39 protein-coding genes, 1 rRNA gene and 1 riboswitch (1 of these 41 cut by a window edge) are annotated in these 42,776 nt (G+C 53.3%); of the genes, 17 read left to right on the forward strand and 23 right to left on the reverse strand.

Annotated features, from left to right (window positions below):
• Together EI42_RS05035 and EI42_RS05040 are read right to left on the reverse strand one after the other, a co-directional pair.
• A protein-coding gene (locus tag EI42_RS05035) for a glycosyltransferase (RefSeq protein WP_111319412.1) crosses the window boundary here: on the reverse strand, positions 1–44 show its 5' end (the start). It extends 3,313 nt beyond the left edge of the window; 44 of the gene's 3,357 nt are visible here — the first part of the coding sequence; its start codon is at positions 42–44; its stop codon lies beyond the left edge, outside the window.
• 5 nt (positions 45–49) lie between these two features.
• Positions 50–1,267 carry a glycoside hydrolase family 113 gene (locus tag EI42_RS05040; RefSeq protein ID WP_111319414.1) on the reverse strand — a complete coding sequence of 406 codons (1,218 nt, stop codon included), beginning with the start codon at positions 1,265–1,267 and terminating at the stop codon, positions 50–52.
• A gap of 422 nt (positions 1,268–1,689) precedes the next feature.
• On the opposite strand from EI42_RS05040, the gene EI42_RS05045 reads away from it, so the two are divergent.
• From EI42_RS05045 to EI42_RS05060, 4 genes are all read left to right on the forward strand, one after another.
• On the forward strand, positions 1,690–2,415 hold the full coding sequence (locus EI42_RS05045) for a YggS family pyridoxal phosphate-dependent enzyme (protein ID WP_211326018.1): 726 nt from the start codon (positions 1,690–1,692) through the stop codon (positions 2,413–2,415).
• Positions 2,416–2,477: 62 nt separating this feature from the next.
• Positions 2,478–2,972: a DUF6391 domain-containing protein gene (locus EI42_RS05050; protein WP_111319416.1), complete on the forward strand. Its 495-nt coding sequence runs from the start codon at positions 2,478–2,480 to the stop codon at positions 2,970–2,972.
• A 3-nt stretch (positions 2,973–2,975) separates the two neighbouring features.
• Positions 2,976–3,245 carry a YggT family protein gene (locus EI42_RS05055; protein WP_111319418.1) on the forward strand — a complete coding sequence of 90 codons (270 nt, stop codon included), beginning with the start codon at positions 2,976–2,978 and terminating at the stop codon, positions 3,243–3,245.
• A gap of 3 nt (positions 3,246–3,248) precedes the next feature.
• Positions 3,249–3,524, forward strand: coding sequence for a DUF167 domain-containing protein (locus EI42_RS05060; RefSeq protein WP_111319420.1), 276 nt, complete (start codon positions 3,249–3,251; stop codon positions 3,522–3,524).
• 35 nt (positions 3,525–3,559) lie between these two features.
• Here EI42_RS05060 and EI42_RS05065 read toward each other — a convergent pair whose 3' ends face one another.
• The 7 genes from EI42_RS05065 to EI42_RS05095 all read right to left on the reverse strand — a co-directional run bounded on the left by EI42_RS05065 (position 3,560) and on the right by EI42_RS05095 (position 14,128).
• Positions 3,560–6,334, reverse strand: a complete 2,775-nt coding sequence (locus EI42_RS05065; RefSeq protein ID WP_111319422.1) for a protein kinase domain-containing protein — start codon at positions 6,332–6,334, stop codon at positions 3,560–3,562.
• Between the two features lie 226 nt (positions 6,335–6,560).
• Positions 6,561–9,188, reverse strand: a complete 2,628-nt coding sequence (locus EI42_RS05070) for a bifunctional serine/threonine-protein kinase/ABC transporter substrate-binding protein (protein ID WP_211326019.1) — start codon at positions 9,186–9,188, stop codon at positions 6,561–6,563.
• 348 nt (positions 9,189–9,536) lie between these two features.
• Complete coding sequence (locus tag EI42_RS05075; protein WP_111319426.1) at positions 9,537–9,989, reverse strand: hypothetical protein; 453 nt, start codon at positions 9,987–9,989, stop codon at positions 9,537–9,539.
• A 14-nt stretch (positions 9,990–10,003) separates the two neighbouring features.
• The gene (locus tag EI42_RS05080; protein WP_246046399.1) at positions 10,004–10,240 is read right to left on the reverse strand and encodes a hypothetical protein; all 237 of its coding nucleotides are present in this window, start codon (positions 10,238–10,240) and stop codon (positions 10,004–10,006) included.
• A gap of 187 nt (positions 10,241–10,427) precedes the next feature.
• Positions 10,428–11,633, reverse strand: a complete 1,206-nt coding sequence (locus EI42_RS05085; RefSeq protein ID WP_111319430.1) for a GAF domain-containing sensor histidine kinase — start codon at positions 11,631–11,633, stop codon at positions 10,428–10,430.
• 82 nt (positions 11,634–11,715) lie between these two features.
• Positions 11,716–13,392 (reverse strand): sensor histidine kinase, encoded by a 1,677-nt coding sequence (locus EI42_RS05090; protein ID WP_170142358.1) that lies wholly within the window; start codon positions 13,390–13,392, stop codon positions 11,716–11,718.
• Positions 13,393–13,417: 25 nt separating this feature from the next.
• Positions 13,418–14,128, reverse strand: a complete 711-nt coding sequence (locus tag EI42_RS05095) for a response regulator transcription factor (protein ID WP_111319434.1) — start codon at positions 14,126–14,128, stop codon at positions 13,418–13,420.
• A gap of 528 nt (positions 14,129–14,656) precedes the next feature.
• Between EI42_RS05095 and EI42_RS05100 the strand changes: the two genes are divergently transcribed.
• The 4 genes from EI42_RS05100 to EI42_RS05120 all read left to right on the forward strand — a co-directional run bounded on the left by EI42_RS05100 (position 14,657) and on the right by EI42_RS05120 (position 18,161).
• Entirely contained in the window at positions 14,657–15,421 is a 765-nt protein-coding gene (locus EI42_RS05100; protein ID WP_111319436.1) for a hypothetical protein, read from the forward strand.
• Positions 15,422–15,911: 490 nt separating this feature from the next.
• Positions 15,912–16,121: a hypothetical protein gene (locus EI42_RS32295; RefSeq protein ID WP_211326020.1), complete on the forward strand. Its 210-nt coding sequence runs from the start codon at positions 15,912–15,914 to the stop codon at positions 16,119–16,121.
• Positions 16,122–16,797: 676 nt separating this feature from the next.
• Positions 16,798–17,553 carry a 2-phosphosulfolactate phosphatase gene (locus tag EI42_RS05115; protein WP_111319442.1) on the forward strand — a complete coding sequence of 252 codons (756 nt, stop codon included), beginning with the start codon at positions 16,798–16,800 and terminating at the stop codon, positions 17,551–17,553.
• Between the two features lie 104 nt (positions 17,554–17,657).
• Entirely contained in the window at positions 17,658–18,161 is a 504-nt protein-coding gene (locus EI42_RS05120) for a hypothetical protein (protein ID WP_111319444.1), read from the forward strand.
• Between the two features lie 41 nt (positions 18,162–18,202).
• Here EI42_RS05120 and EI42_RS05125 read toward each other — a convergent pair whose 3' ends face one another.
• Positions 18,203–19,180, reverse strand: a complete 978-nt coding sequence (locus EI42_RS05125) for an NAD(P)H-quinone oxidoreductase (protein ID WP_111319446.1) — start codon at positions 19,178–19,180, stop codon at positions 18,203–18,205.
• Positions 19,181–19,276: 96 nt separating this feature from the next.
• Between EI42_RS05125 and EI42_RS05130 the strand changes: the two genes are divergently transcribed.
• On the forward strand, positions 19,277–20,515 hold the full coding sequence (locus EI42_RS05130) for a metal-dependent hydrolase family protein (protein ID WP_111319448.1): 1,239 nt from the start codon (positions 19,277–19,279) through the stop codon (positions 20,513–20,515).
• A gap of 88 nt (positions 20,516–20,603) precedes the next feature.
• On the opposite strand, the gene EI42_RS05135 is transcribed toward EI42_RS05130, so the two are convergent.
• A complete protein-coding gene (locus tag EI42_RS05135; protein ID WP_111319450.1) occupies positions 20,604–21,131 on the reverse strand; it encodes a YceI family protein in 528 nt (175 codons plus the stop codon).
• A gap of 280 nt (positions 21,132–21,411) precedes the next feature.
• On the opposite strand from EI42_RS05135, the gene EI42_RS05140 reads away from it, so the two are divergent.
• The 4 genes from EI42_RS05140 (at position 21,412) to EI42_RS05155 (ending at position 26,230) form a co-directional block, all read left to right on the forward strand.
• Positions 21,412–22,842 carry a UDP-N-acetylmuramoyl-tripeptide--D-alanyl-D-alanine ligase gene (locus EI42_RS05140; protein WP_111319452.1) on the forward strand — a complete coding sequence of 477 codons (1,431 nt, stop codon included), beginning with the start codon at positions 21,412–21,414 and terminating at the stop codon, positions 22,840–22,842.
• A gap of 69 nt (positions 22,843–22,911) precedes the next feature.
• Complete coding sequence (locus EI42_RS05145) at positions 22,912–24,030, forward strand: D-alanine--D-alanine ligase (protein WP_111319454.1); 1,119 nt, start codon at positions 22,912–22,914, stop codon at positions 24,028–24,030.
• Between the two features lie 70 nt (positions 24,031–24,100).
• Positions 24,101–25,177 carry a dipeptide epimerase gene (locus EI42_RS05150; protein ID WP_111319456.1) on the forward strand — a complete coding sequence of 359 codons (1,077 nt, stop codon included), beginning with the start codon at positions 24,101–24,103 and terminating at the stop codon, positions 25,175–25,177.
• Positions 25,178–25,387: 210 nt separating this feature from the next.
• Positions 25,388–26,230 carry a sulfurtransferase gene (locus EI42_RS05155; RefSeq protein WP_111319458.1) on the forward strand — a complete coding sequence of 281 codons (843 nt, stop codon included), beginning with the start codon at positions 25,388–25,390 and terminating at the stop codon, positions 26,228–26,230.
• Positions 26,231–26,270: 40 nt separating this feature from the next.
• Here EI42_RS05155 and EI42_RS05160 read toward each other — a convergent pair whose 3' ends face one another.
• The 6 genes from EI42_RS05160 to EI42_RS05185 all read right to left on the reverse strand — a co-directional run bounded on the left by EI42_RS05160 (position 26,271) and on the right by EI42_RS05185 (position 29,055).
• A complete protein-coding gene (locus EI42_RS05160; RefSeq protein WP_111319460.1) occupies positions 26,271–26,606 on the reverse strand; it encodes an anti-sigma factor family protein in 336 nt (111 codons plus the stop codon).
• Positions 26,596–27,237 carry an RNA polymerase sigma factor gene (locus tag EI42_RS05165; RefSeq protein ID WP_111319462.1) on the reverse strand — a complete coding sequence of 214 codons (642 nt, stop codon included), beginning with the start codon at positions 27,235–27,237 and terminating at the stop codon, positions 26,596–26,598. Before EI42_RS05165 ends, EI42_RS05160 begins: the two co-directional genes overlap by 11 nt.
• Positions 27,238–27,319: 82 nt before the next feature.
• Positions 27,320–27,514: a hypothetical protein gene (locus tag EI42_RS05170; protein ID WP_211326021.1), complete on the reverse strand. Its 195-nt coding sequence runs from the start codon at positions 27,512–27,514 to the stop codon at positions 27,320–27,322.
• Between the two features lie 15 nt (positions 27,515–27,529).
• A complete protein-coding gene (amaP, locus tag EI42_RS05175) occupies positions 27,530–28,105 on the reverse strand; it encodes an alkaline shock response membrane anchor protein AmaP (RefSeq protein ID WP_111319466.1) in 576 nt (191 codons plus the stop codon).
• Between the two features lie 15 nt (positions 28,106–28,120).
• Positions 28,121–28,504 (reverse strand): hypothetical protein, encoded by a 384-nt coding sequence (locus EI42_RS05180; RefSeq protein ID WP_111319468.1) that lies wholly within the window; start codon positions 28,502–28,504, stop codon positions 28,121–28,123.
• A 74-nt stretch (positions 28,505–28,578) separates the two neighbouring features.
• Positions 28,579–29,055 carry an Asp23/Gls24 family envelope stress response protein gene (locus tag EI42_RS05185; protein ID WP_111319470.1) on the reverse strand — a complete coding sequence of 159 codons (477 nt, stop codon included), beginning with the start codon at positions 29,053–29,055 and terminating at the stop codon, positions 28,579–28,581.
• Between the two features lie 293 nt (positions 29,056–29,348).
• A riboswitch (cobalamin riboswitch) is annotated at positions 29,349–29,489 on the forward strand.
• Between the two features lie 159 nt (positions 29,490–29,648).
• On the opposite strand from EI42_RS05185, the gene metE reads away from it, so the two are divergent.
• Both metE and EI42_RS05195 read left to right on the forward strand, forming a co-directional pair.
• Positions 29,649–31,961: a 5-methyltetrahydropteroyltriglutamate--homocysteine S-methyltransferase gene (gene metE / locus EI42_RS05190; protein WP_111319590.1), complete on the forward strand. Its 2,313-nt coding sequence runs from the start codon at positions 29,649–29,651 to the stop codon at positions 31,959–31,961.
• Complete coding sequence (locus tag EI42_RS05195) at positions 31,958–32,956, forward strand: uroporphyrinogen decarboxylase/cobalamine-independent methonine synthase family protein (protein ID WP_111319472.1); 999 nt, start codon at positions 31,958–31,960, stop codon at positions 32,954–32,956. The genes metE and EI42_RS05195 overlap by 4 nt, the downstream gene beginning before the upstream one ends.
• A 78-nt stretch (positions 32,957–33,034) precedes the next feature.
• Here the strand turns inward: EI42_RS05195 and EI42_RS05200 are convergent, their stop codons facing one another.
• A complete protein-coding gene (locus EI42_RS05200) occupies positions 33,035–33,265 on the reverse strand; it encodes a hypothetical protein (RefSeq protein WP_111319473.1) in 231 nt (76 codons plus the stop codon).
• 380 nt (positions 33,266–33,645) lie between these two features.
• On the opposite strand from EI42_RS05200, the gene EI42_RS05205 reads away from it, so the two are divergent.
• Positions 33,646–35,229, forward strand: a complete 1,584-nt coding sequence (locus EI42_RS05205) for an acyl-CoA carboxylase subunit beta (RefSeq protein WP_111319475.1) — start codon at positions 33,646–33,648, stop codon at positions 35,227–35,229.
• A gap of 54 nt (positions 35,230–35,283) precedes the next feature.
• Here the strand turns inward: EI42_RS05205 and mce are convergent, their stop codons facing one another.
• The gene (gene mce, locus EI42_RS05210; protein ID WP_111319477.1) at positions 35,284–35,697 is read right to left on the reverse strand and encodes a methylmalonyl-CoA epimerase; all 414 of its coding nucleotides are present in this window, start codon (positions 35,695–35,697) and stop codon (positions 35,284–35,286) included.
• Positions 35,698–35,716: 19 nt separating this feature from the next.
• Entirely contained in the window at positions 35,717–36,274 is a 558-nt protein-coding gene (locus tag EI42_RS05215; protein WP_170142360.1) for a DUF402 domain-containing protein, read from the reverse strand.
• Between the two features lie 330 nt (positions 36,275–36,604).
• Between EI42_RS05215 and EI42_RS05220 the strand changes: the two genes are divergently transcribed.
• Positions 36,605–40,594 (forward strand): adenylate/guanylate cyclase domain-containing protein, encoded by a 3,990-nt coding sequence (locus EI42_RS05220; RefSeq protein ID WP_111319481.1) that lies wholly within the window; start codon positions 36,605–36,607, stop codon positions 40,592–40,594.
• A 4-nt stretch (positions 40,595–40,598) separates the two neighbouring features.
• Here EI42_RS05220 and EI42_RS05225 read toward each other — a convergent pair whose 3' ends face one another.
• The 3 genes from EI42_RS05225 to EI42_RS05235 all read right to left on the reverse strand — a co-directional run.
• Complete coding sequence (locus EI42_RS05225; protein ID WP_111319483.1) at positions 40,599–41,465, reverse strand: MBL fold metallo-hydrolase; 867 nt, start codon at positions 41,463–41,465, stop codon at positions 40,599–40,601.
• 11 nt (positions 41,466–41,476) lie between these two features.
• Entirely contained in the window at positions 41,477–42,316 is an 840-nt protein-coding gene (locus tag EI42_RS05230; RefSeq protein ID WP_170142361.1) for an amidohydrolase family protein, read from the reverse strand.
• A 223-nt stretch (positions 42,317–42,539) separates the two neighbouring features.
• A 23S ribosomal RNA gene (locus tag EI42_RS05235) occupies positions 42,540–42,776 on the reverse strand; the annotation flags it as partial.

Raw genomic sequence — 42,776 nt, forward strand, 5'->3', positions numbered from 1 at the left:
TTTGGTATCTTGAGCCGAGGGGCTATCATTCGTTGGATCATCATGCTCTTTATCCTTCTCCTGTAGGGCTCCCATTGGAAGGACGCTGTACATCACCCGGCTGACATCGCTGTTTCGCTGCTCTGCAACCGGCAAGACGAAAAGGACCCTCGCTTTCGGATTCAGGCGTTGTGGGAGGAGAGGTAAACCAGTTGCGCAAAACGATGGCTGCGGGCTGATCGCGCAAGCTCATGGCCCCTACCTCATCCCAGGCCCAGAAGAATACCCCCCTGATGCGCGGGTTGCTGCGGGCATACTGAAGCGCGGCCTCACAGGCGCTTGCCTGCAATGCAGGATCCAGCGGAGCCTTGCTATGCACACGCCAGGGATCAGCAAGTGCATCGCTATGCCGACGGTACCCGATCTCTGAAATCAGGACCGGTTTGCCCAGACGACGCGCAAAGGTGTCAAGGGCGGCCCCTTCACGCTGCTTCCAGACCAGTGTGAGATGTGATCGTGGAATCGGTCGGGGTTCCAGCAGAATCGGCATATACGCCGATACACCTATTGTGGTCAGAGCAGGATCTTTCATCCAGGCAGGAGGCTCCTCCTGCAAGCCGGTCCAGTTCATGTCATAGACCAGAGAGCCGGTATAGAGCGCACGCGCACGGCCCAGCAACTGAGTCCAGAGTTGAGCGGGGGCATGGGCCGCCAGCCATTCTAGTTCAGTTCCAAGCGCCAACTGCTCAACCTTCTCCTCCTGCGCCACCTGTACATATGGCTGGATCGCCTGCCAGTAGCTCTCAAACCAGCGGCCTATATCCTGCTTCCGTTGAAAATAAATATCTCCAGCCCAGTCGCTTCTATCTCGCTTCACCGTCAGTAGAAACGTTGTGAAGACACGCAGCCCCTGGGCGTGAGCCGCTCTGACACCCTCTGCGTAGGAATAGAGAGCAGGCGCGTTTGTATCCTGAAACACGTCAGTGGAGATCAATGTTTCCTGCGTCAGGAGAATTGGCATCTGTATCCAGCACGCGCCTGTCTGGGCCTTGAGCAAGGCAAGGCTCTTGCTCCAGTGCTCATCTCCATACCCTGTTACACTCCATTGAGGATACGAGATCCCGGCCTGAAATGGCCGCTGTTCGGTCTCACAGGACGTAGGCCCGGTCATGTGCAGATCTTGCTTTGGTTTTTCGGTCTTCTCCCATCCACCACTGCAAGCAGCCAGCAGTACACAAAGCAACAGGAAAAGCAGCAGGACAGGCAGCTTCTCTCGTGAGGCATCCACCCTTACAACCCTCCTCACCACATAATTCTGAAAGAGGCCTTATCTCATCATACAGTGTACCTTTTTATATCAAGGCGTACAATACCATTTCAAATAATATCAGTATAGCTTCATGGCATCCAGGCGAAAGCGAAGAACGCCAATGACGCCACACAACGCCTGTATCCGATCTCAGGGATCGAATTTGCCAGATAGACAGGAGAAAAGAAAACCAATACAGCGAGCGTTTTTTGAAGAGTACTTTCAAGCTATCATGACCTTTTCTCTTCCCGATATTGACGAATGCGTTGATCTATGCCAGTATGCACAATATATATGTGATATAGAGAAAAGGGCACACAACTCCTGTACCCGATCAAGCGTATTACAACTGATCAGCATCAGCAACGATTACACATTCCGATACATTTTGAGAGTATACTGTGGTAGAACATTCATCATCGTTTCTAGAACCGGAAGAGCTTGCCCACAATATCGAGCAAGTTCGCAATAGAATCGCTGAAGCGGCCCAGAAGGCAAACCGCCCGCTGGAAGAGATCACGCTGATTGCCGTTTCAAAAACTAAGCCGGTTGAACTGGTTCAACTGGCTTTTCAGCAGGGGCTCACCCATTTCGGGGAAAACCGGGTTCAGGAGGCGCTTCCGAAAATAGCGACCTTTCACCCGGAAGGGATTCACTGGCATATGATCGGGCACCTGCAAAGCAACAAGGCTGGAAAAGTGGTCGAAGCATTTGACATGCTTCAAAGCGTTGATAGCCTTCATCTGGCTCAGGTGCTGGAACGTCTGGCAGCATCCAGGGAAAAACACCTGCCTATCCTGCTGGAAATCAATATCGCAGGCGAGGCCTCAAAGGCAGGGATGCGTCCGGAAGAGAGCCTGAGCGTTGCCCGGGAGATCGCTGCATACCCCCATCTGGATATACAGGGCGTGATGACAGTCGCGCCGCTGGTTACGAATCCCGAGGAGGTACGCCCGGTATTTCGAGCGCTCCGCGAGCTTCGTGACCGTCTGCGCGATGCCGTTCCACAGCATTCCTGGCATCACCTCTCGATGGGCATGACAGATGACTATCAGGTCGCAATTGAAGAAGGCGCAACTATGGTACGAATTGGACGAGCGATTTTCGGCGCACGCCCTTCCCGGTAAGCTCTTGTTAGCGGCGATGTCGGTCATTGACAGACAACAGGCATCGTGCAAGGAGGAACAGAATGCAACTCGATGATTTTATGTTTGGCCGTCGTATTCGCCAGAACCATGCACTTGAGCATGCGACCATTACCATTTTAAGTCAACGCGTCCCGAACCTGACAGTGAGCGCCCGTTCCAATACGAACGGCTTCATTATCTTCGGTGATGTGGACCTGGGAGAGCTACGACACGCCCTTGAAGAAGCGTTGCGCCGCCTGCAAGCAGGAGAAGCGGAGCTGGCGATTCATCCCAATTGCGGCACCAATCTGGCCGTCGGAGTCACAATGGTGACCCTCGGGACACTGCTTGGCTTCGCCTCCAGCAATACCCGCACCCGCATTGCAACCGCGGCCGCCTCTACGCTGGCCGGTTGGGCCGCCGCCCGACCAGTTGGTGAATATGTCCAGCGCCACTTTACCACCCTGCCAGATCTCCAGGGCGTGCGCGTTACCGAGATCATCCGCCGCAATTTCTTCGGCCTCACCTTTATTGAGGTTCGAACGGTCCAGGAGTAATGTATGAGCATCTTCTTTCTGATCGTCTACTATATCGCAAACATCGGGCTCAACATCCTGATGATTTGCTTTTTCGTGCGCGCTTTCCTCTCCTGGTTTCAAATCGATGAGCGCTACGCGATTGTGCGCTTTCTTGCGTATGTCACCGACCCGTTTATTGAGCCATTCCGACGCTTTGTTAAGCCAATTGGCTTCTTTGACCTTTCGTTCTTTCTGGCAGCCTTCTCCATTCAGATCATCAGGATCCTGATCCTGCAAGCCCTGCCCATCTAGTGTATGTACATTTCGGTTCGTGTGATCCCCCGAAGCGGGAAAAACAGCCTTGAGTGGGAGCAGGGCACGATTAAGGCCCGCCTGACCGCGCCGCCAGTTGATGGCGCAGCCAACGCGGCGCTGATTGATCTGCTTGCACAGAGCCTCGCGGTGCCCAAACGCTCTATTCAGATCGTGCGAGGAGAAACAGGACGTCAGAAAACGCTGGAGATTGAAGGCGTAACGCTGGACGAAATCCAGGAGCGTATCAAGAATCCGCTCAAAAAGAAGAAGCGGTAGGCTGTTTGGCACTACCGCTTCTTTGTTTTCGCTGGCTATTCACCGACTAACAGCTTGCCAGAACCGAGCTGCGATTCCATCTGAATCTGGCCGCGCTCGTTGACTCGAAGCATCACAATAGGCTTTTCAAGCGGGTTGCCATCTGCCCCGAAGGAAATCTGACCACTTGCGCCCTGAATGGCCTTGTTCCCGGTAATCTGAGTCAGCGCATCTTTGACTATCTCAGGTGTCAGTGTGTTCGTTCCACCCTTAGTAGCGTTCTCACATGCAGACAGCAGAGCCAGCATTGCATCATAGCCCAGGACCACATTGAAGGCCGGACGAGTAAAGCCGTAGGGGCTTCCCTGATGCCGCCGATTAGGGTCAAAGGCGTCTGGATAGTCCTTATAGAAGGACGGCTTCTGACTTCCGTGACCGAGCACATCCCATTCATCTGGATATGCAAATGCGGTAAAGCGCAGCCGATTAAAACCGCTGTTATTTGCCGGATAGCCACCCAGATTGTAGAGCGCATCTCCGCCCAGGATCTGCAAGTTCTGGGTATTCGGCTTCTCAGGCAGATCCTTCAAAAGGACACTCACATCATCGGAGTACCCCGCGAAGTAGATCATATCAGGTGCCGGGCTCAACTGAAGCGCGTCATCTAACGCCTGACTGATAGAGGTCTCGTCCTTCAGCGTATAGGAAACCGGGCCCAGAATCGTGCCCCCCTCCTGCCGAAACTCCTGCATAAAGCTTTCAGCCAGGCTGCGGCTATATGTATTCGCAGGGTCCTGGAAGACAACGACATTCTTCGCGTTCATCTTGCTCTTTGCGTACTTCGCCGCGACCTTCGCCTGTTCCTGATTAGATGGCGCGACCCGGAAGAAGTATGGAGAGACGCCGGTCAGATCATCACTGGAAGCTGTTCCGGTAATCATCGGGACCTGGGCTTTTCCCAGTACGCGAATCGCGGCCTGTGCATGAGCGCTATACGGCCAGCCCATCACGCCCACAACGGTTGGATCATTTTTAGCGAGCTCAACAATTTGATTGGCAACCTGTGGCACAAAGCGATCACTATCGCCGCCATTAGCAATCAACAGGCGAACCAGCTTGCCACCGAGACGCGCCCCATTGTTCTGGTTGAACTCCTTCTGCGCGACATAGGCACCCTGCAACTGATCACGCCCGGCCTGAATGTTATCTGCTGCACCGGTCAGCATCGTACCCACAACAATCGTTACATAGGGCTTGCCAGAATCCAGCACACGCTGATTTTCCAGGTTAATCAACACCTCTGCATCACTGCTATCTTTCCCGAGCGCGGCTCTCCAAAGGGACTGAGCGCTGTTGACATCTCCGGCCTTCAGCTTCTCCGCGGCGGCCTTCTTATCCGGACCACTCGGGCGATTCAGATCAAAGGCCGTCGAGCCATCACTGATCCCGATCAGTTGCCCATCTACCGTCTCTACACCCAGGACGTTCTTTTCGCCGGGGGTTGGAGTCGCGTTAGCGGTGGGTTCGGTCTGCGTGATCGCAGTGGGGGTTGTTCCAGGGCTGGCCCCCTGCTTCGCAGGGAACAGACGCGGGACCCCGATAATCGCAAACAGAATCACGCCGAGCACCACCAGCAACAGCAACGAATTGCGCACCCAATGAGACTCTTTCTTTGGCGGCGGCACAGGTTGCACAGGAGGTGGCGTCACCGGAGGCGGCGTTACAGGCTGTTTGGCCGCTGGACGGGAAGCCTGTCCGCCCTGAGTCGCCGTCCCACGCTGAGGCATGGTATTGCGTCCCATGTTATAGTTCTTGCGCAAGATATCCTGAATATCTTTCCGCATCTCGCCGACACTCTGATAGCGCTTGCTGGCATCGATGGTCAGTGCCTTCTTCAGCATCTTCTCCGTCTCAACCGAGAGCTGTGGATTCAGCGTTCGGGCATCAGGAAAGTTAAACGGCGGATAATTGCGCGGATCGCGATTGGTCAGGAGATGGTGCATGGTTGCCGCAAGCGCATAGAGATCCGAACGGGTGTCTGCATTGCCGCTATATTGTTCGGGCGGGGCATAGCCCTGGGTGCCCAACGCCGACGTCTGCTTCCGCTTGGCATACTTGTTCACATCCGCACGCGCAATACCAAAGTCAACCAGATGTGCTTTTTTGTTGCTCGCACCAATAATGATATTGGCAGGCTTGATATCGCGGTGAATAATGGGCGGGTTCTGTTGTGCCAGATAGTCAATGATATCAAGGACCTGCAAACCATAGGTCAGAACCTCGCGCTCCGGCAATGGCTTCTGCAACCGATCAATATACGCTTCCAGATTCTCACCGGGCACATACTCCTGAATCATGAAGTAGCGCGATCCCTCCTGAAAGCTGTCAGTAACATCAGGGATCGACGGATGATTCAGGCTCGCCAGTGTCGCAACTTCACGGTTGAAGTTGTCAACGTCCTCACTTAATTTTGTGGGATCACTGCTGTCAGTAATCAGCTCTTTCACCACAACGCGTTTATTTGCCACACGCGTATCTCTGGCAAGCGCGGCTGTACCCATCCCCCCCTCACCGAGCACCTTTTCAATAACATAACGCCCATTCTGTAGCGCCATATTTGGTGCAAGTTTTCCCGAGCCGCCCGTCATTCCGGTTATACCGGGCGACGTGGTTGGATAGACTACTGTCGGCCCCGTATTCACCGGAGAGGCACTTTTGACAGGAGTTATGACGGTTGGCGCATTCGCATTTGTAGAATCCAGGGCAAGGCCGCAGTTCCCACAAAAATCTTCGCCAGGCGCATTATCTGTTCCACAGACAGGACATCTCATAGTATGTTAGCCTTATTCCCACTTATGCGTTAACTCGCTCTATAACTGACAACTGACAAAACTGACAGTCCGAACACCACACCGATGACCGCTTCCACAAATACAACAACAGAGACACGCTCACTCATAGAAAATACAGAACCAACGGTTCGGACTGCTCATAGGGGAGACAGCGCCCTCATCTGCCGTTGTTCCCCTTTCGGGACCCTGACTTCTCTGTCACACACTACAAGAAGTATGTCCCGATAATCTTTGGCTCCATCTGAATATGACCATTATCATCAACCCGTAGGATTACAATTGCCTTATTCAGCGGGTCTCCATCCGCGCCGAAAGAGATCTGACCGCTGATTCCCTGAAATGCATTTGCGCCATTTATCTTTCTCAGGCCCACCTGTAGTGCTTCAGGCGTTACCTTCTCCTTACCGTCCTTCAACACGTTAGCGCATCCAAGGAGCAGCGCGGTCATCGCATCATACGAGAGAATGACGTCATTGTTCGCCCTCGTATATCCATAGGCAGGGGCATGCGCTCCGCCGGGATTAAAAGCCGCCGCATAATGACTGAAGAAAGCAGGTCGCGGACGTCCTTTCGCCAGAATATCCCACTCGTCGGGATAGGCCAGCGACGTAAAACGCAACCGGTGAAAATTGGCCCGGGCACTGCTCTGAAAGCCATTTAGCTCATAGAGTGTATCGCCTCCCATGACCGGCATTTCTCCCGGAGGCAGGTTCACCAGCAGGGTACTGACATCTCCCGAATACCCGGCAAAGTAGATCATATCAGGATTGGGCTTCATTGCCTGCTCCATCGCCTCAGAGATCGTCTCAGCTTTATGAATGGTATAGTTGACGGTTGTCACAATAGTGCCACCAAGCCGCTGAAACTCCTGCGCGAAATCGCTGGCAAGGCTCTGGCTGTACGGATCATTCTTATCCTGAAAGAGCGCAACCTTTTTCACGCCAAGTGTCTTGCGGGCATACATCGCGCCAGCCTTCCCCTGAACAGAGCTTGGTGGCGCAATCCGGAAGAAATAGGGTGAGATTCCGGTCAGATCATCGCTGGTGGCTGTCTGCGAGACCATAGGAAGCCTGACCTCTTTGAGTAATCGCGCCGCTTCCAGCGCTCGTCCGCTTAAAGGCCAGCCCATCACCCCGACGATCGTCGGGTCCTGCTTCATCTGCTCCTTGATCCGCTGAACCACCTTTGTTACGTAGCTGTTCTGGCTACCGCTGCTGGCAATCAGCAATTTCACCAGCACACCACCCTTCAGCTTTGCGCCATCATTAAACTCTTTCTGGGCGACGTACGCTCCCTGAAGATCATCGCGTCCCACTCCGACCTCATCATCAGAGCCGGAAAGCATGGTACCAACAACGATTGTCACATGTGGCGCATTTCCAACTCGCTGGTTCTCCAGATAAATCAGGGTTTCCGCGTCGGACGTGTCCTGAGAGGATGCCTGCTTCCAGAGCGAAATAGCTGCCGAAACATCGCCTTTCTGGAAACGCTCCGCTCCCTGCTCCTTCACCACACCGCCGCTTCGCTTGACATCGAACGCAACGCTCCCATCGCTCAGGCCGATCTTCTCGCCATTGATCATCTCGAACCCGATACCGTGGCTCTCCGCAGTCTCCAGTTTCTGCCCGGAATCCGGGCTGATAAAAGAAAAGATGCCAAAAATACTCACGCCTAAGAGCGCCAGAAGCAGCAGGCCAATCAGCAACAGCAGGCCTGTATTCACACGCCTCTTCTTCGTCGGCAGCGCTCCTATAGGAGGCAGCAACGGCGGCTGATCTGTGGGCGGCGGAGGTGGGGCAAAACTGGCATTCGCCACCTGTTCTCTGCGCTGGACCGAAAGCGTTGCTCCCCCCCTCGGGCCACCCACTTCTGCGGTTGTGACAATATGACCAGCAGGGAGAACATCAACTTCAGGGATGTCGCGCACCACGCCAAAGCGAACCCGTAAAATCGTATCGATCTCCTGTTTCATGGCCGCGGCGCTCTGGTACCGCTGCTCTTTATCTCGCAACAGTGCTCGCTCCAATACCTGCTCAAGCTCAGGCGAGAGCTGCGGATTGAGTGACCGCACCGAAGGATAAAGAAAAGGAGGATAATTGCGAGGATCCCGGTTGGTCAGCACATGGTGCATGGTCGCAGCCAGCGCATACAGATCAGAACGCGGATCAGCTTCTCCCTGATAAAGTTCCGGCGGTGCATAGCCGGCAGTGCCAAAACGTTCGGTTCGCTTACGGCGCTCATGTTTATTCTGTTCCGCCCGGGCAATACCGAAATCGACCAGATGCACTCCCTGCTCATCGTCACTGAGAATGATATTGGCGGGCTTGATATCACGATGGATCAGGGGGGTTGGCAACCGGGCCAGGTAGGCCAGCAGATCCAGAATATCGGATACATAGAGCAGGACATCTCGCTCTTGCAGTGGATGTCGCAGGGTTTGCAGGCGCTCCTCAAGCGTTTCGCCCTCAATAAACTCCTGCGCCATGAAATAACGCATCCCCTCCTGAAAGTGATCGGTAACCCCTGGCATCAGCGGATGATCGACATGCGCAAGGAGTGCCACCTCTTGTTTGAAGTGCTTCACTTCTTCCTGCCATTCGGCCACATCCGCCTCATTGGAGAGCAGCTCTTTAATCACCACCTGTTTGTCAAGCCGCACGTCGATTGCAAGCAGCGCCGAGCCAGCGCCTCCATCGCCGAGCACTTTTTTAATACTATATCTGCCCCCTTGCAGGCGCGTTCCCGGAGTCAGGGCCCCCGTAGAAGAGGAAACGCGCCTCTCCTGCCCGATATGCCTCCCGCAACGGCCACAAAAGCGGCTACCATCTCGCATAGGTGCATTACAATAAGGACATACCATCGTTTCAGCCTGCCTTCTAAGACGCAAATAGAGCCCACATCTCTATAGACGTTTCCAGCTCATTATACTTGTTTACCTGATATCCGTCGAGAACCAGCAGATGTTCTTTCCCTTCGCTCATAAACAGGCTCGAATAGTGATAGACTGGCCCTTTATAGATTACGTATTTGCATACAAAAAGTTCAACAAAAGGGGGAAAGTAATGTTTATCTAAATGGACGAAAAATGGCGGGGAGAATCAAAATCCGCCGTTTGGGAAGAGAAAGGCAGACAAAAAAAAGCAGGACACCGGGAACGAAAACTCCCGGTGCCTTTTCCGCTCTACAGATGTGGACAGCGCAACGAAATGATTCCCGGAGCAAAGTGGTTTGCTTTCTGGAGGTATTCCGGCTCGTTCGCTTCTATCATCAGTTTATGCATCAAAACAACATCGCCATCCGGGAGAGGCTCCGCCGGTTGCAAACAGAGTTCCATCACCGCACTCCCCCGCTCGTACACCTTGACCAGACCACCAGAGCCGGGAATTCGATAAATCCTGTCGGCGCTCGAAGGACTGGCAACTTCGAGATATCCATACTTCATCAACTGTTGATATTGTTCGTCGGTCAACATCTCCTGCAAGAGCGCCCTGGCCCGATTCTCAGCCGAGAAGTGTTCACTGACACTCTCACGAAAACGTCCGACACGCCCTTCTGGCGCTTGTGACAGGTAATAGATCGCGAGCAGGAGAAACAACAGCCATATGCCCAGAAACAAACTCAGCGTTTCTAACATAGCTGTATCGCTCCTCACCCACCTACAACACGCGGTACAATAACTATCTGCTCGGCAGTACGATCAAACTTATCGATGCGCTCGGTAGGGCCGGGACTGACTCTAAATGCCGTTGCTCCGCGCATACGAGCCTCTTGAAAGATACGCTCTGCCTCTCTCACTGCGGCCTGAGCCTCAGGATCATTTGCATCGGCTTTCTTCGGGTCCCATGTAATTCGATCGTCTCCCCGACGGGACATAATACGTAGCATTCCCACGGTCCGTCTCCTTCTCTTTACATGCGTGACTACTACCGTGCTCTTCCCGGCTTCCTGGTTTTGACTACACCAAGAAACACTATGAGATATTTTGAGAATAGCATGCGTTTAAAAGTGCGTCAAGGGTTTCTCCTAGAATCTTACACGTACCAGACAAACATTTGGGTGCAGTACGCTTCTCTTATGCTGAAAGCAGTCCTGGAAAGAAGCAAGTGAAGAGGCTCCCTTTGCCGGTCTCACTCTCAACCTCAACTCGCCCCCCATGTGCCTCGACGATCGCTCTGACCGCTGCCAATCCCATTCCCTGGCTGTGACGGTGACCCTCGGGACGACGAATCTGGTAGCCGCGTTCAAAGATACGTTCCCGGTGGCGCGGCTCAATCCCTCTCCCGGTATCCTGCACCTGAAGTAGCAACAGCGATGCATCCCGCTCGTCTGGCGTGGCGCGAATCCAGATCTTTCCTCCCGGCTCGGTATTATCAATCGCGTTACGCACAAGGTTTCGCACCACCTGCTGGAGCCGCAACTGATCGGCATAGAGACGGGGCAACGTTGGTGGCACCGCTATCTGTATTTGAAGCGAGCGGTCCTTCGCGTCCAGCTCCAACTGCTCGACTGCATCAAGCACGACTTCGGCGACATCCAGCAGCGAGCGATACAGTTGCAGCCGCCCATTATCCAGACGCGCCAGCAGCAGCGTATCTTCGATCATTGCATAGAGGTTCTCGCTGCTGGCCCTCGCTCGTTGCACAAATTCAACCTGCTCCCCTTGCAACGGTCCCGCAGACCCGGCCAGCAAGAGTTCAAGATAGCCATTAATTGTGTTCAGGGGCGCACGCAGCTCATGCCCAAAATGAGAAATAAGATGATGTCGTTCTTCCTGTTGTAGGCGCACGGTGTCAAGGTTTTCCAGCAAGGAAGACAGCAGCGGGATCGCATGCCGCAGTGTCTGAATCTCTTCGCGGCGAAAATCTCGGTGTCGTCTGAGTGAGAGAATGCCATAAAGCTTCCCGCGGACGCTCAACGGAGCCGCCAGTTGGGCAGACAAACCCACACGTTCATGTACCAGAGGGGGCCGCGCATGCAGTATATGAGCAACACCAGGATCTCGCTCTTGCAGCTCTGCCGCAGTGTGACGCTCTCCTTCCACGGTCAGACATCCGGCTTCAGTGCGCCACTGCCAGAGGCGCAGTTCATCCGGCTCTAAGGAGCGATAGAGGTACAGGTCCAGTTGCTCGCTCTCGATCAAGCGCCCGATCTCGGCCAGCGTGGCGCGATACAGTACAGTCGGCTCACCCTGCGCAATCATCCACTGTGAGAGCTGTACAAAGAGCTCAAGCTGCGTTGTGGGCTGCGATGGGCAGGAAAAAGAATCTACCTTCTTCATTATCAAGACCTCTTCAACTACACCTAATCTGACTGTACAGGGGCGGATTTTAGCGGCTGTTTGTGTCAGAGTATATCATATATTATATTTCCGCATGGCGCAAACGTTCTTCAGCTTTTTCCTGTTGTTTTCCCTCTGAATCACGGAGTGGCAACGTAAAGCTGATTCGTGCGCCACCCTGTGGTCTATTCTCGGCAGAGACACGCCCCCCATGCGCCTCAATAATGGCCTTCACAATCGCCAATCCCAGCCCACTTCCGGCCTTCTTGCCAGCCTGCGAGCTCCGTGCACTATCAGCACGATAAAAGCGCTCAAAGACCCTGGTCAACGCCTCCTCAGGAATTCCCTGCCCGGTATCGGTGACGCTGAGTCGCAGATAGTTGCCCTCGCGCTCCGCAGAAACGGTCACTGTGCCACCGGATGGCGTATGACTCAGCGCGTTCTCGCAAAGGTTGGAAAAGACACGAAAGAGCATATCACGATCGGCTTGAACGGGTGCCAGATGATACGGAACAGCGTTGATCGGCTCAAGGTTCGTCCGCTCGAATTCGGGTGTCAACACCGCGAACACCTCATCAACCAGCGCAGCCAATCGGACCGGGACATAGCGTGGGTGCAGGGCTCCCTCTTCTACCTTTGCAATCATATGGATATCCTGTACCAGCCGCCTCAGGCGCAGCGTCTCGCGCACGATAATCTGGCCTGTCGCCTCATAATCCTCGCGGCTCTGATTCACACCATCAATCAGCGCCTCACCAAGTCCGGTAATAGCTGTTAAGGGAGTTGCCAGATCATGGGTGATATTCATAATCAGCTCACGCCGCAGCACCTCCTGTCGGCGTAGCTCTTCTACATCGCGCCGCAACTGCGCCGACATTTCGTTAAAGGCATGAGCCAGCTCACCCAATTCGCCCCCCGCCCGCGTCACCACCTGCGCGTGATATTCACCACCTGCCATTTGCCGGGCCGCCTTCGAGAGCTTCGCCAGCGGCCTGGTAATGGTCCGGGTAAAGAGGATCGCGATCACCGCCGCGATCACCGCGATAATCAGCGAGGCAGTCAAGACCACACTTCCCACATTGACAATCAACTGCGGCATGCTTTCATCTATCGCGAAGCGTGTGGTGACAAAGAGCACACCAAGCACTTCACTCGTTCCGTCAGATCGGGTCAGGCGGATAGGTTGCGCCATAAAAGGCTGAGGTAACCAGCTCGGCCCAAAAGTGCCCGCGACCTCCTCACCCATCTGTGCTTGCTGGATCGCACCGCGCAAGAGGGTGAAATCCATCTTCTCTTTTTCGCGCCCGGAGGCCGCAATCAGCTTATCTAAAAATTGCGCTACAGTCGGCGAGAATGGTGCTTTCCAGGATTTGCCTCCATGCTGTTCATCACATTCAAGGTCCGGGGTAGGATAGACCAGGGTGTTTGCAGGAGAAATAACAGCCATCACGTAGGATTGCTCGCCAAGCAGACTCTTTCTGGAGACGTTCGTCAATACCTGCATTACGGCCCGGCAGAGCATCGCTTTGCGCCACTCAGTCTTTTTGTTTCCATTCATATGGCGATAGATCAGGCTGATCTCCTGTACCCTGCTCTCTGTCAGATCCTCCACTCGATGATTCTGTTCACTGACGTAAAAATGGGTCAGCGCTACCAGGGCCGAAACAGCCATTGCGCTCATCGCAAACAGTGAGACAAAGACAGTGACCAGAGCGAATCGCCAATGAAGGCGTTCCCACCAGCGCGGTTTCTTTTGCATAGCCCGCATCCTCTTCTCTCTGCATTCAGGAAGCATGAATATCAAACCGATAGCCAACACGCCAGACCGTCTTGATATAGCGCAGACCGGAACTCCCCTCAATCTTTTTACGCAGGGCGCTCATATGGACATCGATAATGTGCCCATCCCCAAAATAGTCATATCCCCAGATGCGGTTCATCAATATCTCACGAGTAAAGACACGATCAGGCGTCTGAGCCAGCAATGACAACAGGTCAAACTCGGTCGGAGTCAGAGCAACCTCTTTGCTGTTCACCTCAACCCGCCGGGCTGCCAGATCGATCGTCAGGCCAGGGAAACAGAGCAAACGGCGCTCGGTCTCAGGTGGGGCCTCGCCCCCGCTCTCCTGACTCGCCGTTCTGCGCAAAATGGCACGCACCCGGCTGACCAATTCACGCGGGCTGAACGGTTTCACAAGGTAGTCGTCCGCCCCCAGCTCTAACCCATTCACACGATCATCCTCCGACCCACGAGCCGTGAGCATGAGTATCGGCGTTTGAGCCCAGGCACGAATGCGCTTGCATACCTCAAAACCGTCAACAGCAGGAAGCATAATATCAAGAATGACAAGATCGGGTTTCTCTCGGGCATGCAGCGCCAGTCCATCAGCTCCATCTGTGGCCACCAGCGTGATAAAACCGGCATCTTTCAGATAGAGATTGAGCAGGTGTACAATGCCCTCTTCATCTTCAATTATCAATATTTTCTGTGTCATGCTTGTGTGCGGCTCCATCCCACATCCTGTTTATACCGTTGCATCTTTCCGTATCTTATCATAGCTCAGGGTGAATGGCATGGGCCGTTTCTGGTTCCAACGCGAAATCTTGAGAGTTTTTTAAAAGTTACCATACAGTTTCTTCATGTTTTCTCGGTACACTACAGGACAAGACAGAAGTATCTCCCATATCATTTACTCCTGTTCTATGCATTGCATTGCGCCCGAGAGAGTCCGGAGTCCCTTCCGGGCTCTCCTGCCCTCTTGGATGCGATGGAAGCGACGTCCTTTCCAAGAAAGAGACAAGCAACACTCGATACAAAAATGACCCTCCACGGTAGCCAGCTTCCCGTTCAGGCTCGAGCGGGAAGCTTTTTTGCGGCATAACACCGCTCGTATCGGTACCAGAAAGATCTTTTCTACTGCGGCCATAGTGTATAATGATGATAAGTGATGTATACTGCACTTCTCTGCTGCAACCGGATTTGTACTTTCACATGTACGGCACGTCTCTCGAGGAGGTCTGTTGTGGCTCACGTTCTCCAGATAGGCCCGGCTATTAAGCAATACGGGCGTTTCCATCTGCATACCGGCACCTTTTATAAGGGCGACATCGTCGAGAAAACCAACCAGTATCATGTGCTTTTCACCGACGATATCACCCACTGTACGGCTAATCTCGGCACCATTGATATTGATAAAAGCAACCTGGCCGGCCTGATCCAGCATCTTCATGACTGGCTCAAGGAGCAACGCTACCGCTTCGCCAGTATTCAGCATATGCAGCAGCAAACGCCTGATCCTACCGCCAGAGCTGGATTGCAGAGTTTCCTTGAGCGACAGAAACAACTCTATCACCATGTAGAACAGGCGCTACAGGAGATCGAACCGGACTATCATTCAAATCTGCCGAGTATCGATCTTCCCCCCGTCACGCGCCACATCAGCCCAACGGTCGCGCTCCGTTATGGGAACTTCTGTTTACGCGCCATTCATGACTATGCCAATGGGCAACACCTTCCCGTCACCACCTATGAACTCTCCCTCTACACCCCTACAACAAAAACCTTTCTCCGCATCGGCGAAATGCCCACCAGTACAAGCGAGCGCGAGCATGTCATTCAGTTTGTGCACGCCTGGCTCGCACACCAGCAGTCCTTTATGAACATTATCCAGAAACGGCTACATGAATCACAAAGTCCTGAATGGTTGCAGCAACGAAAGGCGATGTTTGCCACAATGGAACAACAGGTAGAGGCTGTCAGGGCAGAACTTGAGAAGCTCGAACGATAGAACCTCTCTCATCGCGAGAATCAGCAAGAACATCAGGAGCGGCGCTTCGGTGCAAAGTGCCGTTCTTTTCTCTCCATTGCTGTGTGACCAGAGGGGAGGGTCGCACCCCATATCAAAAGGGTGAGACTTAACGAGAAATACCACATCGCCCATGCAGAAAGTCATCGAATCCCGTTGCTGCTGATCGAACAAAGGGAAGAGCTTTCATTACCGGGAAGAAACGCAGCGTCTCCTCTCCATCGATCGAGAGCATTCCCCCCACGTATCAAGCACACAAAGACGAATGCGATCGGCTGTGCTTGACCTCCATTGGGATAGTCATCCTTGTAGCGCGTGTAGACTTCCTGGAAATACGCCACTGTGATATGCGCTCCTGTCTCTGCATAGACCTCTCGGATGTCTGCTTCTTCTGCGGATTCTCCCAGCTCAAGCATCTGCCATGCTTATAGCATCTCATTTGCAACAGGATCCCATTTCTCATTAATGCACTATGTTCCATCCCCTTGCACCAGAATCTCCCTCATTGGAACCGGTCCTGCGCTTCTTCGAGCAGCAGGATCGCCGCTGGTTGCGCCGGGCCAATGGTTTCCGCTTCCCTGACCAGTGCTTCGGCATGGTCGGCATCGACCCGAATGAGCGCCTGGTCCGCACCCGTGAAGCGCTCGCCAGTTGTCAGCAGGCTTTGCTTGTCCGGTGTTGAGAGAAGAGCATGGAGGCTCGATGTCGCACGGTACAAAGGGGTTTCGGAAGCCATATGAGACCAAAGCCGCTGCAACAGCGTTGCCCAGGTTGTTGTTTGTTCGTGAGCAAGAATCTCCAGAGACTTTTGGTGTAATCTGCGGCGGCCTGGATACTGCCCCATTCTTTCACGTCGACAGGTTCCCAGGCATCAGTAGAGAGATGCCTTTCAACATGAAACGGTCCCAGGATCCAGATCCGGAACAAGGCGGAGTCGTGATCTTTCAAGTCTCTCGTCTCTTCACCCTGCATCTGCTGCACCTTATACTATAGAGGAGATATGATCCTTTACTCGCTGAAAAGCATGTGACATTTGATATATCGAGAAATATACATAGTATTTAATGTTTCCTGGATTACCGATGTTACCTGTGAAGAACTCATCCTGATGGTATCACAAGCGAACGATGCTTCTTTTCAGGTCGCCTCCGTCTTCATCCTTTACAGGTTTTCGGGAAGCGCCCGAAAGTCCTGGTACTGATGTCCCGGGCAGGCCAGCGAGAGAAATGGCAGTTCTCAGGCGCATGATCCTGCGTGTATGAGCGTGTATCATAGCACTCCGCCCTGTGCCCGTGCTTGCTAGCGACACTTTTCCCGAGATACAATGCCCAAAAAAGAGGTGAAGAAGTTCTTTTCTCATGCAATTAACCATCTACTTTACACCAGCAGAAGTAGCCACAGTCAGGGCAAGCGCCCTTGATGTCTATATTGTGATCGATCTGATTCGTGCCACAACCAGCATGACTACCATCCTTGACCGCGGAGCCAGCCGCATTTATGCCGCGCAGACCATCGAACAGGCTCAGGAGGCGTCACGCTACCTCCCCGGTGCCCTGCTCTGTGGAGAACGCAACGCCTTGCAGCTCCCCGGCTTTGATCTCGGAAACTCGCCGGTCCAGTTCTTACAGGCCGAGCTCATTGGCAAAGAGCTGGTTCTGACCACCACGAACGGAACACGCGCCTTCTTTGCCTGTCCACCCGAGAGCGTACGTCTGGCGGGCTGTTTCTACAATGCCCAGGCTGTGACCAGCTATGCCCTCTCCCAGGCGACCAATCTGGGAAGTAATATCGCCATCGTGTGTGCCGGTGAGTATGGCTATTTCCCGCTGGATGACGCCGTCTGCGCGGGCTATCTGGCACAGATGCTCATCGAACAGACGCCTACACTGGAACTACATGAAAGCGTCTATGCGGCGCTCGCACTCTATCAGACCTACGCGCCTCCAAAATTGCTGGAATACTGTCGCTCAGCACGCTCGGTCATCAATGCAGGTCTTCGAGCCGATCTAGATATATGCGTGACGTACAATGCCAGTTCGAGCATTGCCCGGGTCACGGGAAAGCATCCCCACACTGAACTGCTGATTCTGGAACGGGTCCCCATCGCACTCTAAACGAAGCCTGTTTCCCAGAACACTTGCCTTTTAACCTTTCTCACGCTCCGACGTATACCAATTATATACAGTATTAATAATGGTCACAGAGAAGAAGGTACAACATGGATTACCTGTATCCCTTTATTGGCCAGGAGCTTGAAATTCGCTCGGCTGGCATGTTCAAGAGGGAAAGCCAGCTCTGGGCTGATCAGAACACGCGCATCGCTACATTGCGCTGGAAATCCAGCATCAGTTCACAGACGACGATCCAGATAGGAGAACATACCTGGACCTTCTCTCGTAAGGGCTTTTTCAAGCCAGAGATCCAGATTGAAGGCGCGAATGTGCTTACGCTCCAGCGGCATAGCTCGACGCGCTATACGCTCATTTTGCCAGATGGACAGTATGCCTGGACGAAAGATGGCGTACTCAAGGGCTCCTTTAGCTGGCACGATCAAAGCGGTGCGCCGCTTGTGCAGGTGAGCGGGAAGAAGATTCGCCTGGAGCCAGCAGCCGCGTCCTGCCCATCCCTGAGCTTTCTTACAGCATTCGGCTGGTTCCTGCATCGCCTGTATCAGGAAGAAATGATGAATAGTGCTGCCCTCGGGAGTGCTGCATCCAGCTAATAAAGAAACAGGGCTGCCCGGGAAATCCCGGGAACAGCCCGCTAATCTAGCGTGAGGACAATCTTACCAAAGTTCCGGTTCTCCTCCATTGCCCGATGCGCCTCAGCGATCTTATGAAGGGGGAATGTCGTCTCAACCACCGGTTGAATACGGCTCTTCTCAAAGAGAGGCATCACCTGCGTTGTGAAGAGACGAGTGACAGCAAGCTTCTCTTCCAGCGTTCGCGAGCGCAAAGTACAGCCGCGAATACTGATACGCTTTCCCATCACCTTCGCCAGATTAACCGATGCCTTCGCTCCGCCCATCGTTGCCAGATAGACCAGACGCCCCCACGGACCAAGCGCATCAAGGTTCTGCTCCATATAGGCCGCCCCAATGAAATCGAGCACCAGATGGACCCCTTCACCCTTTGTCATCTGCTGCACCTCTTCGGCGAAACGGTCCGCCCCCAGCCCCACATCTAGCCCGAGCGGCTTGGCTTTTTCCAGCTTTGCAGGTGTCCGAGATGTTCCATACACCGTCGCTCCAACAGCGCGCGCAAGCTGAATAGCCGCCGTACCTACACCGCTTCCCGCCGCATGTACAAGCAGACGCTCACCCATTTTCAGGCCCCCCTGAGTAAAGAGCGCGTCATGAGCCGTCATAAAGACTTCGGGAATCGCCGCCGCCTGCACATAATCAAGGTTCTCCGGGATCTCCACAAGCAGTCCCTCATGGGCAAGCAGAAACTCGGCCTGAGCACCACCGCCCGCGATACCCATTACGCGCTGACCGGGCTTCCAGCGCCGTACCTGAGGCCCGATCTCAGCCACCTCACCAGCAAATTCAAGTCCGGGAATGTTCGCCGGAGCTCCTGGCGGTGCGGGATAATTCCCCATGCGTTGCCCGATATCCGCCCGGTTTAACCCGGCAGCCCGCACGCGCACAAGGACATACTCCCCATAAGGTTGGGGCGGCTCAACATTCTGAATGCTGAGCACTTCGGGCCCGCCTGCCCCGGTAATTAGAACTGCTTTCATCAGATCAGCCCCCTTTCTCAACCGATATATTCTTCTTCTTATTGTACAATGAAGAAAGCAATGCACGTTGCATAGCCCCGGAAAGGAGTTTCATCTATGATCGCCCTTACCAACGCCACCATCATCGATGGTACCGGGCGCGATCCCATTTCAGGCATCAGCATTCTGATCGAAGAGAATCGTATTCGAGCTATCGGCAAAACCATCAAGATTCCCGCGGGCACCCGGACAATTGACCTTCAAGGGGCAACGCTGCTCCCTGGGTTGATTGACACACACGTTCATTTCCTGATGGAATATCCAAATATGGCGCAATACCTGATTACACCGCCCTCCTTGCGCCTGTTTCAGGCCATTCCCCGAATGCGAGCAACCCTTGACGCGGGTGTGACTACCGTTCGTGATGCGGGCGGCACTCCAGCAGGTGTGAAGATGGCCGTCCAGCAGGGAATCATTGAAGGACCTCGCATGCTGATCTCTGTCTCTATTATTTCGCAAACAGGTGGACATGGAGACGGCTACTATCCCTGTGGCTGCGATCTTGGCCTGTTTGGTCTTCAGCTTAGCGATGTTCCACGCGCAGTTGCGGATGGAGAGGACGAGGTGCGCAAGGTGACACGTGAGCTTCTACGCGCCGGAGCCGACTGGATCAAGCTTGCAACGACCGGCGGCGTTCTTTCAACAGCCGATGCTCCCACCTCGGCTCAGCTTACTATTGATGAGATTAAAACAGCGGTCTATGAGGCAGCGGCGCAAGGCAAGCGTTGCATGGCCCACGCACAGGGTGCAGATGGTATAATGAATGCTATAAAAGCAGGAGTCGCTTCCATCGAACATGGCATTTATTTAACGGATGAAGCGATCGAGCTGATGCTGAAAAAAAGTGTGTATCTGGTGCCGACACTTGTTGCTCCACTCGATGTCATCGATTTTTCACATGAGCATCCCGAAATCGTTCCCCCGATGATCGCCGCCAAAGCGCTACAGGTCGTGGAAGCGCATCAGGCAAGTTATCGACGCGCCATCGAGGCCGGAGTAAAAATCGCGATGGGAACCGACTCGGGTGTTGGACGGCATGGAGGCAATGGGCGCGAGCTCTCACTGATGGTCAAACATGGTATGACACCAATGCAATCTATTCAGGCCTCGACGCTTCATGCGGCGCGGCTGCTCCATCTGGATGACCAGCTCGGCACACTGGAAGAAGGCAAACGTGCGGATATGATCGTGCTCTCGGGCAATCCGCTTGATGATATCGACCTTTTTGGTAATCCTGATAACGTGCGTCTCGTCATTAAAGATGGCCGCATTTGTAAGAATCTGCTTGAAGCATAGACGCAAAAAAAGAGCGTTCACCCGCTGTCGGTATCGGGTGAATGCTCTTTTCCACTGAGGAGACAACTGGTATTATCTGCTGATATATCTATTCGGCGGATTTCACAGCCTCTAGCTCAAGCTCAAGTTTAACCTCATCGCCAACCAGCAGACCACCGCTTTCTAGAACAACATGATAGTTGACGCCAAAGTCTTTACGATTGATCTTTGTACGGGCATAGAGACCGGCTTTGACGTTTCCAAAGGGATCTTTCCCCTGACCGCCATACTCAACATCAAACACGACAGGTTTGGTCACGCCACGCAAAGTCAGATCACCGGTCACCTTGTACTCGCCCTCGCCTGCGGGCTCCACTTTGGTGCTCTTAAAGGTGATGGTTGGGTACTCCTCGGCCAGGAAGAACTCACCAGACTTCAAATGGGCATCACGATTGCTATCCCCGGTGTCGATGCTCGCAACATCTACTTCAGCTTCAACCCAGGATGCAGCAGGGTTCTGCTCATCGATATTCAACGTGCCACGGAATGAGTTAAACTGGCCACGCACAGTGCTGATCATCATGTGTTTGACAGAAAAGCCAACGCGGGAGTGAGATGGATCAATCTGCCAGGTCATAAGAATACAACTCCTCTCTCCAACAAAAAGGTAGGTGAGCCCTCCGCAAAGGACGTCCCTACTTATTAATAGTTAGCTGCTAAATAATATCTCACTACTGAGTTGACATTAGTATAACACGAGGTCCTCATCATCGTCAAGTACCTAACATTTTATTAGTCAGGATTGAAAAGGGATAGGAGAGAAGATACAGGACGAAGGGAAGAGGGGAAGGAGAGAATAGGTCATCCATGATATAATTGCACCAAAATAGTATCAGAATGTAGAGGAAGCTGACACTATGTTTACCCTCAACGACATCCTGCAAGGAAACAAAGGCAAGCTAGAAATGGTCTGCGCTCAACAGCCAGACCCAGACCTGACGTTCCATGCAGCACATCACGACAGCCGTCAGATCGGCCCCGGAGATCTCTTTCTTGCGATCAAAGGAGCAAAGGTCGATGGCCATACGTTTATCACAAAAGCCGCTCAAGCGGGCGCAAAGGCGGCGCTCTGCGAACATCCCGTACCAGCCTCCGACGTTCCTGCTGATTTCATTCAGTTTGTCGTTCCCAATGTCGTTGAGGCTCTCCACAACACTGCTCGGATGCGCACCCGCCGGCAGCCCGAGACCACTTATATAGGAATTACCGGCAGCAACGGCAAGACAAGCACCAAAGAAGCCATCGCAACGATCCTGAGCAAGGTAGCACCAACCCTCAAGACGGCAGCCTCCTATAACACTGAGATTGGCTTCCCGATTACACTGCTCAATCTGGAATCACATCATCGGTACGCTGTGCTTGAAATGGGGGCGCAGTGGGTTGGTGAGCTCGCAATGTTGAGCACCATCACGCGCCCTGATTGGTCGGTTATTACCAATGTGGGAGCCTCTCATCTTGGCTATTTTGGATCACAGGAACAGGTCACCATCGCAAAGAGTGAGCTGGTTCAGGTGCTTGAGCCAGATGGTATCGCAATCCTGAACTATGATGACTTGCGCGTTCGTGGCATGCAGGAAAAAACCCGTGCCCGCGTGCTCTTCTATGGCACCGACGAAGCGGCAGACGTACGCGCCACTGATATCGGTGGAGATGCGCTCTTCGGGCTGCACTTCACCTTGCACTATCGGGGCGAACAGGTTCCTGTTCAGCTTCGTCTGCCCGGCGAACATGGCGTCACCATCGCGCTGGCTGCCGCCGCGGTCGGTTGTGCCGCTCAGATTCCCTTGCCAACGATAGCCGAGGCGCTTGAAGAACTGACAGCCTTCAAGCGAAGAGGCGAGCTCAAGCCTGGTCCCAACGGCAGCACCATTGTCGATGACTCCTATAACGCGAACCGCCAGTCGATCATTGCCATTGCCCGCGCCATGAAAGAGGCCAAACAGGTCAGCGGAAAGCGCTGGGCCGTTCTGGGCGACATTCTTGAACTCGGAGAATACTCACGAGACGAGCACTATCAAACCGGCGAGGCGCTTGCTGGCCTGGTAGATTATATTGTTGCGATTGGCGATCACGCCCGATACTTTATTGAAGGGGCCAATGCAGCCGGTTTGCCCGCAGAACAGACCTGGTACTATAGCGCCAACCTTGAGAATACCCCCGAACTGGAAGCGGCCAAACGTGCCACAGCCGATCTGCTGAAATCGCAGGTGCAGGCGGGTGATCTGGTGCTCCTCAAGGGCTCACTCGGTGTTGGTCTGGATAGCCTGTTGCGAATGCTTTCTGAATAACGTCCCGAGCTGATTCCTTGAGCGGAATCAGCTCGGTATTTCCATCTGTAAGGGAAAGGAACACAATCAATGGGACAGAAAAAAAAGATCCGTGTTGGCGTGGTCTTCGGAGGGCGCTCCGGTGAGCATGAGGTTTCGCTTGCTTCTGCTCAATCAGTGATGCGTCAGATCAACCCGGAAAAGTATGATATTGTGCCAATTGGCATCACAAAAGAAGGGGCCTGGGTTCGGGGTGCCGATCCTACCAAACTACTGGAAGCGGGAACACCGGTCGCACTCCCCGAAGGCACCGCAGAAGGCACCGCCCACGTCGTCGCGCTTTCCGGTGATCCCACGCTCCAGAGCCTGATAGCGACCGAGGAGGAAGATCAGAGCGCGATTGATGTTATCTTCCCCGTCACACACGGCACCTTCGGCGAGGATGGAGCACTTCAGGGACTCCTTGAGATGGCGAATGTTGCCTATGTGGGCTGCGGCGTCCTGGGTTCTGCCCTGGGCATGGATAAGGAAAAGATGAAGCTGATCTTCCAACAGGTCGGGCTTCCCGTCGGGCCCTTCACAGTCTTCCGTCGCAATGAATGGGAGCGTGCCCCTGAAACCATTCTGGACAAAATCGAGCAGGAACTTGGCTATCCCACCTTTGTCAAGCCGGCAAACCTGGGATCCAGCGTCGGCATCAATAAGGCCCATAATCGTGAGGAGCTGATCCACGCGATCAAGGTCGCCGCTGAATATGACCGCAAGATTGTTGTTGAGAAGGGCATTAATTGCCGCGAATTTGAGTGCGCCGTTCTGGGCAACGACGAGCCGATTGTCTCGGTGGTAGGTGAGGTGATCCCGAGCAACGAGTTCTATGACTATCGCGCTAAATACATCGACAACAAATCACAGATTGTCATCCCGGCTGATATCCCACAGGAGACCGCCGAGCAGATCCGCAAAATGGCGATTCAGGCGTTTATCGCGCTGGACCTCAGCGGCCTCTCACGCATTGATTTCTTCCTGAATAAGGATACAGGTGAGGTTCTGATTAACGAGGTCAATACGCTGCCCGGCTTTACACAGGTCAGTATGTATGCCATGCTCTGGGAAGCAAGCGGTATTCCCTATCCGGAGCTGATCGATCGGCTGATTGAGCTTGCCCTTGAGCGCCATGAGGATCGCCAGCGCAATCGCACCAGCCTGTAAAAGCATCCCCCACAGTACGAACACGTATCCATAGTTTTCTTTCAGCGCCGAAAGAGAAAAGGTGAAACAGATGACGTCGCGCACTCTCATTACATCGGTAGCGGTCGAACCCTTAAATATCCCGCTGCTGGAGCCGTTTATCATTGCGACTGGAAGCGTCAACGCCGCCCGAAACGTTCTGATTACGGTCACGCTGGCAGATGGCAGTGTAGGTTATGGCGAAAGTTCTCCCTTTCCGCCAAGCACAGGAGAATCACAGGAGACGGCGCTTGCTGCAGCCCGGGCTTGCGCCGAATTGATTCAGGGCGAAGACGCCGCAAACTGGCGTCCCCTGGCCAAGCAAGTGCGCAGCCTGTTCTATGCGCAGGCAAGTGTGTGTGCCGCAATCGAGATGGCTGTGCTTGATGCCCTGACACGCTCGCATCAGATCCCGCTCTATACCTTCTTCGGGGGGGCATCTTCTTCCATCGAAACGGATATGAGCATTCCCATCGTTACACCCGAGCATGCATATGATCTGGCTCAAGATGCTGTTTCTCGGGGTATGCGCGTTATCAAAATCAAGATAGGCGGAGATCTACGCGAAGATGTGGACCGCGTGGAATCGGTTCGTGCGGCAGCACCCAACGCCGCCATTATCCTTGACGCCAATCAGGGCTATACCCCCAATGAAGCGCTGCTCTGTCTGGAAGCGCTGGACGAACGCGACATCCGCCCTATTCTGCTGGAACAACCGGTACACAAGGAAGATTTTGAGGGCCTGCGGTTTGTCACCCAACATACTACGGTACCGGTTGCGGCTGATGAGAGTGCGTATAGCGCGGCGGCAGTTGCCCGCCTGATTAGCATGGGCGCAGTCAATGTGATCAATATCAAGCTGATGAAAACCGGGCTCATTGAATCGCTCGATATCGCGGCTCTTTGCCGGGCAACCAACACCGCCTTGATGGTCGGTGCAATGATCGATTCTCGACTTGCGATCAGCGCGGCGGCGCATCTGGTAGCCGGAGTCGGAGGCTTCCGCTATATCGATCTGGATACTCCAATGTTGATGGCAGAAGATCCCTTTATTGGTGGCTATGAGCAATCTGGAGCCCGCTATGACCTCAGTACCATCACAAGCGGTCTTGGCATAGAACGCCGTTAGCCCGAGTTTCTCCTATTCACTCTGGAAGAGAGTTTGCTTTCTTCCAGAGTTTTTTTGCGCCTTCCATCCATCCATATGGAATTTTCCATACTCTCTAAAATTCATCCCTGTAAAAGGTTGACATTCGCCCCATTCTCTGACTATACTTAGCTAGAAGGTTATTTAGTTGATCTACTTAGTCAACAATAGGCTAAAGGAGAAGATACAGAGATGGCAGAGTATGCTCATCCAGAAGTTCTGGTCAATGTCCAGTGGGTTGCTGATAATCTACAGAACCCGAAGGTCCGTCTGATTGAGGCCGACGAAGACGTCTTGCTCTACGATATCGGGCACATTCCCGGCGCAGTGAAACTTGACTGGAATGTCGACGTACAGAACCCGTTAAGCCGCGACTTCATTGACAAAGAAGGCTTCGAGAAGCTGCTGAGCAAGTGGGGCATCACGAACGACACCACAATCGTTCTCTATGGCGATAAGAATAACTGGTATGCCACCTATGCCTTCTGGCTCTTTAAGCTCTATGGGCATAAGGATCTCCGCATTCTGAACGGCGGACGCGCGGCCTGGGAAGCGGCTGGACAGCCCTACACCAAAGATGTGCCAACCTATCAGGAGACAAACTATCAGGCACAGCCCGCGAACGAGGGTATTCGTGCGTTCCGCGACCAGATTTTTGAGCGTCTGGGAGATCCCGGTCTCGCGCTTGTTGACGTCCGCTCTCCACAGGAATACAGTGGCGAACTTCTCCATATGGTGAACTATCCTCAAGAAGGAGCACAGCGTGCAGGTCATATCCCGGGTGCGAAGAATATTCCCTGGGCAACAGGCGCACGCGAGGACGGAACCTTCAAATCAGCAGACGAACTTCGGAAGCTCTATGAGGAAAAAGGGATCACGCCTGACAAAGATGTCATCACGTATTGCCGCATAGGTGAACGCGCTGCATACTCCTGGTTCATCTTGACACAGCTCCTCGGCTACCAGAACGTCCGTAACTACGACGGCTCCTGGACCGAGTGGGGTAGCCTTGTACGCTCACCCATCGAGCGTTAATCCTTTGGCATTGGGGGTAGGAGCAACCGGGGAAGTGCTCCTACCTTTTTTTCTGTACAGCGCTCCTCTCCTCTGACGACACCTGCTCTTTACCTGCCAGAGGTACCAGTTCCTCAAACCCCTCTTGCACCAACCTGTCACTCCTTCGCTGCTTTAAGAGCTCCATCAGGCGGCTCTCAAAATCGGGAAGGGGTACGGCCTCTCCCGGCTTCGACCGAAAGAGGAGCAGCAATGAGCGGGCTTGCCTCGCTGCCAGATACTCCTGTTGATACTCGGAGCAATGGGCAAGCACCGCTTCCACAGCCTCACGCTGCTCTACTGGTAGATCATCCTCAATGAGTGCGAGCAGCTGCATCCGTACCTCTTTACAGTTCATAGCTATTCCTTTTTTCTTGCTCTTGCTCAACGTACAGTTCAAAGTAGATCCGCCCACAGGGCTCTTGCATGAACAGGCGTTGAAATGCCAGTCGGGCGCGGTGAACCCGCATCTTTGCGGCGCTCAGACTGGTTCCCAGTAAGCGAGCAACTTCTTTATACTCCAGTCCCTCAACATCACGCAGAATGAGCGCCCGTGCCTGCTCTCGCTTCAACTGACTCAAGACATGTTGAATGCAGCTTCGCAACTCAGCACTTATCACCTGCTCATCTGGTTCTGGTATACTGGCCGCCCGTTGATCAAGCGCATTGACGCTCTCCCCTTCCGTCTCGGGGTGAGGATCTCGCTTACACCGTTTCAGAGCGTCAAGCGCTGCATTCATCGCCACTCGATACATCCATCCGGTAAACGCGCCCTGCTGATCAAGCGAGTGAAGATGATAATATAATTTAATGAATACCTCCTGTGTGACATCTTCTGCCTCCTCCACATTGCGGACAAGCCGATAAACCAGCAGATAGATCCTCGGCTTATACCGCTGGACCAGCATTTCAAAGCTCTGCGTTGAATCGGGCAATTCACGTTGACAACGGCTCACAAGTTCTTCATCGGAGAGGTTATTTTTGCTCACAGACTTCTTCCTGCTTTTCCCTGAACCACAGTGCACTCTACTTTCAGCTTAGCGACCCTCTCCAAGAATCCTTAACCTGTGGTCACACCTCACGCCGTCGTCCCTGTAAATCGCTCCAGACATCGGCCAGATTCACCTTGCCTTCCGCGACACCCCCAATCAACCAGCCGATCACACCAAGAATCAACGTTAACACCGCGGGCCAGAAGCCAAGCCACATCCAGACAACCCCCAGGCCAAACCCGAACAGAAGTCCTGCTGTTCTTCCTGACATCATTTCCTCCTTTATCTATTACTGTACTCGTTTTCGCTGGGTATGTTCCAATGAAGCAAGCTGTGTAGAGACACGCACCTCAGAGACAGGGAGCCCGAGATTATTCTGTAAGGCAGAGTGTACCTGTTCCTGCAAGGTACGGGCTACATCTGGCGCTACCACATCGGGAGCAACCGCCGCCCGCACCCACACACGCAACCCTTTATCTCCCTTCTCCACGTCCTCACGAACCTCACGCACTCCCGGCACACTCCCAGCCACTCGCCCGACCAGCTCATCAATGCTGTTCCGTGCGACCGAGACCGTGCCCAGGCCATCGCGTCGAATGACAAACTCACCCCTGCGTCCCGGTAACAGCTCAATCCCCAGAAACACCAGTCCTAAACCAAGCGCTACAATGCTGCTGATAAGTGCTGTCGTGCGCCCGGGCCCGCTGCTCATGCCTATCGAGCTCCATAAGCCATGTAAGAAACCACCAGGGCTGAGCTGCGCCGGTGAAACCAGCCCACCCAGGATCAGCAGTGCCAGGATACCAAACACGATAGCCAGGATACTTAAAATGAGTAGCACTATCCGGTTAAATACATTTCTCATAGCTCTCCTCCATGCTCAGGCAACATCATCAAAGGCCACATCTATTTGCGCGAGGGTAGCGGTACCTGCTACCCGACTCACAGCCTGATGCGCTACCTTCCTAACAGCGTCAGCCAGTTGTAGCAGATATGCGCTCCCCATTGGCTGCTGTGTAAACGCTTGCTGTAGTGCAGCTTCTTTCAGCACCACATGGATCTCTGCTATAAAAACCTCGGGAGCGCTCCGCTGTACCACAACCCCGGTGATACGTTCACCAGGACCATAGGTTGCCGCCTGCACAAAGCGCCCTGGCCCCAGCGATGCGACCTCGGGCATCTGTACAACCGCCCGGGCAATCACCCGAGCGAAGCGAACCTCAGCAGATGGTGCCTCGATCTTGTCAGAATGAAGCTGTGTCATCCCCCCCTCCTTCCACAGAAAGCGGGACAACAGGAGGGCATCTCTTATGGAAGGATGCTCCTCCTGTTGTCAGACTACTGGACACGAGGCTCTTCTTTCTGCTTACGCTCATCTTCGGGGAAGTAGAGATCAGCCACTGAGATATTCACCTCTTTGACAGTGAGTCCAGTCATAGAACTGACACGATTGATAATGTTCTGCCGCACAGCATCGGCGACCTGCCGAATGCTCACACCATACTCAACAATCATATTCACATCAACCGCCGCCTCTTGCTGTCCCACTTCCACACTGACACCCTGAGAGCGCGTATCGCCACCAGTCATGCGCGTTGCCAGTTGACCGATTGCAGCCCCCGTTCCACTCGGAACCAATGAATGCACGCCCTGTACCTCGCGCGCGGCGATACCCGCGATCTTCGCAACCACACCATCAGCAATTGAAGTCTTTCCCTGTTGCGAATACGTTTCGGTTGCACGGGGAATCGTTGCTACACCCGTACGCGCTGCTTCTTGCTGATTCTGGACGTTTTTTCCACCCTGAGTTGTCATACGTTTCCCTTTCCTTGTTACAAAGCTTACATTTTTACCCATTCTCAGCATAGCAACACAGCCGTTTCTTCTAAAAAGAAGAGCTGAACTGTTATTGCCACTATGCTATTAAAGAGACGACAAAGAAAGCAAAAAGTTACACAGAAAAAGCACAGCCAACAGCACTCTACAGAGAATCGCTCAGACAAAATTTCCATTTTTTCGGGACTCATGCCTCAATTTTCAGTGGAAAAATACGCGCCACTTGACGGCCAGAATCTGAATATGGTAGCATACATTTATAGCGCAGAAAACGAATATAGCGCATCTACGGGGCTATGTTGTCGTGGCATAGCTGAAATATGGGGAAAATCCGGTGCAAATCCGGTGCTGTCGCGCAACGGTAAGGGAACCACTCCCGAGCCCGAATGCCCACCCGTACGAACCGTCGAGCAACCCTTCGCGTCAAAGGGGAAGACATCAGGAGCACATCACGCTCTGCAAGTTCTTTGATCTTGCGCCTGTTCCCCCGCCGGACCAGGCTTTTTTTCTCGCTCTCTGTCTTCACGCTGGAGGGGATTGTTATTCTTCAGGACAAGAGAGGACACAATCCAATGGTACTCGCAACAAACCTCGGTTACCCTCGCATCGGGGCCCAACGCCAGTTAAAAAAGGCGCTGGAAGCCTTCTGGTCCGGGAAAATCACTGCGACAGAGCTGCAATCCAGAGCGACCGAACTACGCAAACAGCACTGGCAGCTTCAGCATACACTCGGTCTGCATCATATTCCCGCAAATGATTTCTCCCTCTACGATCATATTCTTGATACAATCGCGCTGGTCGGGGCTATTCCCGAACGCTATGCCTGGTCCGGCACGATGGTTGACCTCTCCACCTATTTTATGATGGCACGCGGCACAAAAGCCGTAACAGCCGAGGATACAGCGCTTCCAGCAATGGAGATGACCAAGTGGTTTGATACCAATTATCACTACATCGTACCCGAATTAACCCCGGATCAGCGCTTCTCACTCTCCTCAACCAAGCCGCTTGATGAGTTTCTGGAAGCGAAGGCCCTCGGTATCTACACACGCCCGGTATTACCCGGCCCGCTTACCTTTTTGCTCCTGAGCAAATCGCATACAGGAACACTTCATCTCCCCTCATTGCTGGAACGGCTACTACCAGTCTATGAAGAGCTACTTCAGCAGTTAGCTGCAGCAGGTGTAGAGTGGGTTCAGCTTGATGAGCCATGTCTTGTCCTTCGCCTTGATGATGAGGTAAGAAAGCTGTACCATGCTATCTATACCCGTTTGAGCAATTTCAGCCCGCGCATCCTTCTGGCCACCTACTTTGGTCACCTGCACGAGAATCTTCAAACCGCACTTAACCTCCCGGTAGCGGCGCTGCATCTTGATCTGGTCCGCGCTCCTGAGCAATTGCAGCAGGCCCTCACAGATATTCCCTCAACACTCTCGCTCTCACTCGGGCTGGTCGATGGACGCAATATCTGGCGCACCGACCTTGATCGCGCTCTGCAATACGCCGAGCGGGCTGTACAGGCGCTTGGATCAGATAGGGTCATGCTTGCCCCCTCCTGTTCGCTGCTGCATGTGCCGATGGATCTGGAACAGGAACCTGATATAGACGCAGAGATTCGCCCCTGGTTGGCCTTCGCCCGGCAAAAGGTGGAAGAGCTGGTTGTGCTTACCCGAGCCCTGAACGAGGGACGCTCCGCTGTTGAAACAGAGCTTGCAACCAGTCGAGAAGCCATCCAACAGCGTCGCGCGTCTTCTCGTGTCTCCAATCCAGCCGTTGCCCGCAGGGTTGCCACCGCACTGCAACAATCGGCCCAGCGCACATCTCCATTCGCGGTGCGCAAAGCCAAACAGCAGGAACGGCTCCAGCTTCCTCTGTTGCCAACAACCACCATCGGCTCTTTTCCACAGACCAGCGAAGTACGCGCGGCACGGCAGGCGCATAAAAAGGGCAAGCTCAACACACAGGATTATGAGACATTCCTGCGCCATCAGATCGAGGAAACGATCCGGTTTCAGGAGGATATCGGGATAGATGTCCTGGTTCATGGCGAGTTTGAGCGCACCGATATGGTCGAGTACTTTGGAGAACACCTGCAAGGGATCCTGATTACCGCCAATGCCTGGGTCCAGAGCTACGGTTCACGGTGTGTCCGTCCCCCGATCATTTATGGCGATGTGGTACATACCAGCCCCATTACTGTTCGCTGGATCACTTATGCTCAGGCGCTGACGGAGAAACCACTGAAAGCCATTCTGACCGGCCCGGTCACTATGCTACAGTGGTCGTTTGTGCGCGACGATCAGCCTCGCGCTGAAACCTGCTACCAGCTTGCCCTCGCGATTCGAGACGAGGTACAGGCGCTTGAGGAGGCGGGTATTCAAATCATTCAAATCGATGAGCCAGCGCTACGCGAGGGAACGCCACTACGGGTAGAGGAACGCGAGCGCTACTTTGAATGGGCAATTCATAGCTTCCGGCTGGCCTCGACCGGCGTCAAAGACGAGACGCAGATTCATAGCCACATGTGCTATTCCGAGTTCAATGATATTCTGGATGCCATTGCCAGCATGGATGTTGATGTTCTCTCCATTGAAGCCTCACGCTCTCAGCTTGAGTTACTCAACGCATTTGCTACCTGCCGCTACCTGAACGACATTGGACCCGGCATCTATGACATTCACTCACCTCGTGTGCCAGAGCAAAAAGAGCTTGACGAAACACTTCAAGCAATCTTACAGGTCTTACCTGCCCACCAGCTCTGGGTGAATCCAGACTGCGGCCTCAAAACGCGCCGCTGGGAAGAGGTGCGCCCATCCCTGACCCGAATGGTAGAGGCAGCCCGGCGCTTCCGGCACACCTCACAGCAGAAAGAGAAACAGGAGTGAACCAACAACCGTTCTTCCCGAATGGCGCGGTTACGGGAGTCGGGAGCCTGCCCCTTACCGACTCCCGGGCGGCAGTTCAATTCGTGGCCGAATACAGTCCGGAGCTTCCTTTCTGGCCGCAATTGCCGCAACGCTCATCTCAGGAGATGCAGCTTGAACAGGCAGTAGGAGAGGCGCTTTCTCTAATCGAGCCGCGCGACGGAACGTACGGCTATCGTATCAAAGCAGGGAAGCGAACTGCCTTGCTGCGCTTTCTGGCAGGTGGTCCAGCAACCCTCACAGAACAAAATGCCAGCGGCTTCTTTGCATTTGAGACAGGATGGTTTGCCGGGCTCTTTCCCCGGGCCAAAGCGGTAAAAGGACAGATGGTCGGCCCCCTCACGCTCGCCAGTTGCCTTTTCGACGGTGAAACGCCACTCATTGCCGACCCGGAGGCTGCCGGATTGCTTACACGCTACCTGGCGCGGCTGGCTCTCTGGCAGATTCGTCGTCTGCAACGGTATCAGCGTCCAACGCTCCTGGTTGTAGACGAACCGTGTCTGGCCCTGGGCGCATCCCATCTACCTCTGCTTGAGTGGCTTCTTGAGCGTATACATGCAACCGGAGCGCTGGCGGGAGTCCATTGCTGTGCTCAGCTTGTTGATTATGCCCTGCTGACACGGCTTCACGCTGATCTGATCTCGTTTGACGCCTATCGCGATCTGGAAACCTTTGCAGCCGATCTTAGCACACAGGAGTTTATACGAGGCGGGGGAATCGTAGCCTATGGGCTGCTTCCAACAGTCACGACACCGCACAAGCTGGATATCTCGACACTTTTTATGCGCTGGCTCCTGACCCAACAACCAGAGCAGCATATCATCCCGAGCCTCAGACACACCATATTTACCGCGACCTGTGGCCTGGGTCTCCTACCGCTTGAAGCTGTACAAGAACATTTTGCACAGGCACAACAGCTCTCACAGCTTGCCCATGACGCCTGTTCCGGAGAGTAGTCCTGCCGGAGAGCAGAAAAAAGAGCGGGAACCTTCACTCTTCCCGCTCTACATAATGGGATCTATCAGAAGGGTCTCTTATTGCTTCTCCTTTTTGAGCTTACGCACTGCTTCACGCATTTCTTCTTTTGCCTGCTCAGGAGAAATCTTCTCAACATCAGCAAGCTCATCCTCTTCACCCTGAGAGGATTTTGCTCCCTGCCCTTCTTTTCGGACACGCTCAGCAGCTTGTTTCATTTCTTTTCTGGCCTGCTCAGGGGATATGGACTCTACCCCTTCCAACTCATCATGTTCTTTCTCTTTCCCCATAAAAAGTCTCCTTCTCTGATAGCAAGAAACAGGTTCTTTTTCAGCGGCCTCCGGGGCTACTACAACCTCATTCTCAAACGAGAAGAAGGTTTCCCATTCTGTATGGCTCTCAGCCCCGGGACCACGCGCCACATAAACGCGAATGAGTCACCGCTAAAACTGCCTGTTCCATCCTCAAAACAGGTTCTTGATTCTACTCTCAAACACGTTCCTTTCAGGAGAAGGGTAACACGAGAGCGCTTCCGCTCAGGCGCTTTTATCACCAGAAACTGAACTGTTCAGGGTAGCGAGCGTGAAAGAACGCGATGTGGTATAGTGTGTGCGTAGCCTATTTCTACAAAAGAACTCAGAGTACAAGCAATCAATGGAGATTCCTCACAATGACCACAAGTGAACGTAGTGCCCAGGATACAACCCATATTAAGAGCACCGCTGAGAAGCTGTCAGAACTGCAAGAGCTCAAAGCACAGTCAAAACTCGGTGGTGGTCAGAAACGCATTGATGCACAGCATAAGAAAGGCAAGCTAACAGCCCGCGAACGCATTGATCTGCTCCTGGACCCTGGTACATTCAATGAACTTGATATGTTTGTCACCAACCGTACCAGCTTTGATGGTCAGACCATCTATGGCGATGGCGTTGTAACGGGCTATGGTCAAGTTGATGGACGCCTTGTCTACGTCTTCTCGCAGGACTTCACCGTCTATGGCGGCTCCCTCGCGGAGGCACATGCAGAGAAGATCTGTAAGGTGCTGGATCTGGCAATGAAGAACGGGGCTCCAGTCATCGGTTTGAATGACTCAGGTGGTGCTCGAATTCAGGAAGGTGTGGTCAGCCTCGGCGGCTACGCTGATATCTTTCTGCGCAATACGCTGGCATCCGGTGTTATTCCCCAGATTTCGGCGATCATGGGACCCTGTGCCGGAGGAGCCGTCTACTCACCAGCCATCACCGACTTTATCTTTATGGTCGAAAACACCAGCTATATGTTTGTGACCGGGCCAAATGTTGTCAAAACCGTGACGCATGAGGATGTTACCTTTGAGCAACTGGGTGGAGCGCGCGTCCATAGCTCGACCAGTGGTGTTTCACACTTCGCCTGCCCGAGCGAGCCCGAATGTATTCGGATGATTCGGCAATTACTCAGCTATCTTCCACTGAACAACATGGAAGATCCGCCACGAATCACGCCGAACGACTCTCCGACTCGCGTGGAAGAGGCGCTTGATTCGATCATTCCCGACAATCCCAACAAGCCCTATGATATGAAAACGATCATTCGACATATTGTTGATGACGGCGAGTTCTTCGAGGTCCAGGAACATTTCGCTCAGAATATCCTCATCGGCTTTGCCCGCCTGAATGGACGCTCCGTCGGTATCGTGGCGCAACAGCCACGCTCTCTCGCTGGTGTCCTGGATATCAATGCATCCGATAAGGCGGCACGCTTTGTTCGCTTCTGTGACTGCTTTAATATCCCGATTGTGACCTTTGTCGATGTCCCGGGATTCCTGCCCGGGATCGCTCAGGAGCATGGCGGCATTATCCGGCATGGGGCAAAGCTGTTGTATGCCTACTGTGAGGCAACCGTTCCCAAAATCACCGTGATTACGCGCAAAGCCTATGGCGGCGCGTATGACGTGATGAGCAGTAAGCATGTACGTGGAGATATCAATTACGCCTGGCCGACGGCCGAAATCGCCGTGATGGGGGCTGAACCTGCGGTCAATGTTCTCTTCAAGGATGAAATCGAAAAGGCAGCCGATCCAGATCAGCGCCGCAAAGAGCTGGTTGAAGAATACATGGCAAAGTATTCAAACCCATATATAGCGGCCGCCCGGGGCTACGTGGATGAGGTTATTGAGCCACACAACACCCGTATTAAGCTCATCAATGCGCTGGAAATGCTCAAGAATAAACGGGATACCAACCCGCCAAAGAAACACGGTAATATTCCGCTCTAGTCCAAACTCAAAGCGCAAAGAACAGAGGAAAGGGGAGTATTACTCCCCTTTTCGTTACGCTTTTTCCAGTAATTCCAGCAAGACGCCGTTCGCGCCCTTTGGATGAATAAAGATAGCCCGCCCCTCGGCCGCGATACGGGGCTGTTCATCCAGGACTGGCACGCCTTGATCCTTCATTTCGGTAAGGGCAGCCTCGATATTCTCAACTTCCAGACAGATATGATGCAGTCCTTCGCCTCTCTTCTCAAGGAACCTGTTCAGGCTGGCATTCTCGGCAGTCGGCTCTATCAGCTCAATTTCGCTGCCCGCAGGTCCCCCTAGAGGCAGAAAAGCGATCCGAACCTGCTCACTCGGTACATCTTTGACCTCGCTCGGTTCGATGCCCAGTGTATCACGATAAAAGCATAGCGCCTGCTCAATGTCCCGCACAATAATCGCAACATGATCGATCCGCTTTGGCTTTGCCATGTACGGCACCTACCTATCACTAATGCCCACAACGCAAGGGTTGTGAGGGAATATCCTGTAACAGATGTGGAACCAGTGTAAACAAGCTAGAGCGCCGATGTACTGCTTGCGTCAACACATCAAGGGCCATCAGAGCACCGATGCGTGTTTCCTCGTCATAGTGTAGCATCTCAGCGGCCTGCTCAAACTCCGCCTGAGTCAGTACCTCATAGGAGAAATCAGGCTTCACCAGCATACTCAAATCCAGATCGGTATAAGAAAGGCGCTCAAGACCAATGGTGGCAGGCTGGATAATAGTCGCATATGTATGGATTAATGCAAGTCCATCATAGAAAGCACTCAGCATATACCAGCGTTCGGGCCAGAAGAATTGCAGACTATGATAGCGTAAGGGACGGGTCCCGGTTGCCCAGTTCATCGGCGTACCAGCGGGAACCCATACACGTACCAGATCCTGCGCATGCTCATTCAACTGTTCATCGCCAAGCAGAGCATCAGCATCCACTCTGCTTCCTCGCCATGAACCACGTATCGCCTTTTCATAACTACGACACTCTACCAAAAAGTCTTGTCGCATGATTTTCTCCTTCCGTTGCCCCATAGTACGTAATCAGGAGAAAATCGTCAAGCACAAAAGGTAATTTCTCCCACCTTTTCTCCTGCCGTTCGAGCCCAACAAAAAAGTGAACTACTTCTCATCAACATACTCATCATCATCCTTTATTTCAAACACAGCAGTGACGAAGAATCGGCTTCATTTCTATGAACGGCCACTCCGCTCATTTTTCGAGCGAGAGAGGCAAGAAGCACAGAGAAGCAGAGCAATATTAACAGGCATCCGTTCGGTGTTGTACAATAATGCAAACGTATAGTCAGCAATCCACCAGTAAAAGACAGGTTCTTATAGATGCGTTGTCCCAATTGTCAGACCTTGAACCCGGCGCAGGCGAAATTTTGTCTTGAGTGCGGCAATCGACTCTTAATCTGTCCGAATTGCGGTACCGCCAATCTTCCCTATGCGAAATTCTGTATGGAATGTGGCACCAGACTCCAGCCAATTGCCGCGGCGCCGGCAGCGACAGGCGCTACCACAGCGCCAATGCCCATCATCACAAGCACCACCAGAACGGAACCACAGGCCCTTCTCCTACCACCAGAAGAGCGGCGTGTGGTGACAATCATGTTTGCCGATATTATCGATTCAACCCGGCTAGGTGATCGGCTTGACCCTGAAGAGCTACGCGCCATTTTAACCGGATACTTCAACCTGATCGCCGAACAGGTGCGCAAACATGAGGGCACGATTGAAAAATATATTGGAGATGCCGTGATGGTCATTTTCGGCGCTCCTATCGCGCATGAAGACGATCCAGACCGTGCCATTCGGACCGCGCTTGACATTCAGGATGCACTCCAACACTTCAATGAACAACGGCTAGCCCTTGATCCAAACGCCAGAAGCCTGCAAATTCGTATCGGCATCAATACCGGAGAGGTGGCTATTCCGAGCACTACCACTCATCAGAGACAGGATTTTCTGGTAACGGGTGATGCGGTCAACGTTGCATCCCGGCTACAGACTGCCGCCGCTCCAGATACGATTCTGGTAGGAGAAAGAACCTATCTCACAACACGCGACGTCTTTCGATTTCGTCCTATCGCGCCACTGCATCTGAAAGGGAAACCCGAACCGATCAATGCCTATGCCGTTGAAGGAGTCATAGATCAAGCCGCGCTTGAGATCACCCAACATCCACGCGGCATCCCGGGCAAACAGGTGCGGATGGTCGGGCGGGCCCTGGAACTGACCCTGCTCCATGCAAACTATGCCCGCGTCCTGGCCGAGCGACATCCGCATCTCATCACGATTCTTGGGTCGCCCGGCATTGGCAAATCCCGGCTGGTCCGCGAGTTTATTGCCCGCGAACAGGAAAAAGTGAAGACCGCCTCTTCTCAGGGCTTACCGATTTCTCCATTGGTCCTTGAAGGGCGCTGCCCTCCCTACGGAGAAGAAATTACCTATCGGCCCCTTATCGAAATCATGCGCGGCCTGCTTAAAGCCAAAGAGAACGAGGATATTCAATCGCTGAAGGCTCGTTTTTGTGACTTTGTGCAGGATATCTTCACACGCACCTACCGTAAGGAGCCAACCGAGGAGATTGTTGAGACAATCTTTCGTAGTCTTGGCCGGGGCCGAGAACACCTCCAAACAGTATCGAGCAGAGAGAAGAGCAAGAGTGAGCTTTCGAGCGTTCATAGCACGAAACAAAGCGGGGTACAGAGCACTCTTTCTCGGGCATGGCGCACATTTCTTGAAGCCCTGGCGGAGCTGCAACCCCTGATTATTGTGGTTGATGACCTGCAATGGGCCGATGAAGCTCTGCTTGAATTGCTTGAATATCTGACAGATCGCATTACCGATGTTCCCATTCTCTTTCTCTGTCCAGCGCGTCCGGATCTATTCGAGCGGCGCCCCGATTGGGGTGGTGGACGGCGCAATTTCACCACGATCGAGCTTGAGTCGCTCTCAAAGGACGAGACCAACGAGCTGATAGACGCGCATTTAAATAATCGGGAACTGCCCGAAGTCCTGCGTACATCCATTCTTTCTCGAGCTGAGGGGAATCCCTTCTTCGTCGAGGAGATCATTCGCATGCTGATCGATCAGCACATTCTTATTCATGAGCAAAATGGACAGCAAAACACCGAAAGCTGGCATATCGGAAATATCCATGATCCACTGCTTGGTGAGCTTCCAACACTCGGAGAGCAGCCCGAGGATGCCCTGATCTCAACACACTATGTCCTACCACTCCCGCATATCCCGGATACCATTCAGGGGGTGCTGGTAGCGCGTGTGGACCTGTTAAACCCGATTGAGAAGCTTGTGCTTCAGCATGCGGCTGTTATCGGGCGTACATTCTGGCTTGCGGCATTGCGTGAACTTGCTCCTGAGATCAGTGTCAACGCTATACTCGAAGCGCTTGACTCACTGACTGAGCGCGATTTTATCCTTGAAACAGAGCGTCCAAGCAGAAACCCGATCAAGGATGACCGCTTCTTTACTTTCAAGCACGTATTGATCCGCGATGTGGTCTATAATAATATTCCTCGTGCTCGACGCTCTCGGGAACATGCTTTATTGGCCCTCTGGCTGGAAGCACAGGTCAAAGACACCCCTGCGCTCTACGCTGAGTTACTGGCCTATCATTATCAGCAGGCACTTGCGAACTGGTCGCTGAATCTCTCGCTTGAGCAACAACAGGGAACGGAAACGCGTATCTCGCGTCCTGAGCTTCGGCGTCGGGCAATCAAGTATCTAATCATTGCAGGCGATCAAGCGCTGCACAGCTACTATACCCTTCGAGCGCTTCAAGCCTATCACGACGCCTTTGATCTGCTTACAGAAGAGCAGATCAAAGACACTCATCTCCAGATCAAGCTGCATATCAAGCTTGGTGATGCCTATTCGCAGCGTGGAGACACCGATCAGGCATGGCAGGACTATCGGAAAGCCGAACAGCTTGCGCTCAGCCAGGAAGAGAAAAACAATACGCTACTGCTGGAAATCTATGAGGATCTGGCCGAACTGGGAACGCGGTGGAGCAACACGTTCCGGAAGCCGCCTACTCCTTCAGAAGTCAAGGCATACATCGATGCTGGTATTGAACTCCTGGGACAGGATACGAAGCTCAGCCCGGAACGAGTGGCATTTCATACCTATCTGGCCTTCTGGTATATTCGCCAGCTTGAAAGCGCCTCATATGCCCAGAAGGCAAGTCTGGCTGAACAGGCACTCACCAGCGGTCAAGAAGCATTGCAGATGGCTGAACAGCTCAATGATCCTCAGGCACTCTCGTTAACGCTGGATTCACTCAGCTTCATCAACATTCAGTACCATAAGTATAAGGAAGCCTATGAGCTTCAAATGCGCCGTCAGAAACTTGAGAGCAAGCTAACCGATCGTGAGGAACTCTATGATCTCTATTACTCGCTTGGCTTTATCAATGAACAGCTTGATGACTATCCGACGGCGCTGATGTGGTTCGGTCGCGCATGGAACAACGCCCAAACAATGGAGAGCCCATCTTCACTTCTGGCCAGCATGAGCGGGCGCATGCGGGTCTGGCGCCAATGGAATCGCTGGGATGAAGCGCAGCAGGTGGCAGAAGAAATTCTACAATTGCTAGAGCAATATCAGCATAAAGATGAGAAGCGGCGGTTCTGGGCACTGGAAACCCTGGCAACCATTGCTTTTCGCCGTGGCCAGCTTGAGGAAGGGGAACAGTATTATCGCCAGTGTAGACGCCTGATCGATCAGGAGGCGCAGCAACTGGGCGAAGATATACAGCAACACCTTGTCCGGCTGCACGCAATCCACCTTGCGCAAGGGGATTGGCAGAAGGCAACCGAGGACTATCGGGCCAAGCTTCAGAACAGCGAGCCACTTCCTTCACCCGAAGTGCTTTCCACCCTGGCTGATCTACTGGTCACCACGCAAGCACCATTCGCTGAACAGGAAAGAATCTGTGAACGCGCGCTTCAGGTTGCAGAGTCATCCGGCTCACGAAAGAGCATGGCGATAGCGATACGTGCCCGCGGCCGAATGTATATGGAGCAGAAGCGCTGGAAGCTGGCCGAAAATGATCTGCGCGAAGCCCTGCATCGATGCGAAGTCCTCGATCTGCCATGGGAACAGGCCAATACACTCTATTCCCTGGGAGTCCTGTACAAGCGGCTTGCCGCAAAAGAGGAAAAAACAAACCGCCGTAGTGCCTATCTGGCACGCTCGCGCTACCACTTTGAACAGGCCATCGGTTTCTTTGAGTCACTCAAAGCACAGCCCGGCGTCGAGCGCACCCGCCAGGCCATGTTACAGGACATCCTGACCTTTTAAGGAGCTAAAAGGACATCTCCCAGAGGGAGCGAGCCGACCAGAGTTGTGTTGAGTCCCAGACACCGCCCATACCCGGCGGAGAGACCGAAATATGCAGGTTTGTCGGATTCGCCCCTGCCTCCTGGATACTGTCTCGTATGCTTTCCAGGGCCAGCGCAGGGGTGTTATTTGTTTTGCTCAGATGCGCAAGCCAGAGCCAGCGCAGGCCATCACTGCGCCAGGTCTTCAGCACAGCCTCCGCAGCCTGCATATTCGAGAGATGCCCGGTCGAGCTGAGGATGCGCGCTTTCAGCCTGCGCGGATAGGGCCCCCGAAGCAGGCGCTCACGATCGTGGTTTGCTTCCAGCACCAGCAAATCAGCCTGACCCATCATTGAGAGCATATCTGATGTGACTTCGCCACTATCTGTGATGACGCAAACGCGACAGCCACCGGCATGCAGCAGAAAACCACAGGGTGCAACTGCATCGTGTGATACCGGGAATGATGTAACTTCGATATCTCCTATCATTCGAGTTGTGCCCACTTTAAGCGCAATGACTTCTGGAATAACCGTTGCCTCTTCCGGATTAATATCCCGGGCGCTGTATATAGCTCGCTTATCAATGTGCTCATATGTACGCGGATCAACATACACTGGAACACTATAGCGCCGGATAAACGATGGCAACCCGGCGACATGATCGCTATGCTCATGGGTAACGAGAATGCCGCATAGCTGTTCGGGCGCGACGCCAATCTTGAGGAGCCGTCCTATCAGTGTGCGCATTGAAATGCCAACATCTACCAGAAGTTTTGTTCTTCCTCGGGGTCCAGCCTCAACCAGAAGAGCGTTTCCACTACTGCCGCTTGCCAATGAAATAACACGCATATTTCAAATCCCTATAGCCGTAAAAGTGTACGGGCATTGCCGCCCAGAATCGCAGCAATGTCGTCCTCGTCCAGGCCAGATTGGGCAATATGTTTGATTACTCGTTTCTGGCGTAACAGACCGTAATCACTGGCAAACAGAATGCGATCTGCGCCCACCATGTGCACGGCTGCCGGAAAGATGTCTGAACGATACAGATAGATAGTTGCAGCCGTATCATACCATACATTGGCCGCTACCCTCTGGATTTCTGGCATTAAAGTATAAAATGGTAATCCCCCACCCCAGTGCGCCGCGACAAAAGGAATATCTGGAAACGCGGTGATAAAAGTAATAATATCCTCGACAGAGACGTTACCTTTGCCAGGATAGAGATGCCCTACTGGTTCGCTACAATGAGAGAGAACAATCATCTGAAAATGTCGCACAATATCCATCAAGGGGGTAAGTAACGCGATATCGCTGAGCCGATAGCCCTGTCCATGCGGCATCAGTTCTCCAAGACCGATCATGCCAGCTTGCGCACAACGCTCCAGCTCCCTGAGCGCCCGCGCTCCTGCCGTGGGTTGCAGAACTGCCATACCCAGAAGTCGCCCGGGATAACGTCGCATAGCATCAAGGACATAACTGTTACATTCTTCAATCAAGCCAGGATCAGTCCATCCAAAGGAGAAAGTAACAGAGACATCGACACCGGAAGCATCCATTTCCGCAATCAAGTCTTCTGCTGTTGCCATTCGAGCCTTCGGATTGGCATAGAGTTCGTTGAACCAGGGGTCACGTTCGCAATATCGTGAGCGCTCGGCACAGATGTGCGGGGGGAAAATATGCGTATGAAAATCAATGAGCATTACAGGCTCCTGCACAATAGACTGTACGAAATACAAAAAGACTCGCGTATACATTATCCCATAATCGCGAGTCTTTTTGTATCACATAATGCTATTGTTCACAACTGAAGAGTAGAAAGCAATCTCTCAAGAGCGATCATTCAATTTTGCCGAACTGTCATCGATGCTGCACCCGCTCGGACACCTTCCTCTGCACCACTTCCCCTCACCTGCGAGGCTCCGATTCAACAAGCCGTTCGACCATTAGTCCCGTTCCGCTTCGCCTGTTACCAGACGTCCACGCACGGTCTATCTACCAGATCTTCTTTCTGGGGTCTTGGCTCCCTCCTCTCGGAGAGAGCGGGAAGACTCTTCTTGGGGTCGGCTTCGCGCTTAGATGCTTTCAGCGCTTCTCCTTTCTTGACGTAGCTACTCAGCTCTGGCCCAGGCAGGCCAACTGACGCACCAGCGGTCAAGCCAT

The organism is Thermosporothrix hazakensis (assembly GCF_003253565.1).
In the GTDB taxonomy this organism is placed as follows: domain Bacteria; phylum Chloroflexota; class Ktedonobacteria; order Ktedonobacterales; family Ktedonobacteraceae; genus Thermosporothrix; species Thermosporothrix hazakensis.

Excerpts from the sequence above, each read along its gene's own strand:
- EI42_RS05060 (WP_111319420.1), top strand. The coding sequence starts at position 3,249 with ATGTACATTTCGGTTCGTGTGATCCCCCGAAGCGGGAAAAACAGCCTT.
- EI42_RS05215 (WP_170142360.1), bottom strand. The coding sequence starts at position 36,274 with ATGCGACAAGACTTTTTGGTAGAGTGTCGTAGTTATGAAAAGGCGATA.
- EI42_RS05170 (WP_211326021.1), bottom strand. The coding sequence starts at position 27,514 with ATGATGTCAGGAAGAACAGCAGGACTTCTGTTCGGGTTTGGCCTGGGG.
- amaP (WP_111319466.1), bottom strand. The coding sequence starts at position 28,105 with ATGAGAAATGTATTTAACCGGATAGTGCTACTCATTTTAAGTATCCTG.
- EI42_RS05135 (WP_111319450.1), bottom strand. The coding sequence starts at position 21,131 with ATGACCTGGCAGATTGATCCATCTCACTCCCGCGTTGGCTTTTCTGTC.
- EI42_RS05140 (WP_111319452.1), top strand. The coding sequence starts at position 21,412 with ATGTTTACCCTCAACGACATCCTGCAAGGAAACAAAGGCAAGCTAGAA.
- EI42_RS05220 (WP_111319481.1), top strand. The coding sequence starts at position 36,605 with ATGCGTTGTCCCAATTGTCAGACCTTGAACCCGGCGCAGGCGAAATTT.
- EI42_RS05120 (WP_111319444.1), top strand. The coding sequence starts at position 17,658 with ATGGATTACCTGTATCCCTTTATTGGCCAGGAGCTTGAAATTCGCTCG.
- EI42_RS05150 (WP_111319456.1), top strand. The coding sequence starts at position 24,101 with ATGACGTCGCGCACTCTCATTACATCGGTAGCGGTCGAACCCTTAAAT.
- EI42_RS05180 (WP_111319468.1), bottom strand. The coding sequence starts at position 28,504 with ATGACACAGCTTCATTCTGACAAGATCGAGGCACCATCTGCTGAGGTT.
- metE (WP_111319590.1), top strand. The coding sequence starts at position 29,649 with ATGGTACTCGCAACAAACCTCGGTTACCCTCGCATCGGGGCCCAACGC.
- EI42_RS05185 (WP_111319470.1), bottom strand. The coding sequence starts at position 29,055 with ATGACAACTCAGGGTGGAAAAAACGTCCAGAATCAGCAAGAAGCAGCG.
- EI42_RS05205 (WP_111319475.1), top strand. The coding sequence starts at position 33,646 with ATGACCACAAGTGAACGTAGTGCCCAGGATACAACCCATATTAAGAGC.
- EI42_RS05095 (WP_111319434.1), bottom strand. The coding sequence starts at position 14,128 with ATGACACAGAAAATATTGATAATTGAAGATGAAGAGGGCATTGTACAC.
- EI42_RS05125 (WP_111319446.1), bottom strand. The coding sequence starts at position 19,180 with ATGAAAGCAGTTCTAATTACCGGGGCAGGCGGGCCCGAAGTGCTCAGC.
- EI42_RS32295 (WP_211326020.1), top strand. The coding sequence starts at position 15,912 with ATGTTCCATCCCCTTGCACCAGAATCTCCCTCATTGGAACCGGTCCTG.
- EI42_RS05090 (WP_170142358.1), bottom strand. The coding sequence starts at position 13,392 with ATGCAAAAGAAACCGCGCTGGTGGGAACGCCTTCATTGGCGATTCGCT.
- EI42_RS05055 (WP_111319418.1), top strand. The coding sequence starts at position 2,976 with ATGAGCATCTTCTTTCTGATCGTCTACTATATCGCAAACATCGGGCTC.
- EI42_RS05200 (WP_111319473.1), bottom strand. The coding sequence starts at position 33,265 with ATGGGGAAAGAGAAAGAACATGATGAGTTGGAAGGGGTAGAGTCCATA.
- EI42_RS05075 (WP_111319426.1), bottom strand. The coding sequence starts at position 9,989 with ATGTTAGAAACGCTGAGTTTGTTTCTGGGCATATGGCTGTTGTTTCTC.
- EI42_RS05155 (WP_111319458.1), top strand. The coding sequence starts at position 25,388 with ATGGCAGAGTATGCTCATCCAGAAGTTCTGGTCAATGTCCAGTGGGTT.
- EI42_RS05080 (WP_246046399.1), bottom strand. The coding sequence starts at position 10,240 with ATGCTACGTATTATGTCCCGTCGGGGAGACGATCGAATTACATGGGAC.
- EI42_RS05050 (WP_111319416.1), top strand. The coding sequence starts at position 2,478 with ATGCAACTCGATGATTTTATGTTTGGCCGTCGTATTCGCCAGAACCAT.
- EI42_RS05065 (WP_111319422.1), bottom strand. The coding sequence starts at position 6,334 with ATGAGATGTCCTGTCTGTGGAACAGATAATGCGCCTGGCGAAGATTTT.
- EI42_RS05130 (WP_111319448.1), top strand. The coding sequence starts at position 19,277 with ATGATCGCCCTTACCAACGCCACCATCATCGATGGTACCGGGCGCGAT.
- EI42_RS05085 (WP_111319430.1), bottom strand. The coding sequence starts at position 11,633 with ATGAAGAAGGTAGATTCTTTTTCCTGCCCATCGCAGCCCACAACGCAG.
- EI42_RS05115 (WP_111319442.1), top strand. The coding sequence starts at position 16,798 with ATGCAATTAACCATCTACTTTACACCAGCAGAAGTAGCCACAGTCAGG.
- EI42_RS05160 (WP_111319460.1), bottom strand. The coding sequence starts at position 26,606 with ATGAACTGTAAAGAGGTACGGATGCAGCTGCTCGCACTCATTGAGGAT.
- EI42_RS05230 (WP_170142361.1), bottom strand. The coding sequence starts at position 42,316 with ATGCTCATTGATTTTCATACGCATATTTTCCCCCCGCACATCTGTGCC.
- EI42_RS05225 (WP_111319483.1), bottom strand. The coding sequence starts at position 41,465 with ATGCGTGTTATTTCATTGGCAAGCGGCAGTAGTGGAAACGCTCTTCTG.
- mce (WP_111319477.1), bottom strand. The coding sequence starts at position 35,697 with ATGGCAAAGCCAAAGCGGATCGATCATGTTGCGATTATTGTGCGGGAC.
- EI42_RS05145 (WP_111319454.1), top strand. The coding sequence starts at position 22,912 with ATGGGACAGAAAAAAAAGATCCGTGTTGGCGTGGTCTTCGGAGGGCGC.
- EI42_RS05070 (WP_211326019.1), bottom strand. The coding sequence starts at position 9,188 with ATGCGAGATGGTAGCCGCTTTTGTGGCCGTTGCGGGAGGCATATCGGG.